Origin of the sequence: Sinanaerobacter chloroacetimidivorans (assembly GCF_018128545.1) — a bacterium.
Lineage (GTDB): Bacteria > Bacillota > Clostridia > Peptostreptococcales > Anaerovoracaceae > Sinanaerobacter > Sinanaerobacter chloroacetimidivorans.
Genome location: NZ_JAGSND010000024.1, coordinates 1 through 55,926, shown reverse-complemented (window position 1 = coordinate 55,926; position 55,926 = coordinate 1). Strand labels below are relative to the sequence as shown.

Genomic DNA, 55,926 nt, shown 5'->3' with positions numbered 1-55,926 from the left:
TGACTGTATCAGGGCAGATATCTGTTTTAGTATATCAGAGTATTGAAAGACTAACTTCCGAATAACATAAAAAAACGGAACTTACTTTTTCAATTAACTATTATATTGAAAAAGTCCAAATTTTGATTGATAAAGTAAATAAATCAACTAAAATGTAAGAATCTTGTAAGACGCAATTGATAAAATTAATATTAACTTTACAGAAGATACATTATAGATGTTCTGAAGGGATGAGAGTAAAAAAATAAAGAAGGTTTTTAATGTATAAAGCGGTACTGATAGATGATGATAAAGAAAATATTAAAATAATTGAAAGCGCATTAACTAAATATGGATTTTTTAAGGATATAGCCATATTTACTAATCCTTTAACTGCGATTGATGAAATTAAAGTAATTAACCCTGATGTGGTTTTTACAGATGTTGAAATGCCTGAAATGAGTGGATTGGAATTGGCGCAATATGTTATTGATTATAATCCGACCATTAAGATAGTTTTTATTACAGCATATGATTATTATGCCATTGAAGCGTTTGAATTATATGCAGTGGACTATTTATTAAAACCAATCCGGATGGAAAGATTAGATCAGACTATAGAGCGGCTTATGAAGGTTCGTAATTCAAAATGTCAGGCAGATAATACAGAAAAACTGGAAATATCAGTATTTGGAAAAATGGATGTCTTCAAAAGAAAGAAGCATGTTCGATGGAATGGAGCCAAGACAGAGGAATTATTTGCATACTTGCTTCATAATACAGGTGAAAAAGTAATGAAAGATACACTAGTAGATATAATGTGGTCCGGGTATGGGTATAAACAAGCTCTGCGGAATATGCAGACAGCTATTTGCAGAGTCAGACAATCGCTGAATGAACTTGGAGATCATATTAATATAGAATACTCTTGTAATTGCTATTCTCTGAAAATGAAAAATGTTTATTTTGACTATTTTGAGTTTAAAAATTTAATAAAGGATATAGATGAAATTAATGATGAAAATATCTATGATGCTATCAAAGCTTTAGAAATGTATCGCGGAGATTATATGGAGACCAATGGATATATATGGTCTTTAGGAAAACAGGCTGCCATTAAAAATCGTTTTTATGAGCTCTATATAAAATTGTTGGAATATTGTGACGTAAATGAAAATACGCAAAATGTAATGAGTCTGCTTAAGAGTTCCTTGGAAAAAGATTTGGAAAACAGAGCAGTAAAATCTCTTCTGAAAAAATGTCAAATAAAGCTTAAAGATAGAATTTCAATAGAAAAAATGAAGTATTCTTCAGAATATGATTTGATGACAGATGTCTTAAACAGAAGAGCAGGTTTAGCATTACTGGAGCAAAGCTTTTTCAGAACACTAAAAGCAAATAATAATATGATTATATGCTTTATAGATATAAATTGTGTGAAGGAAGTAAATGATGTATTAGGGCACAAAGCAGGTGATGAACTCATAATTACAACTGTAAACTGTATAAAAAAATGCATTCGGCGATCAGATTTCATCATCAGAATGGGAGGTGATGAGTTTTTAATAGCCTTTCTGGATGCTGATATAGAAGAGATAAAAAAGGTCTGGGAAAGAATAGAAAACGAATATAATAATATCAATTTAAATATGGAAAGAAAATATTTAGTAAGTGTCAGCTATGGGCTGGTAGAATGCAACTCTGCAGAAGTCGATCTGTGTAATAAGGAATCTCTAGATAACTTAATTGAATTGGCTGATAAAAGAATGTATGACAAAAAAAAGCAATTAAAAAAAGATTTGAAAATTATAAAATGAATTAAATTACGCTAAGAATTAAAAAAGGATACAAATAGGAGGATTTATATAAAAAAGCTCGGATACTTGACAGATGATAAGGAGTTTGTAAATGAAATAAAAACGGCATGTGCAATCACAGAAGTTGTGTGTACTAGAGACCGTGTATGCCGATATGCGACGAGGAATTCTTAGTCATCATACCAGATACTACCCTGAAATCGGCGTTTTATTGTGAACAGAGAATAAGCAATTCTCTCAGTAAGGCAACATATTGAATTTGCGTTCATCCAACCATCAGCATCGGCATAAGTCAGTATGAAGGCGTAACGATCGACGAGCTCATAATGGAGACAGACAATAAGCTTTTTAAAGCAAAACACTTGGAAAAACAGACTTGAGTTAGAATGTTCGTATATATATTAATACTTTGCGAGGGTTTGGGCTATGTTCAAAATTATTATTATTGAAGATTCCAGTTTTATGAGAGCAAGGTTAACTAATCTACTACAAGACAATGGTTATAATCAAATTGATAATTTTGTTTCTGCTGACGACATTGGTAGAAAACCGCATTTATATTTAAATGGAGTGGATTTAGTATTAGCTGATATACAACTTCCAGGAATAAGCGGTATCGATTTATTGAATATCTTAAATAAAGATCCTAGATATTCTAAAATTCCCTTCATATTTATAAGTGGATATGGTGATATTACTACGATCAATAAGGCTGTTATGGCCGGTGCTGTTGATTACATAGTTAAACCTTTTGAAAATACTACTCTATTAGAGAAAGTGAAAAGAATTCTTGGTCAACCATACCAAATTTCTAAGGATTATGATTATAATGATGATAAATTTACAAAAATCATACTAATGGAATATCAGAGAGCAACACGCGGAAATCAACCATTAAGCTTTCTAAAACTTAAAGTCGATAATACTAATATTAGTTTCTGCATCTCGATAATAATAAAACAGATAAGAGTAATAGACACAATCTGCGTTTTCAAGAATAATATCATAGTAATTTTACCACTTACTAATGATTCTGGTCTAGTAGTTGTTGAAAACAAACTTAAAGCTCAAATATTAGAGAATAATATGGACATTTTGGGAATAAATTCGTTTACATATTTTAATGAGAATGAACTGAATAATGGTGACTTTATCAATATTATACTTGAGTTTTCGAAATAGGCTATCGATCAAACTGAGTTCGTCAATTAAGAAGTTTAGCGTTTGGTACCCATGAAATTTAGCACCTGTCAGCAAGAAATAATGAGCCATTCATTTCTATGTCATGGTTTTCATCTGGGAGCAAAAAAATAGCCGTCAAGATCGGGTTACCCAGTCTTGGCGGCACAACATATTATGAATCAACCAGGACTTCCGATGAAACCGAACTTGAAGATACAGTGGAAGCCGTTTTCAACCAAAATCGCAAAGTCTACGGAAGCCGAAAGATCAAAGTCACACTAGAGCGCCAGGGCATAATCCTCTCCCGTCGGAAGATCAGCAGAATTATGAAAAAGAGAAATCTCTTTTCAGCATACAGTATCTGTAAATTCAAGGTTCATAAGGGATCTGTCAACGAGGCTGAGATACCGAACTTACTGAATCGCTAGTTCAATGAACATCCTGAATACGCAGCCGTTGTAAGCGATTTGACCTATGTAAGGGTTAATTACAAGTGGAACTATATATGCCTGCTTGTTGACCTTTTCAACAGGGAAATCATAGGCTACAGTGCCGGAGTACATAAAAATGCGGAGCTTGTATTTGATGCCTTTGCGACAGTTCATACCGACTTGAATCGCATCCAGATGTTTCACCCAGATCGAGGCAGTGAATTCAATAATCAGGTCATTGATGAAGTTCTGGACGTCTTTCATATCAGCCGATCTCTAAGTTTAAAGGGCTGCTCCTATGGTAATGCCGTTGCCGAATCCACATTCAAGATCTTCAAATCAGAATTTGTTTTAGGCAGAAATTTCGAGAGCCTGGCCAAGCTGAAACTGGAGCTGGCCGACTACATAAATTGGTTCAATAATTTTCGTATCCATAGTTCCTTCGGCTACCTTAGCCCTAAGGAATTTAAAGCATCGAAACTATAATTTTTGTACGAAAAAGTGTTGCCATACCAATTTTCGTAATTACTTTAATGATGTTAAGAGTAGAAGAATATAACTTTAGATCTAATTTTGAGAAAAAAGACGTTACATCTTTATCAATTTCTTGATCTGTGCTAGTAACTCGATAAGTTTAGATTTAGACTTGTTGATACTCAAAATATAATATATCAGTATTGAGAAAAACAATATGATAGAGTTGATTCAAGAAAAAAACCCCTCTGCCAAGGACCCACTAGGTCCTCACGACATCATTTTTGTCTACTCAAGGCATTGTGAGGTCATCGTGAAGTTGAAGGGGCTAAAAGGCTTATAAATTAAGAGCTTTGGACATTTAATTGAACCAACTTATGATGTTTAAATAACCCTTGTGAGTATAAAAAAGATGAACTTTGAAGCAGTGATAATAAGATTTGCATCTGGGGTTTACATCTTGAAATTTGAATGCGAACACTTGTTCTAAAGATGCATATCGGATATAATATATTTAGTTAAAGAGTTGAAGAAAAATAGAAGGATACTTGGATCATGAAGCTGTACTTCTTTATGTGATGTGGGGGTGATGAAGGTTGTCAAAGAAACCTATTAAAGAAAAAATTCATGCAAAAGGTGTGGACATTACAATTTATACAGAAGATTTTCGAAATGAGTTCATATCGCTTACGGATATTGCAAGATATAAAAGTGATGAGCCATTTATTGTTATCAACAACTGGATGCGAGGAAAAGATACTATCGAATTTTTGGGACTATGGGAACAATTACACAACCTTGATTTTAAACCTATCGAATTCGATAGGTTTAGAAAAGAAGCTGGATATAATGCTTTTACATTGTCTCCTCAGAAGTGGATAGAAAATACAAATGCCATTGGTATCGTTTCTAAATCAGGTCGCTATGGTGGAACCTTTGCCCACTCCGATATTGCTTTTGAATTCGCATCATGGATATCAGCAGAGTTTAAGCTCTACATTATAAAAGACTATAAAAGACTGAAAAATGATGAAAGCAGCAGGCTTTCTTTAGGGTGGAATCTGAATCGAGAGATTTCAAAGCTTAACTATAGAATCCATACTGATGCTATCAAGGGAAACTTACTCCCTCCAGAATTGACACCATTTCAAATTTCCATGACTTATGCCAGCGAAGCAGATGTGCTGAATGTTGCACTATTTGGAATTACAGCTAAACAGTGGCGGGAAGAACACCCTGATAAGAGCGGAAATATTAGAGACTATGCAACATTAAACCAGTTGTTGGTTTTGGCTAATATGGAAAGCTATAACGCAATTCTGATTGAACAAGGTAAACCTCAATCAGAAAGACTTCAACTTTTGAACCAATTAGCTATTCGTCAGTTAGCGGCAATTCAGGAAATTGGCACTGAAACAATCAAAAAATTAGAAGGTAGGTAATAGCACTTGCATTTTAAATACATCTGTATAACATATACAACGCATGTGGAGTGCGTTTGCCTGCTACATCGAGAATCTAAATAATAGTTCCTTGAAGGAAGGTGAATGCATTGTCACTTCTAAAATTTATACCAATTGCAATTACGATACCTTCTATTGCAATAGGAGCGCTTGCGATGTACCGAAATCATGTTTCTATTGCAATTTGGAGTCAAAATATAGCTTGCCTTGTATTAATGAGTTTTGTTTCCTTGATTATGGCTAATCACAAATTTAATGTAAATAAAAGTAAATATAAAAAATTTGTATTACCCGCTGCACTTGGTCTTCTAATCTTGACTTTTGCAAGCCAAGGTATAGCAGGTGTACATCGATGGATATCTATTGGAGCAGTAAAACTTAACATCGCAATGATTATATTGCCCATAATTCTTATTGAGTTATGGAATGTATTGAAGACCAAAGGGCTTAATCTTGGATTTGCTATAGCTTTCGTAATATTATTGGTGTTGTTTTTTCAACCCGATGCTTCCCAATTAACTGGATTTGCGGTTCCAATGATGATTATGCTAAGCCGAAATACGAATAGTAAAGTAATAAGTTTTTTAATAATAAGCGCCTTTTCACTATTTGTTGTTTTCTCCTGGATATATTTGGACAATCTTCCTCCGGTTAACTATGTAGAGAGAATATTAAACATGGTGGCGAATATGGGATTTGCTTGGTTAATTTTAGGCGTTATTTCTTTGGTAATATTGCCAATACCATTCCTCTTGTTTCCTCCTAAAAATACAGAGTCCATTTCAAAATACATTGGTTGTTACTATATTATCATTATATTATCGACGTTATTTGGAAACTTTCCTGTTCCTTTAATGGGTTATGGAATATCACCTATAATTGGCTTTTATATATCATTAATGTGGTATCTTCATTCTAAGTATGTTAAAAATGAAGTATAATTATCTCCCTGCTAAGGGGATACCAGGCAGATGCGACATCTTTTTTACGCACCCAAGGCATACGGAATGCTGCTGCCTGCTTGAACGTGCGTGAAGCGTTGAAAATAAAGGGTTTAGGTACATTTTGCAGTAGCCATAAATTGTGAGACCCTTGAGGAGATAAAATAGATGATACAATCTACAAATGCAGCAAAGATAAGCCTGGAGGTATGATACAGAGCCGAGCTTTATCTGAACTAAATGATAGATTAGGCAGGATTAATCAAAACCAATACCAGAATTAATGAAATTGCTGTCCTATCGGAAGTGGAGAAAAAATGAACCTTTTGATTCTGAATGGGAAATGCATCAGCCACAACTATTAAACATCTATTAATTTATTGATAAAGCATGGTGTCCTTTCTGCAAGTCAAATACTGAATGAATTGGCATGTGAAGGGTTACCAATGTATGCGGAAGATTTGGAAGTATTATTAAATCTTCAAAAAGGAACGTTTAATGATTCTGTTGACAAGAGTAATGGAATTGTTATTGAGCTTAAGAGATAGGAAGGCAATAGCGTTGTGGATATATAAGCGTTTAATAAACCAGCGTTTATTTATATTATCAAGCCTTGTAGATAAAACAACAAACGCCTATAGATTGAAGAAGAATCTAGCTGGGGAAAGGGAAGAAGTGTGCTTAAATGACGGCTGATGAATATGTAAATTACAATAATCAAAGGCCGGCTTATGCACTTAAATATCAAAGCCCCGTTCAGTATCAAACTAAGCGAGGCTTTGGGTAATTTTTTTCTGTCTGTGGATCAGTTTTCATTGCTAGATGGCAAAGTTTGCATGAGGGCAAAGAAATGTTTAGGCTCACCGGTACTAAAATATTCATACCAAGATTCCAGTGTGTTTGATTGAAAAACACCTAAATGCTCAATAATTTGTTTCGCCCACAACAAAGCTCCGGTGGAACTTGCAGTAATAAGGTTGTTATCCGCTACAGATGGCTTGTCTATATAAAAACTTTGCCCTTTATAACCAGGAGAAACCATTTCAAGAAATCCCGGTCCATTACTGGTATGCGGACGCTTATCCAATAGCCCAAAGTTGGCAAGTGCAGCGGTAGCCCCACAGATTGCACACACCGTAGCGCCTAAAGAGAGAAATTCGCTTGCTTTTTCGATGATAGCGACATGCTTTGGGTCGTTCCATGTATCTGCGCCCGGTAATAGCAACATGCTTGTTTCACTCACAACAATATCATCAATTAAACAATTGGGCACTATTGTCATCCCGCCCATTGTATTGATTGGCTCTTTAGAATAACTAACCGTTTTGAGCGATACACGTTGCTCGCCCTTTTTGAAAAATCGACCAGAATTCAGCTCCGAAATAACATATCCCAGTTCCCAGTCGGCTAAAGTATCAAGAACGTAAACATAGATTGTAAACATAAATTTCCTCCATTTTCATTGTGTTCTAAAATATCATACTTGAAGCAGACAACAAACTGCATATCGCCGCCATAGTCCTAGTCGGCCTTCTTCATTGACTGAGCTCAATAATGTTTTCGTGCTTCAAAGATGTGATTAGGTAACAAGTCATTTAAACTAATGATTTTACTGCCTTTACTTTCATAATAGCGCAGCATTTCGTCAATTTTCCTTTTATCATAACTGGTAATGCAATCTGATAGGACATTAACGCCAAAATTTGCTTTGCGTAAGTTGTAACAGGTTGATTTAACACAAGCAACAGCATCTGCTCCTGTTATGTAGAAATCGCATATTTCATTTTTACTAATAAAGTCTGTAAATTTTACACTACTCAATGCATTGCCTTTGTATTTTGTAAAAATATTTTTTGATACTATTTTCAAGTCTGAAGCTAATTCAGACCCATATATATCGGGTTTAAGAGTCCTCGTGCCGGCTGATAAATTTTCATGCCTTATATAAATAACATGAATATTTGTTTGCTTTTTTATTGTACCATGTAATTGTTGACAACATTATGGCCACAATCTATAATGATAAAAAGAAATTTTGAAAAATTGAAAGGCGGCTGTCAGATGAAAATTGACAGGCTTGTTAGTATTATTATGATACTCCTTGAAAAAGAGCGGATAGGCGCACAGGAGCTGGCAGATATGTTTGAAGTTTCACCCCGCACAATCTACCGTGACATAGACACTATAAACATGGCGGGTATTCCTGTTTGTTCTGCACCGGGAGTTGGCGGTGGCTTTGAAATCATGCAGAAATACAAGATTGATAAAAAAGTTTTTTCGACTGCAGACCTTTCCGCTATACTGATGGGGCTTTCCAATCTTTCTACTATGATACGAGGGGATGAACTGGTAAACGCCCTTGCAAAAGTTAAGAGCTTTATCCCCGCCGACAGAGCAAAAGACATTGAATTAAAAGCAAATCAGATTTGCATAGATTTAAGTCCGTGGATGGGAAACAGGAACATACAACCATATTTAGAAATTATCAAAACAGCTTTACAGGAAAGCAAGCTACTTTCGTTTGAATATGCAGACCGCTACGGAAATAAAACTGCACGAACAGCCGAGCCGTATCAGCTTGTATTGAAAAGTAGTCATTGGTATTGGCAAGGGTATTGCCATAAAAGAAATGATTTTCGCTTATTCAAACTATCCCGCACATCAAACCTACAAATACAAGAGGAATTTTTTACGCCACGAGGTTATCAAAAACCGCAGTTAGATTTTACTGATATTTTGGCAACTATGCAAACAAAAATCAAAATTCGTATTCATAAATCTGTCATGGACAGGGTACTTGATTATTGCACATATGAACACTTTTCGCCAGACGGTGATGAGTATTACATTGTTAGTTTTCCTTTCATAGAGAACGAATACTACTACAATATTCTTTTCAGTTTCGGGGATAAATGCGAGTGTTTAGAGCCGTTACATATCCGTACAGAAATGAAGCGTAGAATACATGATATCGCTACCTTATACGAAAACTAGAACAAGGAGACCATATAATTTCTTATAGTTGAGGGTTTTAGGGTCATATATAGATGAAAAAATTTAGAATCATGATTATACATATGTTTCACTTGAATGGGTCAAATCTAGTTAAAAAATAAAGAATCTTACCTTACCGCCAAGACCCCACCAGCTTTAGGCGGCATCTTTTTTACCGCTTCAAGGCACGTAGAGACGGTTGTGAAGTTGGAAAGACGATAAAACCTTGTTTAATCAAAGGCTTAAGCCATTGGGTGTATAGATGATATTCAGTGGCTTCTTTAATATCAAATTGTCAAGTTAATACCACTTTGATATAATTATGTGCGAAGGTGGTGTCATATGGCTGATATTCAGAATCTGATAAAAACAATAAATAATAAGTTTACAAATAATGATTATACTGTGTCGAAAATATATAAGGATGAGCCTATCCTTAAAACAGCAGCACAAATGGCTAATTTTACGCCGCCAAAGTATCGTGAAATGAGGAAATTAGTAAAATCAAGCCCTGGTTTTTATGCATCAGATACAGCACAAATCTTTTATGAACAAGGAAAATTCATGGAAGACTATACCGATGACTACCAGTATAACGGTGAATTTCGAAGCTATTATCCAACTTATCAGTCTATGACTGACCAACAATTGCGTGGATATTTTTCATGGAGAACCAGAGTTCGTGACGGTATCATAGATAAAACGTCACTTTCTTTTGTTTTTGTTTATATTTATGAACTCTTAATGCAAATCGGTGTCAGTTCTGCTGAGGAAGGTTTTTATAAAATTAAAAACTTCTGGCAGATATATAAGGATATTGATCCTAAGATTAACCATTATATTAAGCTCTGGCTAAAAGACTATGTAATATATAATGGTCTGGAAAAACACCTGCTTGATGACTTTTCAGACATGAATCTTGATCATACAATTTTAACCCTGATAAATTGTTATTCTCATAGTGCCGATGAAATTTTTTCTGCACTGAATTCTTTATCATCCTATAATCTTGAGAATTCGAGATTTTACAAATTATATTCAGATGATGTGAAACATGTAGTTTACAATGTTTTTGCTGAACTTACAGAGTATTATAATAAAAAACGTAAAAACAGCATATGCGAAAAGTTCTTCGGAAAAATAATGACCAATCAGTATGTGATGTTCAACTCGGCCGTATTTTATAACCATGAGATACATAAAGACTGCGTTTATGAGATAAATGACGTTTGCAAATATATCTGTAAAAATGGAAAATGGACATATGAAAGATTTTTCTTCTTCAAAGATAAAAACAAACATATCGGTGAACTCTTGAAAACGATAGATTTCATAATGAGGCAGGAATATGATTTTAAATCTACCTTGAAAGTCGACATGGTTAAAAAGGTTTATCAGGATATCATCCAGAAAGTAATAGGGGAGTTATTAGAAGAAAAGAAGAAAAAGTCTGTACCCAAAATAGAAATTGACATTTCAAAGCTTCAAAATATCAGAAAAACTGCCCTTGAAACTCAAAATAAGCTGATTGTTGAAGATTCTGAGGAAATAACAATTTCTGATGTACCGGAGGCAGCAGCTCAGGTAGCTGCTGCAGTTCAGGAAGACGCTGCAAACTTAAGTAATATAGAGTATGAGTTTATGAAATGTCTGTTATATGGAAAAGATTATAGTGATTTGGTAAAATCAAACGGGCTTATGCTTTCAGTACTCATTGATTCCATAAACGAAAAGCTTTTTGATCTATTCTGCGATACTGTTCTCATTTTTGATGGTGATGAACCGGAATTGATTGAAGATTATGAGGATGAATTGAAAGCTATTATTTTGTAACAGAGAGGATCGCGTAATGGTAAAAATTCCGAAAAGAATATCAACTGTAATTATAAACTCATTGAAGGGCGGAGTTGTGCCAAGAGTCGGCCTTCCCTATATCACAGTAGGCAGAGAAACCGAAATTAATGCTCTTTTACGAGATGTTAATATTATTGCAGACGGTGGAGCATCTTTTCGCTTTGTTGTGGGTAAATACGGCAGCGGCAAAAGCTTTCTCCTGCAAACAATTAGAAATTATGTTATGGATAAAAACTTTGTTGTTGTAGATGCTGACCTCTCACCTGAAAGACGATTGCAGGGAACAAAAGGACAGGGACTGGCTACATATAAGGAACTAATCCAGAATATGTCTACCAAAACCAGACCCGAAGGCGGGGCTCTAACACTTATACTTGACAGGTGGATAAGCAATATCCAAAGTGAAGTAGCCGCTGAAAGTGATCTGTCCTTTCATGACAGCGAATTCAGCAAGCTGGTTGAAAAGAAAATATACGAAGTGATAAGCTCGCTTAACGAAATGGTGCATGGCTTTGACTTTGCGAAGCTTTTAGTTATATATTACAAATCCTTTCTTAACGGAGACGATGAAAGCAAAGCAAAGGTAGTAAAATGGTTTCGCGGTGAATATGCAAATAAGACGGAAGCCAGATCGGAGCTTGGTGTTAATATTATCATTACAGATGACGACTGGTACGAGTATATTAAGATCTTTGCAATGTTTCTTAAGAAAGCAGGATATAATGGGCTTCTTATACTGATCGACGAGCTTGTAAATATTTATAAGGTTCCAAACAGCATTACACGGCAGTATAACTATGAAAAAATCCTTACGATGTACAATGACACACTTCAGGGAAAGGCCCGGTATCTAGGCATCATAATGGGTGGTACACCTCAGTGCATCGAGGACACAAGACGTGGTGTTTTTAGCTATGAGGCTTTAAAATCCCGACTTGAAGAGGGGCGCTTCGGACGCGATAATATAAAGGATGTGCTTGCGCCGGTAATCAAGCTCACCCCTCTTACTTATGAGGAAATGCTGGTTCTGATTGAAAAGCTTGCCGATATTCATGCAGGTCTCTTTGATTATGAGCAAGCCTTAAGTCAGGATGATATGATCAATTTTATTAAAATTGAATTCAGCAGAATCGGTGCGGAGACAAATATAACACCTCGGGAGGTGATCCGTGATTTTATAGAGCTGCTGAATATCGTCTGCCAAAACCCGAATATAAATGTTTCTGAGCTTTTGGGCTCTGAAAAATTCGAATTTGCCAAGTCAGAGATAAATGACGAAGTGCTGGAAAAAGAGTTTGAGGAATTTGAGATTTAAGGAAGCATGGAATGAATCAGCACTTTCCTAATGTGCCAGGATTGGAGGCATGGACATAAGTATGAATATTTTTAATCGATACGCACCGTTTATTCAGGATTTTATTTATCAGAACAACTGGGAAGCTCTCCGTGCAATTCAGGTTGCGGCAGGAGATGCAGTTTTTAATACAGACCAGAATGTTCTGTTGTCCGCATCAACCGCTTCCGGTAAAACGGAAGCTGCATTTTTCCCTATCCTCACACTCTTTCATGAAGAGCCGCCTGGATCTGTAGGGGCTATATACATAGGTCCTCTGAAAGCGCTGATCAATGATCAGTTTATGCGTCTGAATGATTTGTGCAGGGAAGCAGATATCCCTGTATGGCATTGGCATGGAGATGTTGCACAGTCTCACAAAAACAAACTCTTAAAAAATCCATCCGGTATTTTGCAGATTACCCCCGAATCTCTGGAAGCTTTGCTTTTACACAAACATGCAGATGTGGCAAGGCTTTTCGGCGATTTAAGATTTATTGTGATCGATGAGGTTCACTCGCTGATGCGTGGTGACAGAGGGGGACAGACACTATGCTTGATTGAAAGACTTTCCAAGCTTGCAGGAGTGAATCCAAGAAGGATCGGTCTTTCTGCAACCATTGGCGATCTGGAAAGTACAGGGGCTTTTTTGTCATCCGGCACGGGGAGAGAAACAGTAATTCCAAAGATTGAGGCGAAAGGGGCAAAGTGGCGGCTTTCGATGGAGCATTTTTTCAACACTGCGAATGAGGAGCGTCGTGGTCGGGGATCGCAGTCGGAAGAAGATAAGGAAATTCCTGAAGCTTTGCCTGTTCTGGATGTGAAATCAGATATTGCACCAAAAAACGCCGACCCAGGCATGGGATATATCTTTGAACACACAAGAGGTAAAAAGTGCCTTGTATTTGTAAATTCAAGAGAAGAGTGTGAGGCTGTTACTACGACTCTCCGCCAGTATTGCGAAGCAAATCACGAGCCGGACAGATTCTTAATCCATCATGGCAATCTGTCAGCTTCCTACCGGGAAACTGCGGAAGCTGTTATGAAGGATGAGGAACAATACCAAACGACTGTCACAACAGCAACACTTGAGCTTGGAATAGACATAGGACGGTTAGAACGTGCCTTTCAGATTGATGCACCTTTTATGGTGTCTTCCTTTCTGCAAAGAATGGGGCGCACCGGCAGACGTGATTTACCGCCGGAAATGTGGTTTGTGATTCGTGAGGAGGTTCCTGAGGCAAGAGCAATGCTGCCGGCAACGATTCCATGGATGCTGCTGCAGGGAGTTGCCCTGATTCAACTCTATGTACAGGAGCGATGGGTTGAACCTCCTAAGCTGGACAGGCTTCCATATAGCCTCCTGTATCATCAGACGATGTGTACACTGGCCTCCAGCGGGGAAATGTCTCCGGCAGGGCTTGCTGCCCGGGTGCTTTCTTTGAGCTATTTCCACAGAATAACTCAGGACGATTATAAACTGCTTTTAAAGCATCTTATCAGTATTGAACATATACAGAAAATCGAAGAAGGCGGGCTTATCGTGGGCCTTGCCGGAGAACGGCAAACAAATTCATATAAGTTTTATGCCGTGTTTAAGGAGAATGAAGAATACACTGTCCGGAGCAAATCTCAGGAGCTTGGTACGATCGTGATGCCTCCGCCTGTAGGTGAAAAATTAGCTCTTGCCGGACATGTCTGGATTGTTGAAGAGGTTGATCACAAGCGCCATCTGGTTTATTGTGAGCAGGTGAAAGGAAAAGTTCCGGCATATTTCGGACAATGTCCGGGAGATATCAATACAAAAGTTCTTGAAAGAATGAAGGATGTTCTGCGTGAAAATGTGGTCTACCCTTACCTTATGAAGAACGCTGTGACAAGGCTTGATGAAGCAAGGCATACAGCCAAAAACTCCAACATGACAGAAGATCCTCTCATCTGTCTCGGAGGTGATATGTGGTGTCTGTTTCCATGGCTTGGCACATACGCATTTTTGGCTCTGGAGAGATTTATCAAGCTCAAATGTGCGCCTCATCTGGGTATCACTGCCCTTGATTCTTCAAGACCGTATTTCATTCAGTTCAAGATGAAAGCCACACGAGAAGATTTTTTCAGTGTTTTAAGTGATATGGAAAAACAACCGCTTAACCCAATGGAGCTGATCTATAAAGGTGAGATTCCGTTATTTGACAAGTACGACGAATTCTTACCGGAGGAACTGGTTAAAAAAGGATTTGCATATGGTATCCTAGGGACCGAGGAGATGAAAATGCGCATTCGTAGCTGGGAGAAGAAATAATAAGATAATCTTTCTGAAGAAGATAGGAGAACTTATGATGATAAAAGTATATTTGGCTGCATTTCCAATGTTATACGAGGGAGAAGATATTGAAGTACGATACAGCTTATTTCAGGATGATATTCCTATTAAGAAGGAATCTATTTATTTAGAATATATGAAACCGGCTATTGTTGGATTGCATTCTATTCTCACTATGTTGCTGAAGCTGGAAGAATATCAGGAAGAAGAAATTACAATCATTATTAATGACGCTTCCTTATATGAAATAATTAAGGGTTGCAGCACCACGCAGAATGGTGACGTTCTTAAAATGGCAAGCAAGATGAAAAAGCAGCTGGTCAAATTCAAGGATTTATCTTTTATTAATGTTACCAAGGACAAAGCGTCTTTGGCGAAATGGAAGGAAATATTAGAGGACTGAATTGAAAGAAGTAGGGAAGCAATATATTAAATATCTAGGAGATATGAGTCCGCTTAATGAAGTGATTTCTGTTGATGGGTTTTCAGAAACTGAGATATTGGATGAAGTCAGCAAGTTCTATTTTAAGATGAGCAAGCAGGTTACGAAAGAAAGAACGGAAATTTATCAAAAGTCATTAGGGGTAACTCCTCGATCAATAAAAATAGATAAAATGTCCAATCGCTGGGGCAGCTGCAATACGAAAAAGGAGATTACTTACAATTATTTAATCGTCACGTTACCCATGGAGCTCATTGATTATATTGTTGTTCATGAACTTTGTCATATCTATCATATGAATCATGACAGATCCTTTTGGCGTAAAATAGGGAGTATTATGCCTGACTATAAGAAAAGAATGAAAATGCTGAACGGGAGCGAATAAAATCAGTAAAACTAGATGAAAATACACTCCCGTTGATTGGTGAATCTGAAATTATGGTTTCTGATATTATTCTTGGAGCTCCTTCTCAAAATGGAAATCAAATCTCAATATATTTTACAACCGATGATATTTCAATAGCCAAGCAATTTAATATGGCCAATGTGATGTAAGCGGGTGGTGTGGCATCAAGCAGCCCGGCAATTAGTTATCAATTTTATGCAGGCGACTGCTATTGAAGTATGGGTTGCCACCCAGAAGAGTAACGTGCGGCTGGCGCTCAAGAACAGGGGCATCAGCATTAAAACGTTGTAAAGGAGCGAGGGACGTTATGAATATAAGAAAAATTACAGGTGACAAAAAGGAATATATAGATTTACTATTGTTGGCTGACGAGCAGGAAAGCATGATAGACAAGTACCTTGAACGCGGCGAAATGTTTGCTCTGGATGACAGCGGAGTAAAAGCCGAATGTGTGATTACCAAAGAGGCAGACGGCATTTATGAGCTTAAGAACATTGCGGTTATGCCTGACTGTCAGCGAAAAGGTTATGGGAAAAGCCTGATAGAATTCCTGTTTTCCCACTACACGGATTGTAATACTATGTTTGTCGGAACCGGTGATTGCCCCTATGCGCTTATTTTTTATCAGAAATGTGGGTTTACGGAATCACATCGAATAAAAAACTTTTTCACGGACAACTACGACCACCCAATGTTTGAAGATGGAAAACAGCTTGTTGATATGGTTTATCTGAAACGGGAGCAAAACCATGCGGAGAAGAATCCTTCCATAGACATTTGAAGATTGTCTCGTGGTGGCGAAAAAAATCCTTTCAGATTGATGATTTAAAAGGTGAGTGATTTTGCAAAAGAGTTGCCGCCAAGGCCCCACCAGCTTTAGTCGGCATCTTTTTTACCGCTTCAAGGCATGTGGAATGTATTGTAAGGTTGAAAGGAGAAAGCTGATGCTTTGAAAATTGATACCTTAGTCAATATGATAAAACATATATGGAATAGATTGGAGAAATTACGATGAATAATAATTCAGCAGGCGATATACGTAATCTAATAAATTTTCAATTTGACATCTCATGGCAGCTCTTAGAGTACCATTTCAATGGGCTTACAGACGAGGAATGCCTATGGAAACCCCAAGCAAATGGATTGCATGTTCACCACGAAGGCGGCAAATGGCGCGCTGACTGGCCGGATTCTGAATCCTACGATATTGGTCCTGCCAGTATTGCCTGGTTGACATGGCATATCATATATTGGTGGTCAATGGTGCTAGACTACTCTACTGGAAATGGTACCCTAACCCGTGAACAGGTTCAGTGGTCTGGAAATATAACAGACGTAAGTGAAAACATTAATAATCTTCGAGATAGATGGAAGACTTTACTGGAAAAATTATCAGATGATGAGCTGCTTTCCTGTAAACGGACATATTGGCCGTTCAGCAATAAACCGTTTTATGAGCTTGCAGCCTGGCTCAATTTAGAGCTTATGAAGAATGCATCTGAAATTGGTTACTGCCGGTTTCTTTATGCCTCCCGAAATCGATAATATAAGGACCATTAAATCCAGGGCGTGCTGTATGTGGCAATCCAGTTTATAGCAACAATGATTAGCCATACAAGATAATGGCATCCTATATTGCAACAGAATTAAAATTAAAGAGATTTAGGTTCGTAAGCAAATATTCCAGGGGACTGATAGATTCCAATATATCGGTGTGATAGTTATTGTAATAAAGTCACTAAGGAACAAGTTATAAATGCCGTTATAAAAGATGGTGCAAAGAGTGCTAAAGATATTGTTACACTACAGGAGCAATGAAAAATGCACAATGTCAGAAGAACAACCCATTAGGTACGTGTTGTCATCAAATAATTCAGGATGCAATAGATAAGGGACTATCAATGAAGTAATAGAGGTTTTACATAACAAAACCAATCCGAAGCTATAGAAATATTGAAAAAGAGGTATACTAATGGGGAATTTGATTCTGAAAAATATAAATTGAAAGAGGAAGAATTCCTTGGAACGTAATATGAGAAGCAACGAAAGAAATAGAATTTTAGTAAATGGAAGTCTTATATCTTTAGGATTGGTGGCCGTACTTGACAATATATTTTCTCACTGGCTTTTTAAATGGCATAGAATTTTGCCGGATGAGACCTTGTCAGAATACCTGGAAATAGCTTTATTTATTCTTGGATTAGTATTGTTGGGAATTGGTGTATATAGAGAAATTAAAGATAGAAGGATTAAACTCCAATAATAATAAAAGCAACACTTAAATCCAAAGGCTCTATAAAATTAGAGGGTACATTTTCAGAAAAAAAAGAGAATGTACCCGCTTTTTTTATATACATGACTTGGCAATTGAATTTTTGGAATCAGTTGCAATAGAATTCGGGCTAACTCTCCTCAAAGAGAACTGGAAAAAGTCTGACGATCCATTGATTCGGAGATTGGTAATAAAATCTCAGCATGTTCTACATTATATGCAAATGGTTTTGCGAGATATGATGAGACCCGCAAGTATGCGAACAGACTAAACTCTTCCCGGTTGATGATTTTATTTTCTTCCAAATCTTTTGGGTGGATGACAGCATTGTGATATGATAAGAATAAATATGACATTTTTAGCGGTGTTATTTGCAAAAAACATATTATTTTAACATGTTCTATGCATTATGATTTACCAGTAAGGCATTAACAAATGGTGGAGGGATTATATGAAACAGTATTATAAAATAGGAGAAATATCTGAAATTTATGGAATTGGAAAAGATTCATTAATGTATTATGAAGAACTTGGAATAATAAAACCAAGCAGGGGAGAAAACGGCTATAGATTATATAATATAAAAGATGTGTGGAAATTAAATTTAATAAAAGAACTAAGAAGTTTTGATATTTCCATGAAGAGAATAAAAGAATATTTAGAAGATAGAAGCATAGAAACTACAAAGCAAATATTACAAGAAGAGATGAAATTAATAGACGAAAAAATTCAAGAATTGACAGATAACAAAAATAATATTATTAAAAGATTAAAATCAATAGATGGAATAATTTCTGATCTAGAGTTAAATAAAATACAAGTTGTTCATATTAAATTAAGAAAAGCCTTGAAGTTAAGTGCAAGTATATCTAATGAAGACGAAGCAGATTGTATCATTAAGAGACTTCAAAAACAATATGGAGATAAGATTTATATATTGGGAAATGGTAAGATTGGTGTTGTATACGATAAGGATAAGTTTGATGAAGTTAGAGATTTAAAATATAATGCTGCCTTTAGTTTAGTTGATGAGGATGAGTCTGAGTATAATATGATCTTAGACGAAGGAGAGTATGTGTCTATTGCTTATAAAGGAACCTTCGATGATGATAAGGATCACATTGAAAAGATGATGATCTATATAAAACAAAACAAATATAAAATAGTAGATAATATTATAAAAATATGTAAGATAAATATACATGAAACCGCAGTAAAGGAAGAGCACATTACTGAAATTCAAATACCAGTGCGTACGATTGATGATTTTAATGAATAGTTGAAAAAAAGTATAACTTTTTTATAAATATAAAAAAAGTGTTTGACTCTGGTATTATACCATAGATTATATTGGATATTATTCCAGTAAAAAGTATTGGATTTTAATTAATAAAAATTATTCTTTGTTACTGGGATCAAAATTAAACATAGTTTATGAGGTAATACAATGAAAAATATAAAATTTAGACCAGCAGGGGTTTGTTGTAGAGAAATGAATTTTGTATTAAATGATGACAATAAAATTGTTAACGTTGAATTTATAGGTGGATGTCCAGGTAATACTCTTGGTATTAGGAGTTTGGCAATAGGTCTAGATGCCAAGGAGATTGCTGATAAATTAGAAAATGTGAGTTGTGGTGGTAGGAGTACTTCTTGTCCTGCACAATTTTCAATGGCATTAAGAGAAGCTTTAAAATAATTAGTAATTATAAAATAGGAGACAAGTAATAAGAACACTTAAAATGAAAAAAACAAAAAACAGGAGGATGTTATTTTGAATAATATTTCATTATACGCTATAAATCTTGCTTTTCAACTACCTTTGAATGTGGTTTCTTCTGCTCCTATTGAAAAAATAAAAGAAATAGTAAATATAGCACTTTCAGCTTCCATAATATTAAATAGTCTTAATGCAAAGTAGAATTAACTGTTCGATAATATAATATACATGATTAATATTCCTTGCAAAGAACTATATATTATTGGAGCTGTAAAAAAATGGTACAAGATTTACAAATTTAATTTTAGGATTTGGGGTTAGTATATGAAAATACTAGAATCTTTAGAGAGCATTGATAAATTCATAATAGAGAATAAAGTTGCAATGCTATATTTTTCTTCTCAAAATTGTAGTGTATGTGTTGGACTTTTACCTAAGATAAAAGAGCTTCTTAAGAAATATAGTAAGATTGCGTATGCTAAGGTGGAGATTGATGAGGTGCAATTAACTGTAGGTAAATATTCAGTATTTACTGTACCAACTGTTATTATGTTTATTGAAAGCAAGGAAATAATTAGGCAATCTAGATTTATAAGTATCATTGAATTGCAAGAGAAAATAGAAAGATTTTATAATTTAATATAGGGGGTACTGAATAACCCTAAGCCTATTAAAAGATTGAATTCAAGCCCATTTTTTTGATATAATAAATGCAAAGAAAACAAGCAAAATTATCAAAAAAATATGACTATTCTTCAAGAGAGCTTTTTTGTTTTTATTCTTTAATGCCTGATTTTTTTTAGTGATAGCAAGTATAAAGGATGGTTAATTTATCAGCGAAGTGTATCTCACAATGTGTCCGCTGGCACGTTTTATGGTTGCTATGTTAGATATAGATCATGATAAAAATGGAGGAATTATTTTTGAATATACAAATATTTGGAAAATCCAAATGCTTTGATACAAAGAAAGCGGAGAGATATTTTAAAGAACGTGGGATCAAATATCAGCTCATTGATATTATTCAGAAAGGAATGAGCAAAGGGGAATTAAACAGTGTTAAGCAAGCAGTAGGCGGATATGAGAACCTAATTGATCCGAACTGTAAAGATAAGCAATTGTTGGGGCTGGTCAAATATCTTAGAGAGGAAGATAAAGGAGAAAAAATTATCGAAAACCCCAAGTTAATTAAAACTCCCGTTGTTCGTAATGGAAATAAAGCAACGGTTGGTTATGAAGCAGATGTATGGAAAAGTTGGGAATAGTGAATTGGAGAAGGTTGGCGAAAAAGCCAATGACTGTAATCATTAAGGTCCGTGTCAGCCGCCAAGGCCCCACCAGCTTGAGGCGGCATCTTTTTTACCGCCTCAGGGTTATCCTATTTTATAAAGATGGTTTCGATCCTGTGTCTTGACAGAGGGAGCATTATAAGACAAGCCGAACGGCTTGTCTTTTTTATTACTAATTTGTCATATGCCATCATATTTTTAGAAAATATGCAAAATTATTAATATTATAAGCATAAACTCGCGAAATTTGTTGAACTGATACGATTGAATCATAATATTTGAGAATGATATGATAAATCCAAACTTATGTAAAGAAGTTTTAAAAAAGTGATTTATTAAATGGAGCAAAAAGGAAGAAAATGAAATAAAGAAAACATATATCAAGGACCCGTTTTTTCGTAAGTACAGTAATTCTACTTGATATTTCTAATCTGATTTGAAAGGAGGTTAAAGGGAAGTTCTTTTGTCCCGTGCGCATGCACAATTTTTGTTATCATTGAATGTCAATATTTCGAAAAGAAAGGAAGTGTATTTATCATCATGTCAGTAAAGAAAAGAATCCTATCAATAGCGCTTAGCGTTTCCATGGTTTTGGGTTTGGCACCCGGCGGAGCCGTTCTTACCGCCAGTGCTGCGGGAGGGGGCTATGACAGTGACTTCTCTATGGTATTAAGCGACAGCAGCGGCGGCACAAACAGGTACCTGACCACGGAAAATTCCAACGCCTTCAACGTTATCATGTACAACTCCACTTTCTCCGGCGTCTTCGGCGACCAGCACATGAGCGGAATCGAGCTGCTCCTCCACGGGTATCGCATAGCCACAAACGGTGATATCCATTATCTGCCTACGCCTGAGCAGTGGGACGCGACTCCGGCGCCCGCCCGAGGTACCAAATCCATTAACGCGGCGACGAACACGATCACCGTGCCGATGACGTTTAACGGCGCCACGGACGGAACGCTCCGGTATAACATCGTTGCCACTCCGGAGCCGGGCGGAGGCGGCGTCTTGCTCTCAGTCGTACTTAACTCGGACATGCCGGAAAGTCTTGCCGGCAAGGCCAGGTTCAACCTGGAGTTCATCCCATCAAGGTACGAAAGTAAGTCTTTCCAGGTAGACAGCACCGGCAATGGCGTATATGACACCTTCGGCGTTTTTCCGCTCCATCCCCAAAGCACAATGGAGGAAACCGAGCGCCCCAACCTGCCGACGCAGGCATGGTATGTAAAGGAGTGGAACACAGACAGGGGAGAATCACAACCGCTTCCGTTAGCAAAAGGATACGAGTTCTCCTTTGCCCCCGAGGACGATTTGTACAATATCAGCATCACCTCTGATACCGGCGAGCTTGAACTGTTCGACGGTCGCGACCGCGCGCAGAACGGCTGGTATGTACTCAGCGACCTGATCCCCGAAGGCAAGAACGGCGATGTCGTTGCGAGTTGGCACATCCGCCCCAAAGTCAAACAGAATTGGGTGCGTGAACCCAACATAGCGTTCAGCCAGGCAGGCTATGCACCCAACCAGGAGAAGTTTGCGGTTATGGAGCTGGACAAGTATGACAATAACTTTCCCACGAAGGCTTCTCTGCTCCATGTAAACGCCGACGGCTCCAAGGACGTGGTATATACCGCCGATGTCACCGCTCCCGTTTCATGGCAACGGTATAAATATATAAACTTCGACTTTACGAGTATTACGCAGACCGGTATGTACGTTATTCAATATGGTAATCAGGAAACGGAAGTATTCCCGATTGCGAACGACGTATATAATAAATCCTGGCAATCGGCTCTGACCGGCTTCCTCGCGGTCCAGATGGACCATATCGAGGTTCGGGACGGCAACCGTGTCTGGCACGGCGCCTCGCACATGGACGACTGCAGCATAGGGCCTCTCGGCGCATCCTGGTTTGACGGTATGAGCATGCCCTCCACCATGCCGGCGTCCATTGCTGCGAGAGGAATCACGTCAGGGCAGTATATCCCCGGACTGAATGTCGGCGGCTGGTTTGACGCGGGCGACTTCGACCTTCAGGGAGCCAGAGAGATCGAAGTTCTTAATGATCTGATCTTTGCGGCCGAGGCTTTCAACAATATGAACGGCCACGACACGCTCTCCGTTCAGTGGGACAACAAAACAGGCGGCGTAGTAGAGATGCACAAGCCTGACGGAATTCCCGATATTGTGCAGCAGGTTGCCCACGGAATCAAGTATATTTTGGCACAGTACGATGTTCTCGGCGGCTACGGCGGAACAATGGAGCTGCGCAGGCTGCGCCAGTACACCCACCTCGGAGACCCTTCCTCCGACACGGATGGTTACATATATGATCCCACTCTTAGCGAAGGTCAAATAGTTGAACGTGACGGCCTTGTATACTCCGGAGTTCCTGACGACCGGGTATTACTGCTCTCCGGCGGCGGAGCTTTTACCAGCACGCTTACCGGCAATACCAGCGCAAGCATAGCGGGAGCCGCTTATCTGTTAAAGGATTATTATCCCGAGCTCGCAGACAAATGCCTGAACACTGTGCTCGAGATATGGGACAGGGAAAGAACCGGACGGCCGGCAGACATGAATACCGAATGGAACACGCTGGTTCAGTTGATGCTCGCGACCGACAAGTTCGAAAACAGCAGGTATGACCAGTTCAAGACCCGTCTTTCTTCCCTTGTAAATTCCACAGTTACCTCGTCCAACATGAGTTCAAGGTATAACGCCATGTTCATCATGGACCTCATGGACGAAGCTTACAGGACTAGGGTCCAAAATGCCGTAACCGCATACGCGAATACTATTAACTATACCACCCCGTTCGGCGTACAGTGGACCACCGGTTCCGGCTGGGGCGGAAGTCCGACCATAGTTGGTTTCGGACAGCGCCTGGGTATTATGTACAGCTTCTTCCCGGATATCCCTGCCTTGAAGACGTACACACTCCGTGCTGCGGACTATATCCTCGGCAGACACCCCGTTACCAACAATTCGTGGTTGTCTGGTGTAGGTACAAAGTCCCACCTTCATCCGTATAACAGCAACCGTGCGGACGAGGCCTTCATTCCCGGTTCCATCCTGCCCGGCCACATCACGGTCGCGCCGGATATCGTGGAGTCCCTTGACGACTTCAACTTTCTGTGGTTTGAAAACGAGTCGATCATCAACTACCAGTCGAAGTGGATTTCAGTGGGCCTTGCCGCCAGTATGATTGCCAATGAGGCAGCAGCCACGGAGCAGGCACCGACAAAGGACTTTAGCAACAACTTCATGATGAGTATTGAGAAGACGGATTCCACAGACGGATATCTGCAGACCCCGGGCTTCGACCTGTTCATGTATAACAGCACCTACGACGCTGAACTCGGCGACAAGAAGAACGCGGGCATTGAGCTGGTTCAGTCCGGACATCGTATCGCCACCAACGGTGACATCAGCCTGCTGGACGCACCGGAGCAGTGGGATAACGTTATAGCGCCGGTACTCAATAGACGCACGGTAGATGACGTTAAGAACACGCTCAGTGCAAGCATGACTATTCTTGCGGACTCAAATGGCAACCCGGAGGTTAATTACACCCTGAATGCGGAGCCCGAGAAGGGCGGTGTTAAGGTCACGATGAATCTGGACAGACCTCTGCCGGAGGATCTGATCGGCAAAGCGGGATTCAGTATGCAATTCATCCCCTCACAGTTCATCAGCAAGAGCTTCCAGGTCGACACTGACGGCGACGGCAATTACGACACCTTCGGAGTATTCCCGCTTGTTCCCCAGGACGATATGGTGAGCGCAGAACGGGCCAGGACCGAAGATCAACCCTGGTACGTGAAAAGCTGGTACAATGATGAAGGCAATAAGCAACCCGTGCCTCTGGCAACGGGTGAGAAGATGACCTTTGCCGCTGAGGACAGTGAGAACCGTATCCGCATCACCTCGGACAGCGGGGACCTGGCGCTCTACGACGGACGCAACAATACCCAGGATGGCTGGTTCATACTGCGTACTCTGATTCCAGCGGGCGAGACCGAAATCGTATGGCATATCAGCCCTGACGTAAAGCAGAATTGGGAGCGTAAACCCAACGTGGCGTTCAACCAAGCCGGATATGCCCCCGACATGCCGAAGGCTGCCCTAATCGAACTTGAACTTAATTCTGAGGCCCCTGCAAAAGCCTATGTGGATCGTTTGAGCGCGGACGGCAAATACATTGAGGTGTTCTCCGGTGAGCTCGGTGAACCCACCGCATGGGCACGGTATAATTACAGGGAGTTTGACTTCTCCTCTATTCAAGAGCCCGGTATATACGTAATCCGTTACGCGGGAGAACGGTCGAATCCGTTCCCGATCGCCAAGAACGTTTACGACAGGACATGGCAGGCATCCCTCAGCGGCTTCCTCGCAGTTCATATGGATCATATGAAGGTGCGTGAGGGCTACCGCATCTGGCATGGACAGACATTTGCGGACGATGCGCTTCAGGCTCCGCTAAAAACGCAGTGGTTTGACGGATGGAGCATGGGTGCGAAAACCGATTCAGCATACGATCCCTATGAGCATATTCCAGGATTGGCCGTTGGTGGATGGTTCGATCCAAGCGATAATGACCTCGATACGGCGAGCAATCTTGGGGTGATTCAGGATCTAGCTTTGGCATTTGAAGAGTTAGGCCTTGATTATGACACATTGATGGTGGATACGAACGCAAGCTTCGTTGAGCTGCACAGAGCTGACGGTTCCAATGACGTTCAGCAGCAGGTGAAGCAGGGAGTCCTGCATATCCTGGGGCAGATTGAAAACGTTGGCTTTGTATTCAAAGGCCTGAAAGTTCCTACCCTTAAGCAGTATTCACAATCGGGCGACGCCTCCAAGGCTACAGACGGACTTGTTTACGACAGCACTCTCGAGTCGAGTGATACCTACGGCTTAAAATCCGGTAAGCTGGACGACAGACTTGCTTTTGTCGGGACCAAGGACGTGGCGCTGCAGTTTGATGCGGCAGCCGCGCTGGCATCGGCGTCCTATGTACTCGAAGACTTTGACGACGCCCTGGCCGCTCGCTGCCTGGAAGCCTCAGAAGATATCTGGAATACAGAGACCATCGTCAAGGACGGAAAGGAGGCTGCGGAGCAGATTACGGCTGAGTGGAACGCCGCTATACAGCTCCTGATCGCCACCGATGGCAGCAAGGAGGAATACAAGGAGTTCCTGAATGATGTTGCAGCACTTGAGCTGAAAACAAACTTCGGAGCCGACGGATGGAAAGCAGTTCGTGTCCTTAAATACATGAATCACGGGTTCCAGAATAGATTTGAGAAAGCACTGGAAGATTACATCCCCGTTTTGGACAGCCAGATCTCGGACAACCCGTTTGGCGTGCCGGTCGACGGCGGCAACTCCAGTGTGCTTGACATGGGACTTAGCATGAGCATCCTCCACAAGTATTTCCCGGGCATTGTGAGCGAGAAATACACGCTCAGCGCAGTAAACTATATCCTGGGCACACATATGTATAACAACACCTCTTGGCTGTCCGGCGTTGGCACCAAGTCGGCTGAACACGGCTATGGCAGCAACCGCGCCGACCGTTATTTCATCGCAGGCGGCATCGTTGCCGGTGCTGCAGAAGTACTGCCGGACTTCCCTGAAGCCGTTGACGACTACACCTTCCTGCGCGACCAAACCGGTTACAGCATAGACACCGCCGCCAGGTGGATTGCTATAGGATATGCAGCGTCACAAATCGCGAACGGTACCTTTACCTCTGATAATGACTTAGACCCTGATGCAAGCGACCTGATAAATTCACTTAAAGAAGAGATTCTCAGTGAAAAATTGCCTGTGGCCACCCAGTTCCTGGATAACGCCCTGAGAATGCTAAGCGATGGCCAATACAATCAGGCAAAGAAACAAATGGAGCAGTTCATACAGAAAGTTCAGGAGACAAATGTCAAGAAACTATCGGAAGAGAAGGCGGAATATCTGATTAATAAAGCAATGGTGATAATCAGTCTGATTGAGAAACAAATGCAGCCAGCACAAACAATAGAAGAACGGATTACCGTCCTTAAAGAAACTGTTGCAGGTCTGGATATTGTTGACGAAATCAAAAATGCTTTGACGGAGAAACTGGACCGGGCTCTCCAATTGCTGACGAACACGGAAGAAGACAAATCTTCCGAAGCGGTTGAAGCACTTGATGATTTTATTGTTCAGGCTAAAGAAGCGCTGAAGAAGAAGCAGGCTGAAGAGCTTATAAAAGCAGCAGAAGAGATTAAATCGGACATTGTTTCTTCCAGATCAAGTTTGATTGAGGATGAAGACTCTTCCGGGTCCGGTCAGATTGAGGATGAACAGACGAAGCCGGCACAAACAATAGAAGAACGGATTGCTGTCCTTAAAGAATCTGTTGCAGGCCTGGATATTGCTGACGAAATCAAAAATGCTCTGACGGAGAAACTGGATCAGGCTCTCCTATTGCTGGCGAACACAGACGAAGACAAATCTTCTGAAGCGGTTGAAGCACTGGATGGTTTGATCAGCCAGGCTAATGAAGCGCTTACAGAGAAACAGGCTGAAGAGCTTATAAAAGCAGCAGAAGAGATTAAATCGAACATTGTCTCTTCCAGGTAACGTAATAGTACCCTGGGAATATTAATGGTATGAAACAAGGTTATTCAGTTGTAATTTTACATTAAGTAAAAATAGCCCTACTAATATGCGCCCCTTGTGGTAGACAGTTTAAATAATAAAAATTGTTTACTACAAGGAGGAGCATATTTTTATGAGATAGCTCTCGGGCATTCATATTTTGCATGCATACCCTAACCACCTTTGGGCAACTATTGTTATTTAATGCCACGGCTTTTAGCCATAGAACCCGCTAAGTACGGTCTTTTCCAGTACGTGCCCCTTGATAGCGCGCCTAAGATCGTTGTACCAAAAACCATCTTCTAGGTTAGGTACATAGTCAAGTGCATAGAGCCATATTTCATATTCATGCTCATACTCCGGTGCTGGTCCGCCAAAATGAAGTGAATAATTTTCTGGAATTTCTGCATATACGCCAAATGGTATGCACCAGCTATTATGGCCTTGATGAAAATTAGGGTTTCGTCTGCTAGCATTTTCAGGTAAGCCATTCTCGCTTGCCGGAATGTCACAAGCAATCCAGTGAATGAATGGAAATCCCTCATCTTTTGTGTCATCGTAATCTATAAATACGATTGCATAGCTTTGGGTCTCGGAAGGTGCACCTTCCCAAGTAAGAGGAAAAGATGTTTGAGGGATCCCAAACTTCATATTCTCTTCCGGGCCGAGATTACCGTACTTTTTTTCTATCTTTCCATTTTGAAAAGCAGAACTTCTTAATTTTAACATAGTAGTCTCCTTACATCTCACACGAATACTTATATCTTGTTATTAACGAGAGCATCTCCCAGTAACTCATAGAGTTCCAAGAATTTAAAGCATTCTTCTGGCTTTGGTGTAATCATGCTAAGCACAGGAGGTATCAATATCCATGTTGCTGATCCAATCATGCTCTCGCAGGATACACGCCAGTAATCCCAACTACCCTTATGTCTTATCTCCATTTCCATAATATCAAGAGCATCTAAACGATCTAGTATAAAAGGATTGTTCAGTCTTTCTATGTATGCATTAAGCTTTGATTCGTCTTCTTTCCACTGGCTGCATTTCCAGGAGTAATTTCTTTTCCCCCTAAATCCATTTTGCGTGCAGTTTAGAGTGAAAAGACAGTCGTTTGTCTCTTCAAACCGATTGTTATCTGTAGGAAAAGCACTTATCATCTGTAGGTTATAATTAACCGACATAAAGCGATTTTCCCAATTATAGACAAGCTGAAGTGAATCTAAATAATGAAACCCAGAGAAAAATAATTTTCTCTGGAGAACACCAGATTCTGTTTGTACCCAGCGTTCTCCCGCAGCTACCTTGAATAAATCTGCCAATGCACTAACCTTTGTTTCAGCTCGTTTTGTTACAAAGCTGTTTCTGGCTATGCCTGCATTTCTAATTTTATCTTTTTTTTTCAGGTTCATAATACTTACTTTCCGGATACAATCAAATATCCTATTCTACATTGCATTTCTGCTCTTGAGCCACTCAACAACAGCTTCGTCCCAAACAGCGAGGTATTCTGTTCTTTCACGAATCATAATTGCTGCATCTTCAATCTTAGACACTTCGTTGATTGGTCTGTTGTGTACTTTGTTCCAAATAATGATGAAGAGAACAACAATAGTGAGCCATGCAAGTGTGAAAAGGATGTAAGCACTAATGGTATAGATAGCATAGAGGGAACTAAGGATACCAATTGTGCAGATAAGCTTGTAAGCAGGAATCTTGAAAAGCCGTGGAAAGTCCGGATACTTCTTGCGCAAAACGATAACGTCGATCATAGCAAGGATATAGCAGCCGAGCCAAGCAACGCAAACGATATTAATGAACATAACCATAATTTCTGCAGTACCACCTTTGAAGCAGATGTAAACCGTGCAAACAAACATTAGTATGAAACAAGTAATTGTTCCGTAAATAGGAACTCTGAATCTAGGATGAACGTATCCGAAGAACTTAGGCAGTTGTTCTTGCCGTGCCAAACCGTAGAACATACGCGGAAGAGCAGCCAGCTGAGAGTTCGCAGTTGTGAAGGAAGCAAGAATTGTGATTAAACTCATGACTCCACCGCCAACTACACCCAACATAGCCTTTGAACCTTCAATATGGGAAATGCCAGAGGTGAGAAGAACCTCGATGCTGGTATACTTAAGGCTTGCATAAGCGAATACGACGTCAATCAAAAAGATGGTGATAAGGGCTGCAAAGAGTGCACGAGGAATCACCTTGTATGGTTCCTTTGTTTCTTCTGCCATTGGGCAGCAGTTCTCAAATCCAATGTACCACCAAATTGAGGAGCCTACAGCACCAAATACCGCAACCCAGCCGCTAGATGGAAGGAAACTGTTGTCCAAAGGTGTTGCTGCGCCCATATGTTCACCAACACCAGCTGCACCAACTATGGCAAGAATTGCATAAACAATCATCATACCGATTGGGAGTATTCCTGCAAACTTGCCATATATGCCTACATCAAAAATATTGATGAGTAAGCATATGATAAGGAATGTTAAGCTTGTTACTATCGCTGGAATTCCAGTAAAGTCCTGCAGGGAATAACCGCTCATTGCCATCTGCGTACTACCGTCAGCAGCAGCAAGTAAAACATAGGTTCCAAGCACAGCTAGTGTGCCCCAGAAGCGACCAAGCGCCGGATTGGTATAGTCTGAAATCATACCGCCGCCTGGAAGCATTGCGCTAAGTTCAGAGAAAGCGAGTGCTGCACAGAGGATAGGAATAAGACCCATAAGACCGGTAACCCAAACGGCAAAGCTAGCCTGACCTGCAACCTGCGTTACTGAAAACATTGCTGTTCCAGATACAACAAGGCCCATCGCTGCGCCATATGTTGCAGAAAAACCTAGAACACGTTTTAATTTTGTATTTTGATTTTCCATGAAACATACCTCCTGTATGTACTGTAAAGTGAAAATGAAAATAACTTCTTCTCTGAACAGAATATTCAGTTTATGATGTCGCAATGCATACAATTCGTAAGCGGCACTCCCGGCAAGCGTGAGAGTGTGAAGCTCTTTTTTGTTAATCGGAAATCCTAAGACTTGCTTCTCAGGAACATTATGATATGTTATATTACAAAGAAGGAAGAGAAAATTTACTTCATTAGTCCAGTTGACGAAACAAACTGGTCTGATATTAAAGCCTTTTTGAATTTGATTGACACACAGCATCCTAAAAAATCCTTATGCAATTGTCCACATGCCGAAGGGAAAAAAATTGTATGTAAGCACAAGATCGCCCTGTTTTTTACAGTCTTTCCGAAAGAGGCAGATCGGTATATCGCCGAAATTGAAGAATATGAGAGAGAAGAAGAGGAACGGGAACAAGAACGATACGATCAGATTGTAAAATATGTAAAAAGTCTGTCAAAAGATGAACTGAGGAGTGCATTGATTAATGCGTTGGTAGATGCAGAAGAAAGTGACCGCTATCGTTATTAATATAATAGTCCTTTACATAAGTAATTAATTCGGCTAAAATAAATGAGAACAAATGTTTGTGAAAAAGAACATACATTGCAGCAACAGGCGATGATCCTCAAAGCTTCGAAATGCGCTATGAGGACGAAAATATCTGGCTTACCCAGAAAATGCTTGAAATATTATATGATGTATCGGTGCCCGCAATTAACCAGCATATAAAAAAATATTTGATGATAACGAACTTGAATCGAGTTCAGTTATTAAGATTGATGGGATAAAGGATGAAGAATAACATTTTAAGGCGTCGCATTCGGCGCCTTTGGAATAGAATAGATCTGCGAAAAACAAGAACACAAGTTTAGATTTGAAGCGAGGGTACACATGAATACTGATTTTGTAAACTTAACAACAGAAAACCTTGTCAATGAGCATTTATGCTGCATTATCCGCAGTAAAAAGCCCCATCAAGGTATTGACGCAAAGCAACAATGGCTTTCTGGCCGACTAAAAGAAGGTCATGTCTTTAGAAAGTTAAATGCAAGGGCTACGGTTTTTATTGAATATGCTCCTCTTGAAACAGCTTGGGTTCCCATAACTGGTGACAACTATTATTATCTGTATTGCTTATGGGTCTCTGGTAGTCATAAAGGAAAAGGGTATGGGAAATCGCTGATGGAGTATTGTTTGGCTGATGCCAAAGAAAGGGGTAAATCCGGCATTTGTATGCTCGGAGCAAAAAAACAAAAATCTTGGCTTTCTGACCAATCCTTTGCAAAGAAGTTCGGCTTTGAGGTTGTTGATAATACCGATAATGGCTATGAATTGCTTGCACTTTCTTTTGACGGGACAACGCCAAAGTTTGCACAAAATGTTAAAAACCAAGAAATTGAAAGCAAAGAACTAACAATTTATTATGATATGCAATGCCCCTATATCTATCAAAACATTGAGATGATAAAACAGTATTGTGAAATGAATGACGTTCCTGTATCTTTAATTCAAGTGGATACGCTACAAAAAGCAAAGGAATTGCCTTGCGTTTTTAATAACTGGGGTGTGTTTTATAAAGGAAATTTTGAGACGGTGAATTTGTTAGATGTCGCCTACTTAAAGAGAATACTCAAAAAATGAAAATACAATTTTGGCTTTTTCCCGAGTTATTATAAATTGTCAAAGGTTGTGGAGGCGTTACTGACTACATAAGCTTTGGGAAATATTTTATGGGCAGAGGAAATAATCCAACACGAATAGAAGAAGACCTAGAAGAAAATATTTCTGCTGTTATTATCGCTGATGAAAGATGCGTCTAAATAAAAAAGAAGAATCTCTGGGGGTGGGTAATATGATGAAGAACACTTTAATTTATATTTTGGGTATATTAATAGTATTATCCCTTTTAGTAGGATGCGAAAGAGGGACTGAAAATGGAGTCTCCTTTATTGGAGTGGTCCTGGAAAATAGGCAGGATTACCTGCTGGTGGAGCCTGTTGAAGGATCTGGAGAATTGGCTTCTGCCGACAAAATAGTGGTTTTCATAGGTGAAAATACACAGTTAAGTATAAAAGGAAAGACGAATGCAATCGCAGCAGAAGATATTGGAGCGGGCAGCAGGGTAGAGATATTCTACAGTGGTGCAATAGCAGAAAGCTATCCGGCCCAGATAAACAGCAGTCACAAGATTGTGTTGCTGGAGGGGTATGTCTTTACCGCCAGTGATGAGAACTTCTTAGTAAAGACCTATATTGAAAAACTGCAGTTTAAAGAAGCAGAAGAGATCAGCCTATACTCAACAATTGAATATATTGGAGAAAAGGACAGTATAGACATTTGGTCAGGAGAACCTTATTTTCATCATATAATTTATAAGAATGGAGAGGTTTTCAGTGGAGATTTTACACTAAATATACTAAAGAAGACTGAACTGAAGAAGGGGGAAATATATACCATTCCCTTTTCAAAAAGCGGGGGCTTTAGCGAAGATGACCCAGATGCAGATTTTTGGAGAGAATTTTATTCTGAAAAGACACTAAGGTTGCCTAATGGTGAATATACTTTTTCTGCCATCACAAGTTTTACTCTGGATAAAGAACAACAGGAAAAGGTACAGTTAAAGACAGAGTTTACTGTTGAGGTAAACTAAGAGTGTATCCCTAAATAATTTTTTACTAAATTCTACAAGCAGATGCAGGGCAATTGCTATCTATTAAGCTAAAACACAAAACAAAGGAGAGAAAACTATGATTACACCTTACCTTACATTCAACGGGAACTGCAATGATGCGCTGAACTTCTACCGTGCCGTCTTTCATTGCGACGAACCAAAAGTCCTGCCCTACGGTGACTACATGCCGGAGGGGTCAAAGACGCCGCCTGAACTGCTGCGTACTTGGGTTATGCATGCCGAGATGGTCATCTGCGGTACAAACGTCTGGTTTGCCGATGAAGCTACGCCCCCAAAGAACGGTGACAACATCAAACTAGCCGCTATGGCGCCTACGGGCAAAGAAGCGACGGCTATCTTCGACGCGCTTTGCGTGGATGGAGAGGTGACCCTCCCGCCGACCGAGACCTTTTACAGCGTGTTCCACGCCGCAGTAACAGACAAGTTCGGCGTGAACTGGAATGTCGTCGCTGAAGAAGCGCCGAAGCATGGGGAGGAATGAAGAGTGAATAACGAACGTGTATACAAAATGAAAATCTCGGGCGTCTACCCTCTGTATATTCAAAAAGTTGAGCGTAAAGGACGTACGAAGGCGGAAGTCGACACCGTCATCCAATGGCTGACAGGCTACGATGAACATGGATTGCAGTCTCAAATCGATAGGGATGTTGATTTTGAGGCGTTCTTTGCCGAAGCCCCTCAAATCAATCCGAACGCTTCCAAAATCACCGGAGTAATCTGCGGAGTTCGAGTCGAGGAAATCGAAGATTCGCTCATGCAGAAGGTTCGTTGGTTAGACAAGTTGGTGGACGAACTGGCAAAAGGTAAGCCGATGGAGAAGGTGTTGAGAAGCATGCAGTCGCTTTAGAAGAGAGAAGGCCATGTGGAGGCCGTAATCCTGTTGCAACGGCAGAAAGTGGAATGAGTAAGAATGAAGACGTGAAGAGATGACTTTCACGTCTTTTCTTTTTGGCAGGTATAAATAGCCGGTATTATGTAAAAGATAGCCATCCGGCTATTGCTTCTGCTAAAGTGTTCGATAAAGTCGGCTTTGACATCTGTTACGGTGACGTATCTGCGGTAACTGACAAAAACATTTGTTGATGCGTATTGACCTATTAGGTAAATGGATGTATAATGATGACGTTGACCTGATAGGTAAATAGATTTTTTAGCAGAAAAGTTTATAAAGTGTGAAGAAGGTGATTAACATGTTTTCAAAATTCTTAAGTTTAGAATCTGAAAGGCAGAGTGTTATTTTAAATGCGGCACTTAAGGAATTTGCCGGCAAGGGCTTTGATGACGCATCAACCAATGTGATTGCCAAGGAATCCGGCATATCAAAACCGCTGATGTTTCACTATGTCAACAATAAAAAGGATTTCTTTCTCTTTCTTTTCGACTATTGTTTGGATATTTTAAACCGACAGTATTTTGACCAAATCAATGTACATGAGAAGGATATTTTTGAACGGCTCCGGCAAACCTGCTTGCTTAAAATTCAGGTAATGCAAAAATATCCGTGGATTTTTGATTTTATAAGGGTTGTGGTTTTTACCGATTCCGATGCGGTAAAGGATGAGTTGAAGAAAAGGCGTAAAATGGTGGAAGCCAGCATTTTTGAACGGTTTTATGGTGATATAGATACATCACGCTTCCGCAGCGAGCTGGATGTAGAGAAAGCAAAGCAATTGATCTTCTGGGCAGTAAGCGGATATGCGGGTGAAATCCTGGAGCAGTTTCGAAGTAAGGATGCTCCCGCTTATGATTTTGAAAAAATCCGTACTGAGTTTGACGGTTATCTGAATGAGTTGCGAAAAACCTATTATAAATGATTGGAGGGTATTGTGATGAATGTAATTGAAACAAGAAAACTTACTAAGTCTTACGGCAAGCAGGAGGCTTTACGCGGAGTTGATTTGACGGTAAAACAAGGCGAGGTGTATGGATTTATTGGCCCCAATGGAGCCGGAAAATCTACAACCATCCGAATTCTTTTAGGGATGTTGCGTAAAAGTGGCGGAGAGGCAAAACTGCTGGGCGGCGATCCTTGGCAGGATGCTGTCGCTCTTCATCAGCGACTTGTCTATGTACCGGGAGATGTGACCTTGTGGCCAAATCTAACCGGCGGTGAGGTGATCGATTTCTTAGGAGGGTTACAGGGAAAAATTGATCCCTCTCGCCGCAAGGAACTACTGGACAGGTTCCAGCTTGACCCGAAGAAAAAATGTCGTAGTTATTCCAAAGGAAACCGTCAGAAGGTGGCGCTGGTCTCGGCCTTTGCTTCTGATGCGGAGCTGTTGATTTTAGATGAACCGACCAGTGGCCTTGATCCGCTAATGGAGCAGGTTTTTCAGGAATGTATCTTCGAAGTAAAGAAGCTGGGAAAAACCGTTTTTCTGTCCAGTCATATTCTTGCAGAGGTAGAAGCGCTCTGCGACCGGGTTGGAATAATCCGACAGGGTAAAATTGTTGAATCCGGCACCCTTGAAGAACTGCGGCATTTGACACGCACAACCGTGACCGTGGAACTTGCCAAGCATGTAAATCTGAATCAGCTGCAAGGGGTTCACGATGTATCACAAAAGGAAGAAAAGTGGCGCTTTTCGGTGGACGCCAATGCTATGGATACAGTTATGAATGCGCTTGCACCAATGGGTATTAAGTCGCTTATGGCGGAACCGCCCACTCTTGAAGAACTGTTCATGCGTCACTACGGAGATAAGTTTGAGGGAAAGGAGTTAAAATGACATGAAACAAAATCATTTTGCCGGTACAGGCAAGCTGCTTAAGCTTTATCTGCGTAGAGACCGGATAGTGCTTCCTATATGGACATTGCTTCCCATATTTCTTATTATGTCGCAGTTGTCCTTCGTGAAAGCAATGCCGGATTGGCAGGTGTTTATCGCTGAACTGTCCGCAAGCCCTGTTACCGCTGCTATGCTTGGGCCTATTATACCGTTAAGCATAGAAGGAGCCATCTTGTGGCGGGGCCTGTTACAAGCTTCCATAGCAGTCATGTTCGGAGCGGCGCTTATTATGATTCGGCATACCCGCACGGAGGAAGCCTCGGGAAGAAATGAATTGATACTTGGAAGATCGGTAGGAAGATACGCCAATCTGTCTGCAGCACTGATTCTTTCCTGTGGGGGAAGCCTGCTGGCAGGCTTATTGACTGCCGCGGTCCTGATGGGCAACGGCCTCGCAGGAAACGGTTCTCTGCTGGCAGGATTGACCCTTGCCGCCTCCGGATGTATCTTTGCCGGGATCGGCGGATTCGTCGCGCAGATTTTTGAGCACAGCGGCAGCGCAAGAGGGTGCATATTTGGTGTATATATGTTAACCATGGTTGCCATGATTCTAAATAATATAGGTGGTGGCAGCACCGGCTGGGCTTGGCTTGCCCCGGAAGCATGGTTCCGTATCACCGTTCCCTATGAGGGAAATCATGCGTGGAAATTGTTGATTTTTATCGTGCTCTCTGCCTTGCCGATAATGCTTTCCTATATGCTGCTCGTTCGCCGTGATATGGGTGCAGGACTTATTGCACAGAAAGAAGGTTCGGCTGATGCATCCCCCCGTTTCAACTCTTCCATGGCCTTCGCCTGGCGGCAGCAAAAAGGCAGTATTCTGGTCTGGGTAATCGGTATGGCTTGGCTTGGAGGAATTATGGGTATGGGTACGCCTAATATCTCCGAAGCCATCAGTTCTACGTTCGCCCATATGGATACTTCTTGGGCATCTGCTATAGTAAAGTTAGGTAATCATGAAGCTTTCATTGCCATTTTTATCTACATGCTGGGACTGATGGGCGGTTTATCTGTCTTTGCCATCACGGCGGTACAACGTCTGCGGCAGGAAGAAAAGGAGCATTATGCGGAGATGGTATTATCAAGACCCGTAAGCCGGGTCAAATGGATGGGAAGCTATTTGGCGGTTGCTTTCGCAGGCAGCGTGTTGATACTTTTCGCCCTTGGTTTGGCTTCCGGCCTGGGATGGAGCATCGCTGCGGGAGAGTTCAGTCATTTCCCCCGCGTGTTAGCCATGAGCCTTTCAAAAATTCCTTCCGTCTGGACATTTATCGGCATCGCTGCTTTTCTATATGGATGGCTGCCCCGTATCGCTGACCTTCTCAATTGGCTTATATTGGGTGTGTTTATCTTCATCGAGATGCTTTGGGAGGTCGGAATAGCCGGATGGTCCGCAATGCAATGGACGCCCTTTGCCTATGCCCATTACATTATCCCGATCCATGAGCTTTCAATTGTGCCACTGATAGTGTTAACAGGTATTACAGCGGTATTTATATGGTTAGGGTTCATTGGATTCGGGCGTCGAAGTATTAGATAAAATAAAATGTTCAAGACCTGCCATTTTTGGCAGGTCTTTCATTACAAAAATATGGTATAATTGTATAAAAAACTTTAAGAACAAGTAGATGGTGATATAATATGTCGATTAAAATTACAATATGCGACGATATGGCGGAGGATATTGCGCTATTATCCAATGAGCTTTCTGCCTATTCCCCATTATTTGAAATCACTTCCTTTACCAACGGGAAAACGCTGGTGGATGAACTTCTGGATGACAGCTTCTCCACCGACATTTTGTTTCTGGATATTTACATGCCAGAAATGGATGGCATTCGGACGGCACAGAAAATACGCAATAAGAAGAAGGAGCTCAAAATTATATTTCTTTCTTCCAGCAGAGAGCATTACCCACAGGCATATGAGGTGTTCGCTTTTAATTATATTGAGAAGCCCTTTCGTAGAGAGCGTTTGTATACTGTATTGGATCGTGTGCTTGGGGAACTCCGGAAGGAAAGCGGATACAAAATCAGCATTCAGTACAAGGGTGCCGTACATAACGTGGATTGCCGAGATATTTTTTATATAGAAAGCCAAAATAAACTTCTCCTATTCCACTTTTCTGATGGAAATACTTTGCAATGTTATGGCAGACTGGAAGATATTTTGAATGAGCTGCCGGAGAAATTCTTTATTCGCTGCCATCAGAGCTTTCTCGTCAATCTGTCTCATGTGACGGAAATGAAGGAGAATTACATCCGGACGGGACAAGTTATGATCAGCGTTTCACGAAAATATGGAAAGGAAGTAAAAGAGCAGTATTATGCGTACCTGTTTTCTCATATGGGTAGGGAACAGCTATGAAAAGATTGCATAGAACCCAAATATTGCTGATTACGGGAATGATTTTTGCGATCTTTGTTTCCCATTTGCCGGTGATGTACACCTTCTTTTATCACGAACTGACCGGCACACCTGAGTCTGAAGGCGGAAGGCTTCAGCTTTCAGCCCCTGATACCGGCAAGACCATAATCCTCGACGGAGAATGGGAGCTTTATTGGAATCGTTTACTTGTTACGGAAAAGCAGTACAATGTTCCCCCTGATCTACTGCTGCCTGTGCCTGATTATTGGTCACGCTATCAATTAAATGGGAGCTATCTGCCGGCAAATGGCTATGCAAGCTATCGGCTCACACTGGACGGCTATTCTGGCTCCCGTCCGGTTACTGTCTATCTGCCCGATTTTGGGAGCGCTTACCGTGTCTATATTGACGGAAGCCTGACATCGGAAAGCGGGACTGTGTCTAAAAATCAAGAGGATGTCTTTACGACTACAGATGCAAAACTCTATCCCGTAACACTCTCCGCTGCAAAAGAGCATGAAATCGTAATTGAAATAGCCACGACACGGTTTTCCGGACTCTATATGGCTCCCATCCTGCAGAGCTATGACAGTGCTATCTTGCAGGACAGCGGACGAAATAACCTGCGGATGATTTTGTTTGGAACGGTGCTGTTTTCCTTCTTTGTTCTGGTTATGCTGTATATCCTTACTTACAGGAAAAACAACCGCTCTATCTGGCTGCCGGTGATTGGATTTTTTGTCCTTGTGCGCATTATGATGACGACGGAATTCTATCATTCCTGGCAAAATATGCTTTTCTTCCATCTTTCCTATGAGGATACGAATCCGCTGATGTTTTTGGTTTCCTTTGTGTTTAAATATTTGCTGATTTTTTTAGTTGAGGAGCTTTTGGGAATTGCGTTTTCCCGAAGGGAAAAGCTTAATTTTTTGATATATTATATCTTGCTGTATCTCCTTTATCTTTTCATCCCCCACGGGTTCTATAACAGACATCTGACAATTCTGCTTCCGGTGTGTGCCTTTGCAATAGAGACTTATCTGTTCTTCAAGGTTTACCATAACCGGCACCGTATGAAAAAGTATGGGCTGCTGATTTACTGGGGCACTATACTGGCAATCACCGGGCTGATTATTGACTGCTATTACATCAACGGTAATATTTATCTTAACCTGTCATTATCGCTGCTGCTCTTGCTTTCGGCATATTTGATGATTCTCAGCATGGTTTCGGCTATGCAGGCGGCTGATGTATACCGCGATTTCGCCGTGGCCTCTGCCGGGCTGGAACAGGCCAGATCGCAGATTTCCATGCAGACAGAGTATTATGATGCACTTCGTGAGCAGATCAACGAAGTCCGCGCCATCCGTCACGATGTCCGTCACTTTATCGGTGCAATTCGGCAGCTTACAGAGGAAAGGCGTTATGAGGATCTAACCGAATTTTTAAGCGACTATGTGGAAAAGGCCGATCCTGCTCCATTGCCGGTGTTTTGTGAAAATATCGTGGCAAACTCTATCCTCGGTTACTATTCCCTGTGCTTAAAGAAGCGGGGTATTCCATTTCGCTGTACCTGTCAGATTCCAGCGCAGCTTTCCATCAGTGACAGTGATCTTTGCATCGTGCTGGGCAATGTGTTGGAAAACGCCATGGAAGCCTGTGGGAAGCAAGGAGTCCATCAGACCCGGTATGTGGCAGCTGAAGCAAGGAATATAAACGGCCAGTTTTTGATAAAGATTACAAACACCTATAACGGCATCGTAAATCAGAGAGACGGCAGCCTTCTCTCTACAAAAATCGGTGCTTCCCACGGACTGGGATTGCAAAATATCAAAAAGGTTGTGAATGCCTGCGGAGGAATTGTTAAAACAGAGCACAATGCTGAAACATTCACCCTGATGGTTGCACTGCCGGTTTCCTATGACGCAAAAGCAGACGGGATACCTTCCCCATACAAACCATAGTATCATGAGCTGTTTGAGCCCTGCCAAGCTTTTGGCAGGGTTTTTTATATACAAAAAAAACGCGTTATGACGCATGGCTGGTTTTTTCATGTCAATTTCGGCATTAGAAGCGTCAATTTCGCCATTTGGTGTTATTAAAAGTTTTTTTCTATACAATCGGAATGGGAGGTGACAGTGATGCTTTACCGGATCGACCCACAGATGGACTCTCTAAAATTTTATAGGGAACCGAACAGCGGGAGCAAGCTCCCGTACCGCACTGTGAAGGAAATGCGGGAATTTTATCCGGACGGGAACTTCGTGATTATCGGGGAAATCGGCTGTGTCGCACAACCCCCGAACGATGGAGATTGCCTGCTCCTTGAGAGTGGTGAGCAAATTCCCATCCTGCCGAGGGGAAGCCTTAGAAAACCTTTTGAATGGATTGCCGGATATGTCGCAGTGGGCGAAAATACCTATCTTGCTGCTCTGGGAAGCGCATGGAAAATTTTCAAAGAAGTAAAACGATGCTTAAGGAGGTCATGAGAATATGAAACAAATCAGGAAACGATTTTGGAGCCTGCTGCTGTGCGCGGTGCTGGTGCTGACCATGCTGCCAACAGCGGCTTTTGCGGCGGACCCGATGTCCACCCCCCTGCAGGAAGGATGGGCAAAAATCGCAGGGTATATAAGCGGCGACACAGATCACAGTGTGTATTACTGCAACGGCATTGCAGTAAACGAATTAAGCCCCAATGAAAACCCCAACATCTATGTGACAACAAATTTGTTTGCTTATCGCGTCATGAAAGGCACGTACAGTGCCGGCACATATACTTTTAACGATGTCGGCGGCATTGGGAAGCCCTCTTTCGATTCGTACAATGCCCCTGTTAGTTTGGCGATTGATGGTGGTTTCATGGGTGACGGCAACGTATATGTAGCAACTAACAACATGTTCGCCAGTCCTATTAAGGAAAAGATATGGAAATTCGACGGCACAAGTTGGACGGATATCACCTATGGGTTGGGAATCAATTCACCGGCTCTGGCTACTGATTCGGGGAACCTGTATGCGGCTGAGAAGGGTCCCTCACGGAAGCTGTCGATTCTCTGGAAAGACAGCACTGCATGGCAAACACTGAACCTTTCTTCTTACATTGCCAATGATCTGGTGGCGGTTGCAGTGCCGCGCCAAAACATTAACAGTGAGGTTTTTGTGCTGGACAGTATCGGCAAAATCTGGCGGATTACTTTTTCACAGTATCAACCTACGACTACACTCGACAAGTGTACCTTGGTAGCCACCGCACCAAGCGGCGGCGGCTCCGGTCTGGCTGTCACCAGTAGGACCTCGGACAACAAAGGCTTTGATTTTTTTGTAACAGACGCGTCGAATAAGTGCGTTCAGGCATTGCTGCATGAAACCAACGGCAACTTACCATATACCACCCAATCATGGGTAGTCATGCAGAATGGCTCGGCCAATGCCTTCAGCGCCCCAACCGGCATTGCGTTAGACTGGCAGCACAATCTGTATGTGACCGACCCGGGTAAGGACAACGGAACCATTTTCAAGCAGCATAGTGTTCCTCGGCTTTCGTGGACTGCCCAGCCGGGTAACAGCATAAACGGGGGAACTTTATCCCAGCAACCGTCACTCAAGCTCATTTATTCAGATGGCTACGGCAATAAGGTTGCTACGGGCAATAGCGTAAACCAAGTGACGGTGACGCTCACCTCGGGTTCGGGAACGCTGTTTGGTACACAGACAGTGACGCTGCAAAATGGAGCTGCCACATTCAGCAATCTCGGCGTAACCGGGCCGGGCACCTATACCCTGACCGCAGCCTGCGGGGGACTTAGCAGCGTAAGCAACAGCTTTACGGTAACTGAAGCTATCTACGGCATCAGCCTGGATAAGACCGGCATCCAGACCTTTCCTTCGCAACCTGCGGGCTACAGTGCTGTAACCCCGCTGACTGTCACAGTCACCAACACGGGAAATCAGGCGACGGGCAATTTAATCGTAGCTCTGAACGGCACAGATGCTGGCAGCTTCACCCTGTCCAAAACTGCAATCAACAGCATCAGCACGGGCGGCAGCGACACTTTCACTGTGGCACCGCAAGACGGTCTTTCTGCCGGAACCTACACGGCATCAGTTACCGTGTCCGGCAGCAATGTAAGCTCTCAGACATTTACGGTCAGCTTTACGGTGACGGATAAAATCCTTGTCAGTATCACGGCACCCACGACGATCACAGATGTGTCGAATGGAACGGAGAAAACAGCTTCCGCACTAGGTCTGCCCACCACGGTGACGCTGGTTACCGATGAGGGGAACGTGAGCGCAAGTGTGACTTGGGATGTGGATGGCTGCGCGTATGATCCGTCCGTCACCACCGAGCAGACTTTTACGGTGGACGGAACCGTGACCCTGCCAAGCGGTGTTGTAAATCTAAATAGCATACCCTTGACCACAAACATCAACGTATCTGTGAATGCAGCGGCTTTCACAGATAAAACCCTCGCTGGCATCACGGCTCCCACGGCGATTACCGGCGTGGCGAACGGTACAGCAAAAACCGCCGCCGCCCTGGGCTTGCCTCCCACGGTGATGCTGGTTACCGATGAGGGGAACGTGAGCACAAGTGTGACTTGGGATGTAGCTTCAAGCTCATATAACGTATCGTCCAGCAGTGCGCAGACCTTCACGGTGAATGGAACCGTAACTCTGCCAGCCGGTGTGATTAACCCGGACAACGTTTCATTGAGTACCAGCATTAGTGTAACAGTAAACGCAAGGTCAAACGGTGGTAACATGGGCGGCGGCACTCACTCGACGACCTCAACTCCGGAATATAAAGCGGACGTGAAAATAGGCAATGGTTCGGATACGACTTTGCCGGTCACTGTTGATCAAAATAGCGGCACCGCCAGCGTGGACTTTGGCACAGGTAAAGGACTTATGGCCGGAGGTAAAACCACCACTGTTACGGTACCATCCGTCCCTGACGTCGATACCTACACGTTGGGTATACCTGTTTCGAGTCTTTCAATGCCTAAGGAGCAGGGCGAAGTAGTTTTCAAGACCGATAACGGCAGCGTGACCGTTCCCTCGAACATGCTGACAGCCGTTTCGGGAGTCAGCGGAAGCAAGGCGCAAATCGCCATCGGTCAGGGAGATAAATCGAACCTGAGCACTGAAATCAAAGCCACCATAGGCGAAAGACCGCTGGTAAAGCTTACGCTGTCCATTGACGGAAAGCAGATCAACTGGTCTAACCCCAACGCGCGGGTAGCAGTGTCCATACCTTATACACCTACAGCGGAGGAACTTAAAAATCCCGAAAGCATAGTGATATGGTACATCGATGGCAGCGGTAAGGCGGTATCTGTACCCAACGGCCGATTCAATCCGGATACCGGAACCGTGACCTTCTTCACCACCCATTTCAGCAATTATGCAGTTGTATACAACAATGTAAGCTTCAGCGACGTGGTGACGGGTGCGTGGTATAACAAAGCCGTGAGCTTCATCGCGGCGAGAGATATCACGACGGGTACAGGCAACGGAAAGTACAGCACTAAAGCAAAACTAACGCGCGGTGAATTCATTGTCTTGATGATGAAAGCCTACGGGATAGCCCCGGATGGAACCCCGAAGGATAACTTCGCCGATGCAGGTAACACCTATTACACTGATTATTTGGCGGCAGCAAAGAGATTAGGTATATCCGAAGGCATAGGGAACAATATGTTCTCACCAGGTAAGGAAATTACCAGGCAGGAGATGTTCACGCTGCTGTATAACACGCTGAAGGTAATCGGCCAGCTCCCGCAGGGCAACTCCGGCAAGACGCTCTCCGATTTCACCGACGCCGGGCAGATTGACGTATGGGCGAAGGAGACAATGGCGCTGCTTGTTGAAACCGGAACCATCGGCGGCAATGCTGGAAAGCTCGCGCCGCTCAGCACGACAACCAGAGCGGAAATGGCGCAGGTACTGTATAACTTGCTATCAAAGTAGATTTGGCTTATATAAAACGGGATGAACGTAACGATATATCCCGGACCGAGAATATTGCGTTCAACACGCGATGACAGTCTGGCAGCCAAATGCTGCATACAAAGCCTGCCCTTCTCTGGCAGGCTTTTGTGCAGATAGGATACTTGTAACTGCTCCAATAAAGGAGGAAAGGCCTCACCAGGTTCAGGCGGCATCTTGATTTCTGTGGAAGTCAAGTAAGATAAAAATATTTAAATTAAATTTTACCAATATTACCGTTTCTTTGATATAATTCAGATAAAATAAAAAGTGAAAACAAATCTTAGAAAAAAACTGTTGTTGTTTGAAAGAGGCCTTTTATGAAAAAAAATTTGGAACTCAATATAAAAACGAATTCTAACGGTGAAATTCTGTCTTTTAATTCTTGTGCGGAAATATACTTCTCTCCGGAAATAAATTTAGGGAAAAAAATTCAAGATTTGATTGATGGCTTCAATTTTGAACTTTATTCGAAATCCCAAAATAACATTATAAAGGCGAAAAAAAGAGATTTGTTTATAACTCATGTTTCCTTTGAGAATGAAAATGTCATATCTTTTTTGCTCCAGGATTTGGAAATGGTATTTCGGAAACTTGAAGAGACTTCGGAATTTTTTGACAGGCAGATGGATTTCATTATTAAGGTCATGAATAATGAAAACGACATAACGATTACTGACGGCAAAGGAATTGTTCTTAAAGTCAGCGACTCCTATGAAGGGCATTTCGATGTTCAGAAAGAAAATATCATCGGAAAGTCGATCTATGAATTAGAAAAAACGGGAGTATTCTCTCCTTCTGTAACCGCTTTAGTATTGAAAGAAAAGAAAAAAGTGACAATCAATCAAAGGAACCGGCATGGCGAAATGATTATGGTCACCGGGGTTCCGATCGTTGACGATGATAACAATATTCAGTATGTCGTCAGTTTTAATTCGATCGATATCGCCGAGATTTCATCCTTTCGTGAAAAATATGAAAAACTAAATAAATTTTTAGAACAGTACTTTTCAGAGATAAAAGAACTTAGGTTAAAAGAAATCGGACTATTGGGCATCATCTCAAAAAGCAGTTCCATGGAAAATATATTCCAGACGATCATCAATATTGCCGATGTTAACGTTAACGTACTGATTATGGGAGAGACAGGAGTCGGCAAAAACCTTATAGCCAAACTGATTCATAATAAAAGCAGCAGGTGCAATTGCAAGTTTATAGAATTAAATTGCGGCGCAATACCGGATAACCTGATTGAGTCGGAATTATTCGGATACGAAAAGGGGTCTTTTACCGGAGCCGACAACCGGGGAAAAACCGGATTAATAGAGCTTGCAGACAAGGGGACGCTGTTTTTAGATGAAATAGGGGAACTGCCTTTAAATCTTCAGAAAAAACTGCTTCAGGTCATTCAGGAAAAAAAGATCATGAAGGTGGGGGCAACCAAGTATGTTGATGTTGATTTCAGGTTAATAACCGCAACAAACAAGGATTTGAAAAGGCTTGTCGAAAAGAGAGAATTCAGAGAAGATCTATACTACCGGTTAAATGTTGTTCCGATCGAAATTCCGCCTTTAAGGGAAAGAACGGATGATATTCTGCCGTTAATCATTCATTTTACAGATGAGTTTAATATTAAATACAAAAAAAATAAAAAAATTACCCAGCGTACCATCGATACACTGATTAATTATCCATGGCCCGGAAATGTCAGGGAACTGGAAAACCTGATCGAAAGGATCGTTCTGACGACCATCGGCGATGAAATCGATATTTTTAATCTTCCCGAACAGGTAAGGAATACATCAGGACTGAATATGACAGGACAGACATTGAACGAATTGATCGATGCATATGAAAAACATATATTTGAGTCGGCTTATATGAAATACCGAACGACTACTGCAATGGCAAAAGCGTTGGGCATTGGACAGTCAAGCGTGGTCAGAAAATTGCAGAAATATATTGAAGGCTATAAAAAGTAGCTCCATGGCAGATACATATTGAATATTTTTTAGCTTCTATCCGATGCTGGATATTTCTATCCAGCATCGGATAATTTCTAAGAATTTAAATTTCAATGTGTCAGAAAAATTTGGATGAAATTATTTAGTTTTGGATTAAATCCTATCCTTCAGTTTAATGCACCGTTTGGTCAAAACCTTGAAAACCTTAATTTCTTAAGGCTTTCGGGGTTTGTTTTTTTTTGGTATGCAACTTGCAAAATTTAAGTTTAAAAAAATTTAGCTCAAGGAGGAAAAAATGTTAAGAGATAGTTTACCCAAAATTGTAACCGAAGTGCCGGGTCCGAAATCCCAGGAATTACTGAAAGTGAGAAAAAACAATGTTCCGGATGGAGTTTCAATGCTTGCGCCTGTTTTCGTTGAAAAAGCGGAAGGAGCGATGGTACAGGATGTTGATGGAAACATCTTTATTGATTTTGTTGCAGGAATCGGAGTATTAAATATCGGCCATACGCATCCTGAGGTTGTTGAAGCGGTTAAAGCACAATGTGACAAATATTTTGCTCCGAATATCAATGTCTTCAATTATGAGCAATATCCGAAACTGGCGGAAAAGTTGAATCAAATCATGCCTATCGAAGGAGAAAAGAAAACGTTATTGGTGAATACGGGAGCTGAAGCCGATGAAAACGCTGTCAAACTGGCCAGAAGATATACCGGACGTTCAGAAATCATTGCATTTGCCGGTGCTTTTCATGGAAGGTCCTATATGACGATGGCTCTGACTAGCAAAGTAAAACCCTATAAATTTAACTTCGGACCTCTTCCATCTGGGGTTCATAGGTTTCCATTCCCCTATTGCTATCGGTGCCCGTATGGATTGGAGAAACAAACCTGCGGCCTGCATTGTGCAAAAATGTTCGAGGAATCCTTTTTCTTGGAATATGTAGCTCCCGATCAGGTTGCGGCAATTATACTGGAGCCGATCCTTGGCGAGGGGGGATTTGTTATCCCGCCGGATGAATTCGTAACAGCCCTGAGGAATATGTGTGACAAGTATGGAATCGTGCTGATTGCGGATGAGATTCAAACCGGCTATGCAAGAACCGGAAAAATGTTTGCATGCAATTACTGGGCTGTAAAGCCAGACATGGTTGTCAGCGCCAAGTCTGTTGCAGGAGGAATCCCAATCGCATGTGTAACGGCAAAAGCCGAAATCATGAATTCGGTAACGGCCGGCGAAATAGGGGGGACTTACTGCGGTAACCCGCTGGCATCGGCGTCAGCACTAAAAGTATTGGAAATCATGGAAAGAGATCATTATCCGGAAAAAGCCAAACATATCGGCGAGATCTGCATGAGAAGATTTTACGAAATGCAGCAGAAGTATGAAATCATAGGCAATGTCAGGGGAAAAGGTGCTATGATGGCGCTGGAATTTGTCAAAGACAGAACGACAAAGGAACCTGCCAAGGACGAAACAAAAGCAATCATTCAGGAGTGCTGGAAAAACGGTCTGGTCATTCTGGGTGCAGGCGTCAGAGACAACAACATCAGATTCCTTATGCCTCTTGTCATTACGGATGACCAATTAAATGCAGGGCTTGATATTCTGGACAAAGCTATTGCAAAAGTAACACAAAAATAAAGGAGGATTTACGATGGTAAAGGTATTGGTAGTCGGCTATGGAGTTATCGGTCAAAGATTGGCTGACGGCGTAGCGCTTCAAAAAGATATGGAATTAGTGGGAGTTGTAGATGCAGCGGTCACATTGAGCACAAGATCCTTGAAAGAAAAGGGAATGCCTTATAAATTATACGCTGCGTTCCCTGAAGCAAAAGAAAAGTTTGAAGCCGCAGGGATCCCTGTATCCGGCTTGCTGACAGATGTGCTGAACGATGTGGATATTGTCCTTGATGCCACTACGGGCGGAGTCGGAGCCAAAAACAAAGCACTATATGCACAGCACGGGAAAAAGGCAATTTTTCAGGGTGGAGAAAAGAACGAAGTCGCGGATGTATTCTTTCATGGCTATGCCAATTATGAAAAGGGATTAGGCGCTGATTTTCTTAAACTGACCTCATGCAACACGACAGGACTGATCAGAGCGGTTGACTGCTTGGATAGAAAAGTCGGAATTGAGAAAGTTGCCATCACAATCGTTCGAAGGGTCGCTGATCCGGGAGACTATCACAGGGGTCTGACAAATGCACTCCAGGTTGATAAAGCGCCTTCTCATCAGGCGCTTGACCTGATGACGATCATGCCGCATGTAGACGCAACGGGGATATTGGTGCATACCCCGGTTACGCACGGCCACTTTATCACTGTCGTCGCAACGCCTAAAAAGGATATTTCGGCTGAGGAGGTCATTGCGGCGTTCAAGGAACATGACAGAATCAGAGTAGTGCGCCTCGAAGACGGTTTCCTGGGCAATGCTTCGATCTTTAAATATGCAAGAGATCTGGGAAGGCCAAGGGGAGATTTGTATGAAATCTGCGTTTGGGAAGACACGGTTGTCAAGTCGGGAAAAGACGTCATGTTCGGAATTCATATTCCTCAGGAATCGGTCACAATACCCGAAAGCATCGACGGGATCAGAGCCGCTCTTGAAATGCAGACAGACCGGCTTGAGGCGGTCGAAACGACAAACAAATATTTAGGACTGGGAGCCTGGAAATAACATGAGAATGAAGAGTATCGATAATTTTAATTATGACGGGAAAACGGTGCTTCTAAGAGTGGACATCAACTCTCCGATCGATCCTATAACAAAGAAAATCGTCAGCGAAAACAGAATTAAAAAAAGCATACCGACGATTCAAAAAATTCTCGATAAAAATGCAAAACTAGCGATCATAGCCCACCAGGGTGACACGCTGGATTACCAGAACCTCATCCCATTGTATGAGCATGCCGAAAAGCTGACGGCTTATCTTGGCCGGGATGTGAAGTACATCGACGACGTCTGCGGTCCGGCAGCTCAGCAGACGGTAAAAGATCTTAAGCCCGGCGAAGCTGTTCTCCTGGGGAACCTGAGATATTTGACGGAAGAAGTTTCGACTTTTGAAAATGCCGTTAAGCTTGCGCCGAAGGATATGCTGAGTACTTATCTTGTTCGAAGTCTGGCGCCGTTGTGTGACTTTTATGTCAATGATGCGTTTGCAGCAGCCCACCGCAATGCGCCTTCAATGGTCGCTTTCCAGGAGATGCTTGAGACCGCGGCAGGAGAGCTGATGGCCAGGGAAGTCAGCGCTCTGGACAATGTCATGGAGAATCCTGAAAAACCGTGTGTTTTTGTTCTGGGAGGAGCAAAGATATCCGACGCTTTTGGGATGATGAAGCAGGTTTTGCAGAACGGCACGGCAGACAAGATCCTTACAGGCGGCATCACCGGAGAGATTATGCTTTTGGCCCAAGGCATCAGGCTTGGAAATACCAAAGAAAAATATATTAAAGACCGAGCGCTCGATGTATTTATAAAGGATGCAAAGGAATATCTTTCGGACTATCCGGGTAAGATCGAATTCCCTGTAGATCTTGCATATGTGCGGAATGGGGAACGGGCGGAAGTATCCATACACGATCTGCCACTTGAGGAAATGTTTATGGATATCGGCAGTGAGACGATCGAGAAATATCAGAAAATCATTGAAGACGCAAAGACGATTTTCGTCAACGGCCCCGCCGGAGTCTACGAAGATAGATTCTTTGAAAAAGGTACAAAATCGATTTGGAACGCTATTGCAGATGCAAAAGCTTATTCGGTGATCGGAGGAGGGGACACAGTCAGCGCAGCCCAAAAACTTACCGATATCAAGAAAATCAATTATGTCTGCACGGCCGGAGGGGCGATGGTACAGTACCTGTCGGGCGATAAACTCCCGCTGATTGAAGCAATGGAAAAAGCTTTCGACAGATGGTAAATGAAACGTAGACACTTTGGATCATTCAGAGCCAAAGTGTCTGACTAAATTAAGGAAAGAGGATTTTAAGTATGAGCATATCAGATGACGCTGTTAGGCTTCATGAAGAGTGGCGGGGGAAAATAGAGGTAACGAGCAAAGTTCCGCTTCAGACAAAATATGATTTATCGACAGCCTATACGCCGGGCGTTGCGGAACCCTGCAGGATGATACATAAAAATAAAGACGATGTCTATAAATTTACTTCCAAAGGAAATATGGTCGCGGTCGTTACGGACGGCACAGCCGTCCTGGGTCTTGGAGACATAGGTCCGGAAGCGGCTTTACCTGTTATGGAAGGGAAGGCTGTCCTGTTTAAAACGTTCGGCGGAGTGGATGCGTTTCCAATCTGTATTCCGTCAAAGGATGCTGACGTCATCGTACAGACCGTCAAGATGATCGAGCCCGTTTTTGGAGGCATCAATCTTGAAGATATTTCTTCTCCGCGGTGTGTGGAAATCGAAAGGAGGCTCAAAAAAGAGCTGAACATACCTGTGTTCCATGATGATCAGCACGGGACTGCCGTCGTTGTCGCAGCGGGGCTCATTAACTCCCTGAAAATTGTAGGCAAACGGTTTGAAGAGATTAAAATTGCAGTCAGCGGTGCGGGAGCTGCCGGAAACGCCATCGTCAAAATGCTGAAAGATCTTGGGGTCAAAGATATCATTGTATGCAGCAGCAAGGGAATCCTTTCCAAAGACCAGAAGTATGGAAACTGGGTTCATCAGGAACTTGCTGAAATGACAAATCAGGCAAACATAAAAGGTGGCCTGGCGGATGCGATGAAGGGAGCCGACGTATTCATCGGTGTATCGGCAAAAGGTCTGGTGACAAAGGAAATGGCAGCGAGTATGAATAAAGATGCAATCATCTTTGCTATGGCGAATCCGGATCCGGAGATTATGCCGGACGCGGCAAAAGAAGCGGGCGCCAGAATTGTCGGAACAGGCAGGTCAGATTTTTCGAACCAAATCAATAATGTGCTGGCATTCCCGGGAATTTTCAGAGGCGCCTTGGATGCAAGGGCAAGCGATATCAATGAGGAGATGAAAAAAGCCGCAGCCTATGCAATTGCTTCTCTCGTCACTGAGGAAGAACTGAATGAGGATTATATCATAGTACCCGCATTTGATCCAAGAGTTGGAAATCAGGTTGCAAAGGCGGTATATAGTGCAGCAGTTCAATCGGGAGTCGCGAGGGGTGTTTCCGTATGATATATAGGTTTAAGTACGGAAAGGGGACAGCTAATGTTGAAATCCCTGAACACAATTATGGGGGTGAGCTGCTTCCAAATGAAATACAGGTCAGCCTGACGGGAGAGGATGAAGTAAAGCGGTCATTGGAAAATCCTATCGAATCCAAAAGGCTGAAGGATATCGTCAGGCAGGGAGAAAAGATTGTTATCATTACAAGTGACATTACGCGGCCAATGCCCAGTAAAACGGTGTTGCCTCCCGTTCTTGAGGAGATTAAAAAATCCGGATTAAAGGAAGAGGACATCACGATCGTTCTTGCGGTGGGAAGCCACAGAAAACATTCGGAAGAAGAAAAAATGACGCTTGTCGGAGAGTCAATTTATAGGAGTGGCATCAGGATCATCGACAGCGATATAAAGAATTGCATCAACCTGGGAAAATGCAGAAACGGAACACCCGTTGATATTTTCGTACCGGTTGCACAGGCGGACAGGATCATCTGCTTAGGGAATATAGAATATCACTATTTTGCCGGATATTCGGGCGGAGCAAAAGCTGTTATGCCGGGAGTTTCAAGCCATGAGGCCATCCAGACCAATCACTCCAATATGGTTAAGCCCGGAGCGGTTGCAGGAAATCTGACCACGAATCCAGTCCGGCAGGATATCGATGAAGTCGGAGAACATATCAGGATTGACTTTATCGTTAATGTCGTTTTAAATGATAAAAAAGAAATCGTCAAGTCCTTTTCCGGGCATTATATTGAAGCGCACCGGCAAGGGTGCAGGTTTTTAGATCAAATGTACGGCGTTAAATTGAGCAGGCGGTATGATATTGTCATTGCCTCACCCGGCGGTTATCCAAAGGATCTTAACATTTATCAGTCCCAGAAAGGATTGGATAATGCAAAAAACGCAGTCAGAGACGGCGGGATCATTATCCTCTGTGCATCTTCCAAAGAAGGCTTCGGCGAAAAAACTTTTGAGGAATGGATGCTGAATAAAACACCTGATCAGATGATCGAAGAAATAAAAGTCAATTTCAGATTGGGTGGACATAAAGCTGCAGCAATCGCCATGGTCCTTAAACGAGCAAAGATATTTATGATATCGGACCTTGACCCTGAGCTTGTTAAAAGAATTAATTTCAGACCGTTTGCTTCTGTCCAGGAGGCCTTGGATTCCGCTGTTGCCGAGTTGGGGGATGACTCAAAAGTGCTGGTTCTTCCTGCTGCAGGGTCCACCTTGCCGATCATAGCGTGCCATGACCTTGCGTAAAACGCGTGACTTGAAACTTAGAATGTTCTAATATAAGAGGGTGTCTCTCCATAGAATTTTTAGATTTATGGAGAGACACCCTCTTTTCCTTGCCTTTTGCCCATTGTTGAAAAAGAGCTTCCGCTGTATAAGAAGAATTTTTATCAATGTTGAATCAGCGCCAACGAAAACCAAGGAACATAAGTGACAAGCAGTAATACGATACACAGTACACCGGATAGTATGACCGCATATTTAAACATGCGGTCAACTTGAACTTTCGCTATCGCTGAAGCAACAAACAACGTTGACCCGTAAGGAGGCGTAACAAAACCGATGGCCAGATTCAAAACCATGATGACTCCGAATTGAATCGGGCTCATATTGAAAGAAAGCGCTATCGGCAGGAAGATCGGCGCCAGAATGATGATGGCCGGAATAATGTCGATCAGCATGCCGACGATCAGCAGTACGATATTCAGCATAAACAAAATAACAAACTTATTATCTGTAACACTTAGAATCGCTTCGCAAATCTGATCGGGTATCCTTTCAAGACTTAGATACTTGGCCATGGAGGCTGAAAATGCGATGATGAAACTAGTGATTCCATTGATCATAACCGCCTGATAAAGAGCATGCTGAAGCTTCTTCCAGGTTAATTCCCTGTAGATGAAAGCGCCTGCGATGATCGAATAGACGACGGCGACAACGGCCGACTCTGTCGGAGTGAATATCCCGGAATAAATACCACCGAGAATAATGACGGGAGCCAGGAGCGCCCAGATTCCTTTCCTTAATGCAGTAAGGATATTTTTCAGCTGGGGTCTGGTATCGCTTCCTACATAACCGTGCTTCTTCGATATAAAATAGTTCGCAATCATCAAACTGACACACATTAAGAGCCCTGGTAAGATCCCTGCGATGAACAGGTCGCCGATACTTGTGCTTGTTGCGACACCGTATATGACAAAGGGGATGCTCGGTGGTATAATAATCCCAATGGCGCCTGACGCGGCAACCAGCGTAGCGCTGTAAGTTCTCCCGTATTTTTTTTCTTCCATAGGAGGGATAAGCAATGAACCTACCGCGGATGTCGTCGCGTTCCCCGAACCTGTAATGGCGCCGAAGAAAGTGCTGGTCATAACGACGCACATCCCCAATCCGCCTGTGACAAAACCGATGACGGAATCAGCAATATCCACAAGCCTCCTTGCAATGCCTCCTTCGCTCATGATAACGCCTGCCAGAATAAAGAACGGTATGGCGAGCAGTACAAAGGAATTCAGACCCGTAAAGCAGTTCTGAGCCACGATGGAGACAGGCATGGTGGAAAAGAGAGTAAAAGTCGCTATGGTGGCCAGACCGATGGAGTACCCCACGGGAACACCAATAAAGATTAACACGACCATGCCGCCAAAAAGAATTAGCATACTTTCCAATTAACGCCCCCCCCTTCTAAACATACAAACCAATTCGTAAGAATTTACAATCATTCCGCCGATTAAGCGAAGGCAGACAATAACAGCACTTACAGGTACGCACAGGTAGTTGATCCACATCGGGATACCCGTAGACGGGCCGTAAACGCCTGTTTCCATCTGCCCTGCGACTATAATAAAACCGTAATAAAGCACCACGATGCTCGTGATGAACCAAAGCAGATCAATCAGAATAAGCAATCCCTTTTCCGTTTTCAGATGGCCTTTGGCATGCAGTGCCTCCGGAAGCAGTTTTACCTGAATATGTTCTTTTTCTTTTAAACCGGCGCTGACTCCCAGCCAGGATATCCATACAAAAAGATACTTGGCCAATTCTTCAGACCAAAATAATGCAGCTCCCATTACGTAGCGTGTAAAAACCTGGGCAAAAGTAACGACCACCAGTATAGCCATTACAAAAATCAAAAATTTCATTTCTATGGCGTCATAACTTTTCACAATCTTTTTAAATGTTTCCATGTTTTCCTCCCTAAAGCAGCTGTTAAGTGCCGTGGTTGAGTTTGATCCAATATACGCTGCCTGTTGTTAACAACAGGCAGCGTGGATTTTTTATACAATGGATATTAAAGTCTGTTCTTTGACTGAGTTATGGCTAATTTATAATCCCAGCATCGTTAAAAGTTCCGGATTAACCGTCGGTCTGTATTCTTCGATAACAGGTTTGCTTGCATCCACGAAAGAAGCGAGTTCTGCGTCGCTCATAACATATTCGGTGCATCCGGCACTATTCATAGTGTCAATGGCTTCTTTTTCCGCATCCTGAACTATCTGTCTTTCCTGGACGGTGTAAGCCTCACGGCTGCAGTCTCTTACGATCTGCTGGAGATCTTCGGGAAGGCTTGCCAGGAAATCTTCATTGATGACACTGACCATGATCAAAGCCTGATGATTGGTCATTGTATAGTACTTGCCGACCTCGTAGAATTTACCGCTTCTCTGATAGAGCGGGGAAGTATCGACTCCGTCGATGGTTCCCTGCTGCAATGCAGTATAGATTTCACTGAAGCCCATCGGAATGGCGGTTCCGTTCCAGGCTTTGTAGATGGACATATTTGTTTTATTTTCCTGACAGCGGATCTTCAATCCTTTCATATCTTTTACATTTTTAATCGGTTTTTTGGCGTTTAAAAGAATTTTGAAAGAACCGTCTGCAAAATCTAAAGCTTCAATATTTGATGCATCCATGAGTGATTTTTTCAAAAATGCGCCCACATCGCCGTCAAGGTATTGATACATTTTCTGTCTGTCCATAAACACATACGGCAGCTCAGTGACAGCCCAGTCCGGGGAATAAGTAGTGAACATACAGGCGGAAATGATGCCCATTTCGAGATTTCCCATTTGAACGGATTCGGCAATTTCACGCTCGTCACCCATTGCGCTGTCGTTGAAGTACTCAACCGTGAGCCTTCCTCCGGACTTTTCTTCAATAAGATCCTTAAAGACAAGTGTAGCTTTTGAACAAGGCGTATCAATGGTTTCGTCGGAAGCAATACGGACTACGGTAGGTTTGCTTCCGTCAGCAGACGCTTGTTCATCGCCTCCGCCTCCGCCACAGGCGGTCATTGTACCAAAGCACAATACCAAACACATCAAAATAATCAGGATTTTTTTCATAGTTTTTTCTCCTCTCGTTTACGGGTAGTGTCAAGTTTGACACTACGTTTTTTATTAAAACCCTTGTATTTTCAAAGGCTGCATCACTTTTTTCAAATAA

At 41.9% G+C, this 55,926-nt stretch carries 49 protein-coding genes; 41 read left to right on the top strand and 8 right to left on the bottom strand.

All coding sequences use genetic code 11. The features are described from left to right. The first annotated feature begins 260 nt into the window (after positions 1 to 260). The 7 genes from KCX82_RS20990 (at position 261) to KCX82_RS23305 (ending at position 7,074) form a co-directional block, all read left to right on the top strand. Complete coding sequence (locus KCX82_RS20990; RefSeq protein ID WP_227020423.1) at positions 261 to 1,796, top strand: diguanylate cyclase domain-containing protein; 1,536 nt, start codon at positions 261 to 263, stop codon at positions 1,794 to 1,796. A gap of 426 nt (positions 1,797 to 2,222) precedes the next feature. Continuing rightward, positions 2,223 to 2,978, top strand: coding sequence for a response regulator (locus KCX82_RS20985; RefSeq protein WP_227020422.1), 756 nt, complete (start codon positions 2,223 to 2,225; stop codon positions 2,976 to 2,978). Between the two features lie 98 nt (positions 2,979 to 3,076). Further along, the gene (locus KCX82_RS20980) at positions 3,077 to 3,406 is read left to right on the top strand and encodes an IS3 family transposase (protein ID WP_227020421.1); all 330 of its coding nucleotides are present in this window, start codon (positions 3,077 to 3,079) and stop codon (positions 3,404 to 3,406) included. 39 nt (positions 3,407 to 3,445) lie between these two features. Continuing rightward, positions 3,446 to 3,895 carry an IS3 family transposase gene (locus KCX82_RS20975; protein ID WP_227020420.1) on the top strand — a complete coding sequence of 150 codons (450 nt, stop codon included), beginning with the start codon at positions 3,446 to 3,448 and terminating at the stop codon, positions 3,893 to 3,895. Positions 3,896 to 4,479: 584 nt separating this feature from the next. Continuing rightward, on the top strand, positions 4,480 to 5,325 hold the full coding sequence (locus tag KCX82_RS20970) for a KilA-N domain-containing protein (protein ID WP_227020419.1): 846 nt from the start codon (positions 4,480 to 4,482) through the stop codon (positions 5,323 to 5,325). Between the two features lie 110 nt (positions 5,326 to 5,435). Next, complete coding sequence (locus KCX82_RS20965; protein WP_264373350.1) at positions 5,436 to 6,287, top strand: hypothetical protein; 852 nt, start codon at positions 5,436 to 5,438, stop codon at positions 6,285 to 6,287. 685 nt (positions 6,288 to 6,972) lie between these two features. Next, complete coding sequence (locus tag KCX82_RS23305; protein WP_227020417.1) at positions 6,973 to 7,074, top strand: IS3 family transposase; 102 nt, start codon at positions 6,973 to 6,975, stop codon at positions 7,072 to 7,074. 18 nt (positions 7,075 to 7,092) lie between these two features. On the opposite strand, the gene KCX82_RS20955 is transcribed toward KCX82_RS23305, so the two are convergent. Then, positions 7,093 to 7,731 (bottom strand): type 1 glutamine amidotransferase family protein, encoded by a 639-nt coding sequence (locus KCX82_RS20955; protein ID WP_227020416.1) that lies wholly within the window; start codon positions 7,729 to 7,731, stop codon positions 7,093 to 7,095. 104 nt (positions 7,732 to 7,835) lie between these two features. Next, positions 7,836 to 8,246, bottom strand: a complete 411-nt coding sequence (locus KCX82_RS20950; protein WP_405127717.1) for an isochorismatase family protein — start codon at positions 8,244 to 8,246, stop codon at positions 7,836 to 7,838. Between the two features lie 60 nt (positions 8,247 to 8,306). Here KCX82_RS20950 and KCX82_RS20945 point away from each other — a divergent pair, with 60 nt between their 5' ends. The 15 genes from KCX82_RS20945 to KCX82_RS20875 all read left to right on the top strand — a co-directional run bounded on the left by KCX82_RS20945 (position 8,307) and on the right by KCX82_RS20875 (position 27,547). After that, entirely contained in the window at positions 8,307 to 9,281 is a 975-nt protein-coding gene (locus KCX82_RS20945; protein WP_465250694.1) for a helix-turn-helix transcriptional regulator, read from the top strand. Between the two features lie 342 nt (positions 9,282 to 9,623). Next, on the top strand, positions 9,624 to 11,114 hold the full coding sequence (locus tag KCX82_RS20940) for a TerB N-terminal domain-containing protein (protein WP_227020415.1): 1,491 nt from the start codon (positions 9,624 to 9,626) through the stop codon (positions 11,112 to 11,114). A 16-nt stretch (positions 11,115 to 11,130) separates the two neighbouring features. After that, positions 11,131 to 12,450, top strand: a complete 1,320-nt coding sequence (locus KCX82_RS20935) for an ATP-binding protein (protein WP_227020414.1) — start codon at positions 11,131 to 11,133, stop codon at positions 12,448 to 12,450. Between the two features lie 61 nt (positions 12,451 to 12,511). Further along, a complete protein-coding gene (locus KCX82_RS20930; RefSeq protein ID WP_227020413.1) occupies positions 12,512 to 14,767 on the top strand; it encodes a DEAD/DEAH box helicase in 2,256 nt (751 codons plus the stop codon). A gap of 37 nt (positions 14,768 to 14,804) precedes the next feature. Next, positions 14,805 to 15,191, top strand: a complete 387-nt coding sequence (locus KCX82_RS20925; RefSeq protein ID WP_227020412.1) for a hypothetical protein — start codon at positions 14,805 to 14,807, stop codon at positions 15,189 to 15,191. A gap of 43 nt (positions 15,192 to 15,234) precedes the next feature. Then, positions 15,235 to 15,615, top strand: a complete 381-nt coding sequence (locus tag KCX82_RS20920; protein ID WP_227020411.1) for a M48 metallopeptidase family protein — start codon at positions 15,235 to 15,237, stop codon at positions 15,613 to 15,615. Between the two features lie 328 nt (positions 15,616 to 15,943). Next, on the top strand, positions 15,944 to 16,417 hold the full coding sequence (locus tag KCX82_RS20915) for a GNAT family N-acetyltransferase (RefSeq protein ID WP_227020410.1): 474 nt from the start codon (positions 15,944 to 15,946) through the stop codon (positions 16,415 to 16,417). A 230-nt stretch (positions 16,418 to 16,647) separates the two neighbouring features. Beyond that, on the top strand, positions 16,648 to 17,181 hold the full coding sequence (locus KCX82_RS20910; protein WP_227020409.1) for a DinB family protein: 534 nt from the start codon (positions 16,648 to 16,650) through the stop codon (positions 17,179 to 17,181). A gap of 475 nt (positions 17,182 to 17,656) precedes the next feature. Next, on the top strand, positions 17,657 to 17,899 hold the full coding sequence (locus KCX82_RS20905; protein ID WP_227020408.1) for a DUF2243 domain-containing protein: 243 nt from the start codon (positions 17,657 to 17,659) through the stop codon (positions 17,897 to 17,899). A gap of 460 nt (positions 17,900 to 18,359) precedes the next feature. After that, positions 18,360 to 19,187: a MerR family transcriptional regulator gene (locus KCX82_RS20900; protein ID WP_227020407.1), complete on the top strand. Its 828-nt coding sequence runs from the start codon at positions 18,360 to 18,362 to the stop codon at positions 19,185 to 19,187. 168 nt (positions 19,188 to 19,355) lie between these two features. Beyond that, positions 19,356 to 19,607 (top strand): TIGR03905 family TSCPD domain-containing protein, encoded by a 252-nt coding sequence (locus KCX82_RS20895; protein ID WP_227020406.1) that lies wholly within the window; start codon positions 19,356 to 19,358, stop codon positions 19,605 to 19,607. A gap of 75 nt (positions 19,608 to 19,682) precedes the next feature. Further along, positions 19,683 to 19,829 carry a hypothetical protein gene (locus tag KCX82_RS20890; protein WP_227020405.1) on the top strand — a complete coding sequence of 49 codons (147 nt, stop codon included), beginning with the start codon at positions 19,683 to 19,685 and terminating at the stop codon, positions 19,827 to 19,829. A gap of 123 nt (positions 19,830 to 19,952) precedes the next feature. After that, positions 19,953 to 20,273, top strand: a complete 321-nt coding sequence (locus KCX82_RS20885) for a thioredoxin family protein (RefSeq protein ID WP_227020404.1) — start codon at positions 19,953 to 19,955, stop codon at positions 20,271 to 20,273. Positions 20,274 to 20,527: 254 nt separating this feature from the next. Further along, on the top strand, positions 20,528 to 20,893 hold the full coding sequence (locus KCX82_RS20880) for an arsenate reductase family protein (RefSeq protein ID WP_465250693.1): 366 nt from the start codon (positions 20,528 to 20,530) through the stop codon (positions 20,891 to 20,893). Positions 20,894 to 21,457: 564 nt separating this feature from the next. Next, positions 21,458 to 27,547 (top strand): glycoside hydrolase family 9 protein, encoded by a 6,090-nt coding sequence (locus KCX82_RS20875; RefSeq protein WP_227020403.1) that lies wholly within the window; start codon positions 21,458 to 21,460, stop codon positions 27,545 to 27,547. Between the two features lie 234 nt (positions 27,548 to 27,781). On the opposite strand, the gene KCX82_RS20870 is transcribed toward KCX82_RS20875, so the two are convergent. The 3 genes from KCX82_RS20870 to KCX82_RS20860 are packed head-to-tail and all read right to left on the bottom strand — an operon-like array spanning position 27,782 to position 30,453. After that, on the bottom strand, positions 27,782 to 28,294 hold the full coding sequence (locus tag KCX82_RS20870) for a YbhB/YbcL family Raf kinase inhibitor-like protein (RefSeq protein ID WP_227020402.1): 513 nt from the start codon (positions 28,292 to 28,294) through the stop codon (positions 27,782 to 27,784). A gap of 29 nt (positions 28,295 to 28,323) precedes the next feature. Then, complete coding sequence (locus tag KCX82_RS20865; RefSeq protein WP_227020401.1) at positions 28,324 to 28,977, bottom strand: DUF3156 family protein; 654 nt, start codon at positions 28,975 to 28,977, stop codon at positions 28,324 to 28,326. Between the two features lie 36 nt (positions 28,978 to 29,013). Then, the gene (locus KCX82_RS20860) at positions 29,014 to 30,453 is read right to left on the bottom strand and encodes an APC family permease (RefSeq protein WP_227020400.1); all 1,440 of its coding nucleotides are present in this window, start codon (positions 30,451 to 30,453) and stop codon (positions 29,014 to 29,016) included. A gap of 267 nt (positions 30,454 to 30,720) precedes the next feature. Here KCX82_RS20860 and KCX82_RS20855 point away from each other — a divergent pair, with 267 nt between their 5' ends. The 19 genes from KCX82_RS20855 to larAH6 all read left to right on the top strand — a co-directional run bounded on the left by KCX82_RS20855 (position 30,721) and on the right by larAH6 (position 52,728). Further along, positions 30,721 to 31,014, top strand: coding sequence for an SWIM zinc finger family protein (locus KCX82_RS20855; protein ID WP_227020399.1), 294 nt, complete (start codon positions 30,721 to 30,723; stop codon positions 31,012 to 31,014). 363 nt (positions 31,015 to 31,377) lie between these two features. Then, on the top strand, positions 31,378 to 32,127 hold the full coding sequence (locus KCX82_RS20845) for an N-acetyltransferase (RefSeq protein WP_227020398.1): 750 nt from the start codon (positions 31,378 to 31,380) through the stop codon (positions 32,125 to 32,127). A gap of 211 nt (positions 32,128 to 32,338) precedes the next feature. Then, positions 32,339 to 33,136: a hypothetical protein gene (locus KCX82_RS20840; protein WP_227020397.1), complete on the top strand. Its 798-nt coding sequence runs from the start codon at positions 32,339 to 32,341 to the stop codon at positions 33,134 to 33,136. A gap of 97 nt (positions 33,137 to 33,233) precedes the next feature. Further along, the gene (locus KCX82_RS20835) at positions 33,234 to 33,659 is read left to right on the top strand and encodes a VOC family protein (protein WP_227020396.1); all 426 of its coding nucleotides are present in this window, start codon (positions 33,234 to 33,236) and stop codon (positions 33,657 to 33,659) included. A 3-nt stretch (positions 33,660 to 33,662) separates the two neighbouring features. After that, a complete protein-coding gene (locus tag KCX82_RS20830) occupies positions 33,663 to 34,025 on the top strand; it encodes a DUF2200 domain-containing protein (RefSeq protein ID WP_227020395.1) in 363 nt (120 codons plus the stop codon). Positions 34,026 to 34,126: 101 nt separating this feature from the next. Continuing rightward, positions 34,127 to 34,261 (top strand): hypothetical protein, encoded by a 135-nt coding sequence (locus KCX82_RS23065; RefSeq protein ID WP_264373349.1) that lies wholly within the window; start codon positions 34,127 to 34,129, stop codon positions 34,259 to 34,261. Between the two features lie 107 nt (positions 34,262 to 34,368). Further along, complete coding sequence (locus KCX82_RS20825) at positions 34,369 to 34,992, top strand: TetR/AcrR family transcriptional regulator (protein ID WP_227020394.1); 624 nt, start codon at positions 34,369 to 34,371, stop codon at positions 34,990 to 34,992. A gap of 15 nt (positions 34,993 to 35,007) precedes the next feature. Beyond that, positions 35,008 to 35,907, top strand: coding sequence for an ABC transporter ATP-binding protein (locus tag KCX82_RS20820; RefSeq protein ID WP_227020393.1), 900 nt, complete (start codon positions 35,008 to 35,010; stop codon positions 35,905 to 35,907). A 1-nt stretch (position 35,908) separates the two neighbouring features. After that, entirely contained in the window at positions 35,909 to 37,507 is a 1,599-nt protein-coding gene (locus KCX82_RS20815) for an ABC transporter permease (protein WP_227020392.1), read from the top strand. A 101-nt stretch (positions 37,508 to 37,608) separates the two neighbouring features. Then, positions 37,609 to 38,334: a LytR/AlgR family response regulator transcription factor gene (locus KCX82_RS20810; RefSeq protein WP_227020391.1), complete on the top strand. Its 726-nt coding sequence runs from the start codon at positions 37,609 to 37,611 to the stop codon at positions 38,332 to 38,334. Next, positions 38,331 to 40,298, top strand: a complete 1,968-nt coding sequence (locus KCX82_RS20805; RefSeq protein WP_227020390.1) for a sensor histidine kinase — start codon at positions 38,331 to 38,333, stop codon at positions 40,296 to 40,298. Before KCX82_RS20810 ends, KCX82_RS20805 begins: the two co-directional genes overlap by 4 nt. A 177-nt stretch (positions 40,299 to 40,475) precedes the next feature. After that, entirely contained in the window at positions 40,476 to 40,823 is a 348-nt protein-coding gene (locus tag KCX82_RS20800; RefSeq protein WP_227020389.1) for a hypothetical protein, read from the top strand. Positions 40,824 to 40,827: 4 nt separating this feature from the next. Further along, positions 40,828 to 44,310 (top strand): S-layer homology domain-containing protein, encoded by a 3,483-nt coding sequence (locus KCX82_RS20795; RefSeq protein ID WP_227020388.1) that lies wholly within the window; start codon positions 40,828 to 40,830, stop codon positions 44,308 to 44,310. 338 nt (positions 44,311 to 44,648) lie between these two features. Next, a complete protein-coding gene (locus KCX82_RS20790; protein ID WP_227020387.1) occupies positions 44,649 to 46,310 on the top strand; it encodes a sigma-54 interaction domain-containing protein in 1,662 nt (553 codons plus the stop codon). 277 nt (positions 46,311 to 46,587) lie between these two features. Next, a complete protein-coding gene (gabT, locus tag KCX82_RS20785; protein WP_227020386.1) occupies positions 46,588 to 47,937 on the top strand; it encodes a 4-aminobutyrate--2-oxoglutarate transaminase in 1,350 nt (449 codons plus the stop codon). Between the two features lie 13 nt (positions 47,938 to 47,950). Then, complete coding sequence (locus KCX82_RS20780; protein ID WP_227020385.1) at positions 47,951 to 48,973, top strand: type II glyceraldehyde-3-phosphate dehydrogenase; 1,023 nt, start codon at positions 47,951 to 47,953, stop codon at positions 48,971 to 48,973. Position 48,974: 1 nt separating this feature from the next. Further along, positions 48,975 to 50,216 (top strand): phosphoglycerate kinase, encoded by a 1,242-nt coding sequence (locus KCX82_RS20775; RefSeq protein WP_227020384.1) that lies wholly within the window; start codon positions 48,975 to 48,977, stop codon positions 50,214 to 50,216. 71 nt (positions 50,217 to 50,287) lie between these two features. Further along, positions 50,288 to 51,469, top strand: coding sequence for an NAD(P)-dependent malic enzyme (locus KCX82_RS20770; protein ID WP_227020383.1), 1,182 nt, complete (start codon positions 50,288 to 50,290; stop codon positions 51,467 to 51,469). Continuing rightward, complete coding sequence (larAH6, locus tag KCX82_RS20765) at positions 51,466 to 52,728, top strand: nickel-dependent malate racemase, LarAH6 family (protein ID WP_227020382.1); 1,263 nt, start codon at positions 51,466 to 51,468, stop codon at positions 52,726 to 52,728. Before KCX82_RS20770 ends, larAH6 begins: the two co-directional genes overlap by 4 nt. Before the next feature lie 143 nt (positions 52,729 to 52,871). Here the strand turns inward: larAH6 and KCX82_RS20760 are convergent, their stop codons facing one another. The 3 genes from KCX82_RS20760 to KCX82_RS20750 all read right to left on the bottom strand — a co-directional run bounded on the left by KCX82_RS20760 (position 52,872) and on the right by KCX82_RS20750 (position 55,826). Continuing rightward, positions 52,872 to 54,140 carry a TRAP transporter large permease gene (locus KCX82_RS20760; protein ID WP_227020424.1) on the bottom strand — a complete coding sequence of 423 codons (1,269 nt, stop codon included), beginning with the start codon at positions 54,138 to 54,140 and terminating at the stop codon, positions 52,872 to 52,874. A gap of 9 nt (positions 54,141 to 54,149) precedes the next feature. After that, positions 54,150 to 54,668, bottom strand: coding sequence for a TRAP transporter small permease (locus KCX82_RS20755; RefSeq protein WP_227020381.1), 519 nt, complete (start codon positions 54,666 to 54,668; stop codon positions 54,150 to 54,152). Between the two features lie 138 nt (positions 54,669 to 54,806). Continuing rightward, complete coding sequence (locus KCX82_RS20750) at positions 54,807 to 55,826, bottom strand: TRAP transporter substrate-binding protein (RefSeq protein WP_227020380.1); 1,020 nt, start codon at positions 55,824 to 55,826, stop codon at positions 54,807 to 54,809. Positions 55,827 to 55,926 lie beyond the last annotated feature (100 nt).

Excerpts from the sequence above, each read along its gene's own strand:
- KCX82_RS20815 (WP_227020392.1), top strand. The coding sequence starts at position 35,909 with ATGAAACAAAATCATTTTGCCGGTACAGGCAAGCTGCTTAAGCTTTAT.
- KCX82_RS20885 (WP_227020404.1), top strand. The coding sequence starts at position 19,953 with ATGAAAATACTAGAATCTTTAGAGAGCATTGATAAATTCATAATAGAG.
- KCX82_RS20810 (WP_227020391.1), top strand. The coding sequence starts at position 37,609 with ATGTCGATTAAAATTACAATATGCGACGATATGGCGGAGGATATTGCG.
- KCX82_RS20990 (WP_227020423.1), top strand. The coding sequence starts at position 261 with ATGTATAAAGCGGTACTGATAGATGATGATAAAGAAAATATTAAAATA.
- KCX82_RS20945 (WP_465250694.1), top strand. The coding sequence starts at position 8,307 with ATGATAAAAAGAAATTTTGAAAAATTGAAAGGCGGCTGTCAGATGAAA.
- KCX82_RS20760 (WP_227020424.1), bottom strand. The coding sequence starts at position 54,140 with ATGCTAATTCTTTTTGGCGGCATGGTCGTGTTAATCTTTATTGGTGTT.
- KCX82_RS20985 (WP_227020422.1), top strand. The coding sequence starts at position 2,223 with ATGTTCAAAATTATTATTATTGAAGATTCCAGTTTTATGAGAGCAAGG.
- KCX82_RS20865 (WP_227020401.1), bottom strand. The coding sequence starts at position 28,977 with ATGAACCTGAAAAAAAAAGATAAAATTAGAAATGCAGGCATAGCCAGA.
- KCX82_RS20920 (WP_227020411.1), top strand. The coding sequence starts at position 15,235 with ATGAGTCCGCTTAATGAAGTGATTTCTGTTGATGGGTTTTCAGAAACT.
- KCX82_RS20955 (WP_227020416.1), bottom strand. The coding sequence starts at position 7,731 with ATGTTTACAATCTATGTTTACGTTCTTGATACTTTAGCCGACTGGGAA.
- KCX82_RS20835 (WP_227020396.1), top strand. The coding sequence starts at position 33,234 with ATGATTACACCTTACCTTACATTCAACGGGAACTGCAATGATGCGCTG.
- larAH6 (WP_227020382.1), top strand. The coding sequence starts at position 51,466 with ATGATATATAGGTTTAAGTACGGAAAGGGGACAGCTAATGTTGAAATC.
- KCX82_RS20875 (WP_227020403.1), top strand. The coding sequence starts at position 21,458 with ATGTCAGTAAAGAAAAGAATCCTATCAATAGCGCTTAGCGTTTCCATG.
- KCX82_RS23305 (WP_227020417.1), top strand. The coding sequence starts at position 6,973 with ATGACGGCTGATGAATATGTAAATTACAATAATCAAAGGCCGGCTTAT.
- KCX82_RS20910 (WP_227020409.1), top strand. The coding sequence starts at position 16,648 with ATGAATAATAATTCAGCAGGCGATATACGTAATCTAATAAATTTTCAA.
- KCX82_RS20755 (WP_227020381.1), bottom strand. The coding sequence starts at position 54,668 with ATGGAAACATTTAAAAAGATTGTGAAAAGTTATGACGCCATAGAAATG.
- KCX82_RS20800 (WP_227020389.1), top strand. The coding sequence starts at position 40,476 with ATGCTTTACCGGATCGACCCACAGATGGACTCTCTAAAATTTTATAGG.
- gabT (WP_227020386.1), top strand. The coding sequence starts at position 46,588 with ATGTTAAGAGATAGTTTACCCAAAATTGTAACCGAAGTGCCGGGTCCG.
- KCX82_RS20895 (WP_227020406.1), top strand. The coding sequence starts at position 19,356 with ATGAAAAATATAAAATTTAGACCAGCAGGGGTTTGTTGTAGAGAAATG.
- KCX82_RS20930 (WP_227020413.1), top strand. The coding sequence starts at position 12,512 with ATGAATATTTTTAATCGATACGCACCGTTTATTCAGGATTTTATTTAT.
- KCX82_RS20775 (WP_227020384.1), top strand. The coding sequence starts at position 48,975 with ATGAGAATGAAGAGTATCGATAATTTTAATTATGACGGGAAAACGGTG.
- KCX82_RS20780 (WP_227020385.1), top strand. The coding sequence starts at position 47,951 with ATGGTAAAGGTATTGGTAGTCGGCTATGGAGTTATCGGTCAAAGATTG.
- KCX82_RS20925 (WP_227020412.1), top strand. The coding sequence starts at position 14,805 with ATGATAAAAGTATATTTGGCTGCATTTCCAATGTTATACGAGGGAGAA.
- KCX82_RS20795 (WP_227020388.1), top strand. The coding sequence starts at position 40,828 with ATGAAACAAATCAGGAAACGATTTTGGAGCCTGCTGCTGTGCGCGGTG.
- KCX82_RS20915 (WP_227020410.1), top strand. The coding sequence starts at position 15,944 with ATGAATATAAGAAAAATTACAGGTGACAAAAAGGAATATATAGATTTA.
- KCX82_RS20860 (WP_227020400.1), bottom strand. The coding sequence starts at position 30,453 with ATGGAAAATCAAAATACAAAATTAAAACGTGTTCTAGGTTTTTCTGCA.
- KCX82_RS20770 (WP_227020383.1), top strand. The coding sequence starts at position 50,288 with ATGAGCATATCAGATGACGCTGTTAGGCTTCATGAAGAGTGGCGGGGG.
- KCX82_RS20870 (WP_227020402.1), bottom strand. The coding sequence starts at position 28,294 with ATGTTAAAATTAAGAAGTTCTGCTTTTCAAAATGGAAAGATAGAAAAA.
- KCX82_RS20980 (WP_227020421.1), top strand. The coding sequence starts at position 3,077 with ATGTCATGGTTTTCATCTGGGAGCAAAAAAATAGCCGTCAAGATCGGG.
- KCX82_RS20845 (WP_227020398.1), top strand. The coding sequence starts at position 31,378 with ATGAATACTGATTTTGTAAACTTAACAACAGAAAACCTTGTCAATGAG.
- KCX82_RS20820 (WP_227020393.1), top strand. The coding sequence starts at position 35,008 with ATGAATGTAATTGAAACAAGAAAACTTACTAAGTCTTACGGCAAGCAG.
- KCX82_RS20825 (WP_227020394.1), top strand. The coding sequence starts at position 34,369 with ATGTTTTCAAAATTCTTAAGTTTAGAATCTGAAAGGCAGAGTGTTATT.
- KCX82_RS20940 (WP_227020415.1), top strand. The coding sequence starts at position 9,624 with ATGGCTGATATTCAGAATCTGATAAAAACAATAAATAATAAGTTTACA.
- KCX82_RS20840 (WP_227020397.1), top strand. The coding sequence starts at position 32,339 with ATGATGAAGAACACTTTAATTTATATTTTGGGTATATTAATAGTATTA.
- KCX82_RS20880 (WP_465250693.1), top strand. The coding sequence starts at position 20,528 with ATGATAAAAATGGAGGAATTATTTTTGAATATACAAATATTTGGAAAA.
- KCX82_RS20790 (WP_227020387.1), top strand. The coding sequence starts at position 44,649 with ATGAAAAAAAATTTGGAACTCAATATAAAAACGAATTCTAACGGTGAA.
- KCX82_RS20805 (WP_227020390.1), top strand. The coding sequence starts at position 38,331 with ATGAAAAGATTGCATAGAACCCAAATATTGCTGATTACGGGAATGATT.
- KCX82_RS20750 (WP_227020380.1), bottom strand. The coding sequence starts at position 55,826 with ATGAAAAAAATCCTGATTATTTTGATGTGTTTGGTATTGTGCTTTGGT.
- KCX82_RS20900 (WP_227020407.1), top strand. The coding sequence starts at position 18,360 with ATGAAACAGTATTATAAAATAGGAGAAATATCTGAAATTTATGGAATT.
- KCX82_RS20935 (WP_227020414.1), top strand. The coding sequence starts at position 11,131 with ATGGTAAAAATTCCGAAAAGAATATCAACTGTAATTATAAACTCATTG.